This window comes from Levyella massiliensis (genome assembly GCF_000308275.2).
Lineage (GTDB): Bacteria > Bacillota > Clostridia > Tissierellales > Peptoniphilaceae > Murdochiella > Murdochiella massiliensis_A.
The window spans coordinates 179148-236818 of the sequence record NZ_HG529491.1 but is presented as its reverse complement, the minus strand read 5'-3'; the positions used below and the strand labels follow the sequence as shown (position 1 = coordinate 236818).

At 50.0% G+C, this 57671-nt stretch carries 40 protein-coding genes (2 of these 40 cut by a window edge); 29 read left to right on the top strand and 11 right to left on the bottom strand.

The features are described from left to right. The 4 genes from BN98_RS05980 to BN98_RS05965 all read left to right on the top strand — a co-directional run. A protein-coding gene (locus tag BN98_RS05980) for an ATP-binding protein (RefSeq protein ID WP_019190557.1) crosses the window boundary here: on the top strand, positions 1–940 show its 3' portion. Its footprint begins 653 nt before the window's first position; the window shows 940 of its 1593 coding nt (coding positions 654–1593); its start codon lies off the left edge, out of view; its stop codon occupies positions 938–940. Continuing rightward, positions 937–1650 carry a response regulator gene (locus BN98_RS05975; protein WP_019190556.1) on the top strand — a complete coding sequence of 238 codons (714 nt, stop codon included), beginning with the start codon at positions 937–939 and terminating at the stop codon, positions 1648–1650. Before BN98_RS05980 ends, BN98_RS05975 begins: the two co-directional genes overlap by 4 nt. A 122-nt stretch (positions 1651–1772) precedes the next feature. Beyond that, positions 1773–3080: an NCS2 family permease gene (locus tag BN98_RS05970; RefSeq protein WP_019190555.1), complete on the top strand. Its 1308-nt coding sequence runs from the start codon at positions 1773–1775 to the stop codon at positions 3078–3080. 88 nt (positions 3081–3168) lie between these two features. Beyond that, the gene (locus BN98_RS05965; protein ID WP_019190554.1) at positions 3169–4476 is read left to right on the top strand and encodes an NCS2 family permease; all 1308 of its coding nucleotides are present in this window, start codon (positions 3169–3171) and stop codon (positions 4474–4476) included. Positions 4477–4608: 132 nt separating this feature from the next. Here BN98_RS05965 and sdaAA read toward each other — a convergent pair whose 3' ends face one another. The 6 genes from sdaAA to BN98_RS05935 all read right to left on the bottom strand — a co-directional run bounded on the left by sdaAA (position 4609) and on the right by BN98_RS05935 (position 13175). Continuing rightward, positions 4609–5505, bottom strand: a complete 897-nt coding sequence (gene sdaAA, locus BN98_RS05960; RefSeq protein WP_019190553.1) for an L-serine ammonia-lyase, iron-sulfur-dependent, subunit alpha — start codon at positions 5503–5505, stop codon at positions 4609–4611. A 15-nt stretch (positions 5506–5520) separates the two neighbouring features. Further along, entirely contained in the window at positions 5521–6189 is a 669-nt protein-coding gene (gene sdaAB, locus BN98_RS05955) for an L-serine ammonia-lyase, iron-sulfur-dependent subunit beta (protein ID WP_019190552.1), read from the bottom strand. 101 nt (positions 6190–6290) lie between these two features. Next, positions 6291–7538, bottom strand: coding sequence for a dicarboxylate/amino acid:cation symporter (locus BN98_RS05950; RefSeq protein WP_019190551.1), 1248 nt, complete (start codon positions 7536–7538; stop codon positions 6291–6293). A gap of 283 nt (positions 7539–7821) precedes the next feature. Next, on the bottom strand, positions 7822–8388 hold the full coding sequence (locus tag BN98_RS05945; RefSeq protein ID WP_019190550.1) for a peroxiredoxin: 567 nt from the start codon (positions 8386–8388) through the stop codon (positions 7822–7824). 1158 nt (positions 8389–9546) lie between these two features. After that, complete coding sequence (locus BN98_RS05940; RefSeq protein ID WP_019190549.1) at positions 9547–10590, bottom strand: ribonucleotide-diphosphate reductase subunit beta; 1044 nt, start codon at positions 10588–10590, stop codon at positions 9547–9549. Positions 10591–10610: 20 nt separating this feature from the next. Then, positions 10611–13175, bottom strand: coding sequence for a ribonucleoside-diphosphate reductase subunit alpha (locus BN98_RS05935; protein ID WP_040942822.1), 2565 nt, complete (start codon positions 13173–13175; stop codon positions 10611–10613). A gap of 403 nt (positions 13176–13578) precedes the next feature. Here BN98_RS05935 and BN98_RS05930 point away from each other — a divergent pair, with 403 nt between their 5' ends. From BN98_RS05930 to BN98_RS05880, 11 genes are all read left to right on the top strand, one after another. After that, positions 13579–14109 (top strand): GNAT family N-acetyltransferase, encoded by a 531-nt coding sequence (locus tag BN98_RS05930; RefSeq protein ID WP_019190547.1) that lies wholly within the window; start codon positions 13579–13581, stop codon positions 14107–14109. Positions 14110–14115: 6 nt separating this feature from the next. Continuing rightward, positions 14116–15489 (top strand): MATE family efflux transporter, encoded by a 1374-nt coding sequence (locus BN98_RS05925; protein WP_019190546.1) that lies wholly within the window; start codon positions 14116–14118, stop codon positions 15487–15489. Between the two features lie 69 nt (positions 15490–15558). Beyond that, positions 15559–17931, top strand: a complete 2373-nt coding sequence (locus BN98_RS05920; protein WP_019190545.1) for an ATP-binding protein — start codon at positions 15559–15561, stop codon at positions 17929–17931. A gap of 82 nt (positions 17932–18013) precedes the next feature. Then, positions 18014–19225: a pyridoxal phosphate-dependent aminotransferase gene (locus tag BN98_RS05915; RefSeq protein WP_019190544.1), complete on the top strand. Its 1212-nt coding sequence runs from the start codon at positions 18014–18016 to the stop codon at positions 19223–19225. Between the two features lie 170 nt (positions 19226–19395). Further along, positions 19396–20172: a response regulator transcription factor gene (locus BN98_RS05910; RefSeq protein WP_019190543.1), complete on the top strand. Its 777-nt coding sequence runs from the start codon at positions 19396–19398 to the stop codon at positions 20170–20172. Further along, positions 20169–22703, top strand: coding sequence for a sensor histidine kinase (locus tag BN98_RS08000; protein ID WP_019190542.1), 2535 nt, complete (start codon positions 20169–20171; stop codon positions 22701–22703). The genes BN98_RS05910 and BN98_RS08000 overlap by 4 nt, the downstream gene beginning before the upstream one ends. Positions 22704–22818: 115 nt before the next feature. Beyond that, positions 22819–23733, top strand: coding sequence for a ribonuclease Z (locus tag BN98_RS05900; RefSeq protein ID WP_019190541.1), 915 nt, complete (start codon positions 22819–22821; stop codon positions 23731–23733). 100 nt (positions 23734–23833) lie between these two features. Continuing rightward, positions 23834–24322, top strand: coding sequence for a prepilin peptidase (locus tag BN98_RS05895; protein WP_019190540.1), 489 nt, complete (start codon positions 23834–23836; stop codon positions 24320–24322). A 70-nt stretch (positions 24323–24392) separates the two neighbouring features. Further along, a complete protein-coding gene (locus BN98_RS05890; protein ID WP_019190539.1) occupies positions 24393–25136 on the top strand; it encodes an ABC transporter ATP-binding protein in 744 nt (247 codons plus the stop codon). Next, positions 25133–26803 carry an ABC transporter permease gene (locus BN98_RS05885; protein ID WP_019190538.1) on the top strand — a complete coding sequence of 557 codons (1671 nt, stop codon included), beginning with the start codon at positions 25133–25135 and terminating at the stop codon, positions 26801–26803. Before BN98_RS05890 ends, BN98_RS05885 begins: the two co-directional genes overlap by 4 nt. A 10-nt stretch (positions 26804–26813) precedes the next feature. Beyond that, entirely contained in the window at positions 26814–27758 is a 945-nt protein-coding gene (locus BN98_RS05880) for a glycosyltransferase family 2 protein (RefSeq protein WP_019190537.1), read from the top strand. A gap of 1717 nt (positions 27759–29475) precedes the next feature. Here the strand turns inward: BN98_RS05880 and BN98_RS05875 are convergent. The 5 genes from BN98_RS05875 to BN98_RS05855 form a co-directional block, all read right to left on the bottom strand. Then, positions 29476–31059, bottom strand: a complete 1584-nt coding sequence (locus tag BN98_RS05875; RefSeq protein WP_019190535.1) for a hypothetical protein — start codon at positions 31057–31059, stop codon at positions 29476–29478. After that, complete coding sequence (locus BN98_RS05870) at positions 31056–33656, bottom strand: AAA family ATPase (protein ID WP_019190534.1); 2601 nt, start codon at positions 33654–33656, stop codon at positions 31056–31058. The genes BN98_RS05875 and BN98_RS05870 overlap by 4 nt, the downstream gene beginning before the upstream one ends. Positions 33657–33725: 69 nt before the next feature. Continuing rightward, positions 33726–34766 carry a WYL domain-containing protein gene (locus BN98_RS05865; RefSeq protein WP_019190533.1) on the bottom strand — a complete coding sequence of 347 codons (1041 nt, stop codon included), beginning with the start codon at positions 34764–34766 and terminating at the stop codon, positions 33726–33728. Between the two features lie 113 nt (positions 34767–34879). Further along, positions 34880–36487 carry a 2,3-bisphosphoglycerate-independent phosphoglycerate mutase gene (gene gpmI, locus BN98_RS05860; RefSeq protein WP_019190532.1) on the bottom strand — a complete coding sequence of 536 codons (1608 nt, stop codon included), beginning with the start codon at positions 36485–36487 and terminating at the stop codon, positions 34880–34882. A gap of 128 nt (positions 36488–36615) precedes the next feature. Further along, on the bottom strand, positions 36616–37860 hold the full coding sequence (locus tag BN98_RS05855; RefSeq protein WP_019190531.1) for an FprA family A-type flavoprotein: 1245 nt from the start codon (positions 37858–37860) through the stop codon (positions 36616–36618). A gap of 304 nt (positions 37861–38164) precedes the next feature. Here BN98_RS05855 and BN98_RS05850 point away from each other — a divergent pair, with 304 nt between their 5' ends. The 14 genes from BN98_RS05850 to BN98_RS05785 form a co-directional block, all read left to right on the top strand. Beyond that, positions 38165–42526 (top strand): 2-hydroxyacyl-CoA dehydratase, encoded by a 4362-nt coding sequence (locus tag BN98_RS05850; protein WP_019190530.1) that lies wholly within the window; start codon positions 38165–38167, stop codon positions 42524–42526. Then, on the top strand, positions 42504–43553 hold the full coding sequence (gene fni, locus BN98_RS05845) for a type 2 isopentenyl-diphosphate Delta-isomerase (protein WP_019190529.1): 1050 nt from the start codon (positions 42504–42506) through the stop codon (positions 43551–43553). Before BN98_RS05850 ends, fni begins: the two co-directional genes overlap by 23 nt. Next, complete coding sequence (locus tag BN98_RS05840; protein WP_019190528.1) at positions 43550–44380, top strand: Mrp/NBP35 family ATP-binding protein; 831 nt, start codon at positions 43550–43552, stop codon at positions 44378–44380. The genes fni and BN98_RS05840 overlap by 4 nt, the downstream gene beginning before the upstream one ends. Before the next feature lie 79 nt (positions 44381–44459). Continuing rightward, positions 44460–46460 carry a transketolase gene (gene tkt, locus BN98_RS05835; protein WP_019190527.1) on the top strand — a complete coding sequence of 667 codons (2001 nt, stop codon included), beginning with the start codon at positions 44460–44462 and terminating at the stop codon, positions 46458–46460. Positions 46461–46511: 51 nt separating this feature from the next. Then, on the top strand, positions 46512–47282 hold the full coding sequence (gene sufC, locus BN98_RS05830; protein ID WP_019190526.1) for a Fe-S cluster assembly ATPase SufC: 771 nt from the start codon (positions 46512–46514) through the stop codon (positions 47280–47282). A gap of 193 nt (positions 47283–47475) precedes the next feature. Beyond that, entirely contained in the window at positions 47476–48831 is a 1356-nt protein-coding gene (gene sufB, locus BN98_RS05825; RefSeq protein ID WP_052332332.1) for a Fe-S cluster assembly protein SufB, read from the top strand. Beyond that, on the top strand, positions 48828–49931 hold the full coding sequence (locus tag BN98_RS05820) for a SufD family Fe-S cluster assembly protein (protein WP_019190524.1): 1104 nt from the start codon (positions 48828–48830) through the stop codon (positions 49929–49931). Before sufB ends, BN98_RS05820 begins: the two co-directional genes overlap by 4 nt. 18 nt (positions 49932–49949) lie before the next feature. Next, positions 49950–51239, top strand: a complete 1290-nt coding sequence (locus tag BN98_RS05815) for an aminotransferase class V-fold PLP-dependent enzyme (protein WP_019190523.1) — start codon at positions 49950–49952, stop codon at positions 51237–51239. After that, the gene (gene sufU, locus BN98_RS05810) at positions 51230–51664 is read left to right on the top strand and encodes a Fe-S cluster assembly sulfur transfer protein SufU (RefSeq protein WP_019190522.1); all 435 of its coding nucleotides are present in this window, start codon (positions 51230–51232) and stop codon (positions 51662–51664) included. The genes BN98_RS05815 and sufU overlap by 10 nt, the downstream gene beginning before the upstream one ends. Then, positions 51661–52251 carry a thioredoxin family protein gene (locus tag BN98_RS05805; protein ID WP_019190521.1) on the top strand — a complete coding sequence of 197 codons (591 nt, stop codon included), beginning with the start codon at positions 51661–51663 and terminating at the stop codon, positions 52249–52251. Before sufU ends, BN98_RS05805 begins: the two co-directional genes overlap by 4 nt. Before the next feature lie 240 nt (positions 52252–52491). After that, entirely contained in the window at positions 52492–54531 is a 2040-nt protein-coding gene (locus BN98_RS05800) for an ABC transporter substrate-binding protein (RefSeq protein ID WP_019190520.1), read from the top strand. Positions 54532–54599: 68 nt separating this feature from the next. After that, positions 54600–56090 carry an ABC transporter permease gene (locus BN98_RS05795; protein ID WP_019190519.1) on the top strand — a complete coding sequence of 497 codons (1491 nt, stop codon included), beginning with the start codon at positions 54600–54602 and terminating at the stop codon, positions 56088–56090. Further along, positions 56090–57058: an oligopeptide ABC transporter permease OppC gene (gene oppC, locus BN98_RS05790; RefSeq protein WP_019190518.1), complete on the top strand. Its 969-nt coding sequence runs from the start codon at positions 56090–56092 to the stop codon at positions 57056–57058. Before BN98_RS05795 ends, oppC begins: the two co-directional genes overlap by 1 nt. 12 nt (positions 57059–57070) lie before the next feature. Further along, on the top strand, positions 57071–57671 hold the 5' portion of the coding sequence (locus BN98_RS05785; protein WP_019190517.1) for an ABC transporter ATP-binding protein. Its footprint extends 473 nt past the window's final position; the window shows 601 of its 1074 coding nt (coding positions 1–601); it begins with the start codon at positions 57071–57073; the stop codon falls past the right edge of the window.

Below are 57671 nucleotides of genomic sequence, written 5' to 3'. Positions count from 1 at the left end.
TGAGATGATTGATGCCGTGCGTGATGGGATTATCACGGTGGATGAAGACGGTAAGGTTTTGCATTGCAATCGAACGGCAGAGAGGCTTTTTGTACAACAATTGGGAAGAAAAGCACAAAATTTTTCGGAAGTAATCAAAGATTTTAGCCTGGAAGAAATTTTTATGAGGGAAAAGCCGTTGTTTGATTATGAGTGTCGCATGGGAAACGATAGCTTTTTTGTCAGCTTTATTCCTATCGCTGTTGAAAATTCATCGCGGAAAAGTCTGCTGATGACGTTTCGTCCCAAACAGGAAATCGTGCGTTTTGCCGAAGATATTACGGGAGTACGCAGCTATGTGGAAGCGCTGCGTGCACAGATGCATGAATTTAACAATAAACTGCAAGTGATAGCGGGATTGGTGCATGAACGAAATTATGATGCTCTAGAAAACTACATCAACGACCTGATTCATTTAAATGAGCGAGAGAAAGAAATGATCCATGGCAAAATCCGGGATCCCATTCTTTCGGCATTTTTACTCAGTAAATTTGCACGCGCTGCCGAGCAAAAGGTAGATCTTGTTCTCACCGGAAGCTCCCACTGCGAGGCGTTGGATAATTCTGAATTGGTACAGGACCTTGTAGTGATCAGCGGGAATTTGCTGGAGAATGCCTTTGATGCGACGCAAGGGTGTGCAATGCGCATGGTCACGTTAGAACTGGTACAGCAACATCGTGAAATCATGATTTCTGTATGGAACTCCGGTAAATCGATACCGGAGGAGCGCTTGGAGCATATTTTTGAATATGGCGTCACCTTTAAACCCAATGGTAATGGTATCGGTCTGTATTTGGTACAAAAAGCTTGCAACAGACATCATGGTTATGTTTCGGTTACGAGTGATCCACAGTCCGGAACAGAGTTTGTTGCTCATGTTTCGTGGAAGGAGGAGGTATGAGCACAGCATTAGTCATTGAAGATGACCCGCAGGTAGCAAAGATGACGGCGGATTTCTTGACGCAGTCCGGGATGGAAAGAGTGAAGATTGCAGCCACAGAGCAAGAAGCGTTTTCGATTATCCAAGCGGAACCGGTTGCCTTATTACTACTTGATCTGTATTTGCCCGGCACATCCGGCTTAGATATTCTACGAAAATTACGGCAGGAAAAGAAGCCTGTTGAAGCCATCATTGTTTCGGCGGCAAAAGACAGTATGCAAATTCGTGAAGCATTTCGCTTGGGGTGTGTCGATTATATTATTAAACCCTTTACCTTTGAGCGCTTGGCGGAAGCCTTGGAAAAATTTCGTCTTCGGACCCGTTTATTGCAGAAAGATAATCTGAATCAACAAGAGGTGGACTTTCTGGCGGCAGGGCAGGAGAATACAGCCTCTGCCATGGAAGAGACTATGCCTAAAGGGATTGATCGCACGACATTGCGCGGCATCTGTTGTGCCCTCCTGCAAGAGGAAGGACCTTTTTATGTAAAGGATCTCTCTGACTCCTTGCACCTATCGCGCGTCACGGTTAAAAAATATCTGGACTTTCTTTCGGAGGAGAAAATACTGAGAAAGTCGTATATCTATGGCAATGTCGGACGACCGCTCAATGCGTATCACCTTGAAAAAAATCCGGCATTACGACGCAAATTGGAAGGATTTTGTGCTTAATTTAATTACATAATTCACACGTTACTTTCGTTACATGTACTCTTTTTTCGAGAGCCGTATACTAAAATTGGTGGATCGGAAATCGTTCGTACATAGAAAAAGAGGGTGGAAAGGAGGGAAACTTGGAACGTATCGAAAAACTGTGCGAACGTTTTTTTTCACTCCAAAAAAACGGCACTTCGTTGCATACCGAAATTTTAGCCGGCGCAACGACGTTTGCCACAATGTCCTATGTATTGGCGACGATTCCAAATCTATTGAGCAATGCAGGACTGCCAAAAGGTGCCGTCCTTACCACACTGATCGTGATGATCGCCATATGCAGTATCGCCATGGCGCTTTATACGAATCGACCTATCGCCATGGCACCGGGTATGAGCTCGGTCGCAGTGGTCGCATCGATCACCCATTTAGCGGGGATTCCGATAGAAGTCGCCTTTGGCCTGGTCTTCTTAAGCGGACTGATTTTTTCCATTATTTCCTTTGTAGGATTGCGGGAACTTGTTTTGAATGCCATTCCGGCAAATGTGAAGTTCTCCATCAGTGCCGGTGTGGGTTTGTTCATTGCCCTGATTGGCTTGGAAGCAGGAGACATCATCGTTGCGGGAGGCGGATCGCTACGTTTTGGCGATTTGAATTCTGCGAAATGTCTGCTCTACGTGGTAGGGTTTGTGGTGATGCTCATATTGGAAGCCAGACGATTTCGAGGCAGTATGATTATTTCGGTTTTGATCGTCACGCTATTGGCCATTCCGTTGGGGGAAACCGCTGTACCGGAAACGATGCTTCAATTACCGGAAGGTCCCGGAAAATTATTGTTTCGGATTGACATTTGGGGGGCATTGCGACCGGAATATTTTCCTTATCTGTTTACCTTTTTTGTGCCTGATTTTTTTGGCACCATGGGCATCATATTAGGAATAGCCAATCGGGCCGGATGGCAGGACGAAAAGGGCAATATGCCGGGCATTGATCGATGCTTTAAAGTGGACTCGCTTTCCACGGTGGCCGGAAGCTTCTGCTGCATGCCGGTCATGACGTCGTATCTGGAGTCCGCTAGCGGTGTTGAAGATGGAGGCAGAACCGGTCTTACGACCATCGTTACAAGTATTTTTTTTATACTTATGCTGCTTTTAACGCCGGTCGCCTTAATGATTCCCCCGGTGGCAACAGGCCCTGTTTTGACGTACATCGGTTTACAGATGTTGGCCGCCATGAAGGATATCAACTATGCAGACCGTACAGAGGCCATTCCAGCCTTTATTGCCGTGGCAATGACCGTATTTACCAACAATATTGCAAACGGTCTGAGTTTGTCGGTACTTTCTTATGTGTTGCTGAAGACAGCTGCCGGCAGAGCAAAGGAAATGCATTGGGCCATGTGGGGCTTATCCGCTTTTTTGGTGTACTATCTTTCCACCCTTGTTTGATCCGCGAGGCTTTTAGCACGCAAAGCATGCGGATTTAGAAAACGATTTCACCATTGGTTTAGCGCGCAAAATTATAAAAGGAGGAGCTATGAGCAACTTAAGCTCGGCGCTGGAAAAGCGCTTTAAGCTGAAAGAAAACAATACGGATCTTCGCACCGAATTGCTTGCCGGTGTTACGACATTTGCGACGATGTCCTATGTCTTGGCCACCATTCCAAACATGTTGGAAAAAGCGGGATTAGTGCGCGGCTCTATTTTAACGATGCTGATTCTGGCCATCGTCGCCTGCAGTGTCGCGATGGCACTGTATACAAATCGTCCCTTCTGCTTGGCACCGGGAATGAGTTCCGTTGCTATTTTAAGTTCGATTGATTCTATCGGCATGAGTGTGGAAGTGGCATTCGGCCTTATCTTTATCGAAGGCGTTATTTTCGTTATTATCTCCTTCGCAGGGTTACGAAACATTATTGCGACGGCTATTCCGGCCAGTATCAAAATTGCTTTGAGCGGCGGCATCGGCCTTTACATTGCTCTTATCGGTTTAAAATCCGGTGGAATTATTGTAGCCAGCCAGAAAAACACCTTGATCTTCGGCGACTTGAGTACCGCCAAAGCCTTAATGTTCGGCATCGGCTTTTTACTGGTTTTGATCTTTGAAGCACGTAAAATCAAGGGCAGCATGATTCTTTCCGTCATCTTGGTGACCATTATTGGTATTCCTCTTGGCGTGACAAAATTACCGACAACCTTCTTCCATTTGCCGTCCGGTATTGGTAATTTAGCCTTTAAAATGGATATTTTAGGCGCATTGAAACCGGAATATCTCCCGTGGCTGCTAACCTTTTTTGTACCAGACTTTTTTGGAACGATGGGTATTATTTTGGGCGTCGCCAACCAAGCTGGATGGTTGGATGAAAATGGCGATATGCCGGGTATTGAAAAGTGCTTCAAAGTGGACTCTCTCTCCACGGTCGCTGGTAGTTTCTTCTGCATGCCGGTCATGACGACATATCTGGAATCGGCCAGTGGTGTCGAGGATGGCGGACGTACCGGTTTAACCGCGATTATGACTAGCGTATTGTTTGCACTGATGCTCTTCTTTACGCCGTTCGCGCTGATGGTCCCCAGTGTTGCGACAGGTCCGGTGCTCACGATCATCGGTTTCCAGATGCTTAGTTCCATGCGCAGTGTGGACTATAGCGATAAGACCGAATGCCTGCCGGCATTTATCGCTGTGGCCATGACCATCTTGACCTACAATATTGCAAACGGTATGGCACTTTCGATTGTTTCTTACCTGATTCTGAAAATTGCGGCTGGCCGCATCAAAGAGATTCCGAAGCCCATGTTTGTGGTCGGAATCTGCATGTTGTTCTATCTGTACACGCTGATCTAAGGGAAAGCGGCTATTTCAGACAGACGAATAAATACAAAAAACGCCTCGTCAAGAGTTACTCTTGACGAGGCGTTTTTAATGCTTAAATTGCTATTGAAGTGAAGTTTCAAATTCTATGTCAGCTTATTAATTCTACACATTCGGCGTTTCTTCCCCATAGACTTGCTTGCGTAAGGCTTTGCCCGTCGGCGTCGCGGCCAGGCCGCCCAAGGCGGTTTCCTTTAGCGTGGAGCTCATAGAATCGCCGACGACTTTCATGGCCTGTAGGCATTCATCCGCCGGAATATAAAGCGGGATGCCGGCTAACGCCATGGAGGCGGAAGTGAGCGCAATAGCAGCGCCGGAGGCGTTGCGTTTGATGCAGGGGATTTCCACCAACCCGGCAACGGGATCGCAAACGAGCCCCAATTGATTGACAAGACTCATGCCCAGAGCATCAGCACATTGCTGCGGAGTGCCGCCTTGAAGTTCTACCAATGCGGCTGCTGCCATGCCGGAGGCACTGCCGCATTCGGCTTGACAGCCACCCTCTGCGCCGGCGATGGAGGCATTTTTGGCAATGACAATGCCGAAGCCTGCGGCGGTAAAGATGGACATCACGATATCGTGTTTGGGAATATGACGATCTTCGTACAGAGTGACGAGGATGCCCGGTAAGATACCGCAACTGCCTGCCGTCGGCGTAGCAACGATTTTGCCCATTGCTGCATTACAGTTGGACGTGCACATTGCGCGACCGATGATTTTCGTGAAGAATTCGCCGCCTAAGCCGCCATTGTGCTCTTCTGCGTAGCGAAGCAGGCGCGCGCCATCGCCGCCGGTGAGGGAAGAGGCGGAACGCAAGTCGGCATTTGAGCCGATGTGCGTCGATTCGATCATGACATCAAAGGACGCTTCCATCTGCTTGTAAATGACTTCTTCGGGACGATTCAGCTGCAAGGCCTGGTCATGCAAAATGACTTCACTGATTTTCTTGCCTTGCTTTGTGGCCTCATCGACAATTTCCTGAAAGGAAAAATAGCTTAACATGTTGTCTCCTTTCGGTTAAAACGCATGAAAAACGGAAACGCTGCGCACATGCGGGAGCGTGGAGACATCCGTTTTTAGCGTTTCGGGCGGATCCTGGTCAAATTCCAGCGTCATCAGGGCCGTACCGCCGCGCTCCGAGCGGGTGAGACTGAAATTACAAATATTCATCTCGGCATAGCGGCTGCTGAGCAGATTTGTGACCGCAGCGATCACGCCCGGCACGTCGTCATGAACGACCAGCATGGCGGTGTTATCGCCGGTAAAGTTTACATGCAACCCGTCAATTTCATCAATGCGAATATTGCCGCCGCCGACGGATGCCCCCATGACAACACCTTCCCGGCCGTCCTTCAAGCGAAAATGAATGCGTGCCGTGTTGGGATGGGCTCCCGGAATATCACAGGGCACAAACGTATAGTGTAATCCGCGCTCCTTGGCGATTTCCAGGGCGTCGCGCACTTCCTTATCGTCGCTGTGATAGCCCATGATGCCGGCAAGAAGCGCCCGGTCGGTGCCGTGTCCGCGATAGGTGCGGGCAAACGAGCCCGAAAGCTCAATGGTCACTTCTTCCGGCTGTTCTTCGTTCATGATCTTGTGAGCGACACGTCCCAGCCGGCAGGCACCGGCCGTGTGGGAACTCGATGGGCCGATCATCACCGGTCCGATAATATTAAAGACGTTCATCGTGCCTCCTTTCTCAAGCTGTTCGCATTGCCGGCAAAATTGCCGACAAAAAACCCGGGCAAAGCGCCACGGCAAGGCGGCACTTTGCTCGGGTACAAGACTTATTTCGCGGCGACTTTATGGAGAATGGCCTCGTCGTTATATTTATCAACGATAGCGGCAATCGCGTTATCACCAGAAACGTTGCAGGCGGTTCCGAAGGAATCCTGCGTGATATACAGGGCTACCATTAACGCACAGATGGGACCTTGCGGATCGCCAGCTTGCGTACCAAAGATCAAATATAGGAAGGGTAGTGCCGTCATGATCGATCCGCCCGGGGCACCCGGTGAAGCCACCATCGCTACGCCCAAGGTCAGAATGAAGGGCACGACGGTACCGATGGAAATCGGCAGACTGTGCATTAAGCATACGGCGGTGGCACACGAAACAATCGTGATCATCGATCCACACATATGAATGTTTGCGCACAGTGGCACGACAAAGTTACGAATTTCGCGGCTGACGCCGTTGCTTTCGGCGCATTGTAGATTGACAGGAATGGTGGCCGCAGAGGACTGTGTACCAACGGCAGTTAAGTAACCCGGGATCTGGTTTTTGATCATCATTAAAGGATTGCGCTTCGTGAGGCTGCCTGCCAGACTGAACTGCAGAAACAGGTAAATCCAATGCATCAGGATGACGACCAAGAAGACTTTCCACAGGATTCCCAGAATCGTGAAGGTTTGACCGGAATAAGTCATGTTCACGAAGGTTCCGCAGATATAAAGTGGCAGCAGCGGAATGATGACTTTATTCAGCACTTTTTCAATAATCTTGGAGAATTCACTCATACCGCTGTAAAGGGCATTGCCAATTTCCTTGCCGCGCATCGTTGAGATGCTCAAGCCGAGGATGAAGGCCATGACCACAGCGGAGATCGTATCCAGCAGCGGTGGCAAATTCAGCGTAAAGAATGGGTCTAAATTGTGTTCAGCGGTTTCCGCAATGGTTTTCACATCCTCTGAGGAAATGAAGGACGGGAACAATGAAGCGGACACCAGATAGGAAGCGGTTCCGGCAATCAGTGTGGACCCATAGGCCAAAATAACCGTAAACAGCAATAATTTACCGGCGCCTTGTGAAATGTCAGCAATACCCATGGTTACGAAGGCCAAAATCATCAGCGGAATAACAAATTTAATGAATAAGCTGACAAAGTTGGAAACGGTAACGACGGTTTGCGAGAGGAACTGTGGCGCGTATTGGCCGATCAAGATACCAAGTATGATACCGATGATCAGACGAGGGACGAGACCGAGATGCTTTTTATCGGTCTTTTGCGGTGCATCCGATTTTGTACTTTCCATGATAAACTCCTTATATAATAAATGCCCGTTGTCTCGCATTTCAGGTGAACCACACCTCATAGCAGAGAAAACGTTACGACATTTATAATTTATCCGATTTCAACGCATTTGTAAATGGAAAACCTTATCTTTGATGTAACGTGAAAAATGGCCTTTACCTATGCTGTGTAAGCTTTCATTTTTGAGTACAAAATTTTTGGACATACGGTATAAAAAGACGGAAGCCGCGTAATGGCAGTTTCCGTCTTTGTTGCAATGAATTATCGGCTTTTGCCGAAAGCTCTTACAGTTTTCCGACCAGATCCATGGACGGCGTTAGTACATCATCGCCAATATCCCAATTTGCCGGGCAAACATTGTCGCCATGCTCATGGACGAATTGGAAGGCGTGCACCTTGCGCAACAGTTCTTTCGCGTTACGTCCGACATTGCCAGCGTTAACCTCATAACCGACAATGCGTCCCTCCGGATTGATCACGAAGGTACCGCGTTCGGCCTGACCGGCATCCTCGATATAGACCTCAAAATCCTTGGCTATTTCACCGGTAGGATCGGCCAACATGGTATATTCCAAACTGCCGATGTTTTCCGATGCATCCGCCCACGCTTTGTGTACGAAATGACTGTCGCAGGAAACGCTGTAAATCTCGCAGTTAGCCTCCTGAAACGCCTTATAATTTTTTTGCAGATCCTCCAGTTCCGTGGGACAGATAAATGTGAAGTCAGCGGGATAGAAGAAGAAAACAGCCCATTTTCCCTTAATATCCTGTAGCGATACTTGCTTTTCACCGACGCCTTTTTGATAGGCCATCGTGCTAAAATCCGAAACTGGTTTATTAATTAAAGACATTACTCCTCCTTCTACAACATATCGCCGCACAGGCGATGCCTACGGACAAGCGACGCTTATGGACAGGTGGAACGCAGAGAAAAAGTTGTCCTGCATGCCCGAGCCTTTGTGTTAGTGTACGCTTACAATTATAGCATATAAAGGGACATGGAGTGCTCGGCATGCGTACCGTTGGTAATGGCGAAAAAGGCATTACCCCCGGTAAAAAAAGGTGTAATGGGCAGTTACAGCTACCGTTGGTAATGGGGAAAAAGCCATTACCCCCGGTAGAAAAAGGCATGATGGTCGGTTTCGGCTACCGTTGGTAATGGCGAAAAAGCCATTACCCCCGGTAGAAAAAATCGTGATGGGCGGTTACAGCTACCGTTGGTAATGGGGAAAAAGCCATTACCCCCGGTAGAAAAAGGCATGATGGTCGGTTTCGGCTACCGTTGGTAATGGCGAAAAAGCGATTACCGACGGTAGAAAATGGGAGGCATTTTGGCTTTGCGTACCGTTGGTAATGCCAAAAAAGCGATTACCAACGGTAGAGAAAGGGGGAATGAGCGGCTACAACTACCGTTGGTAAAGGCGAAAAAGCGATTACCAACGGTAGGAAAAGGGGTAATGGGCCGTTGCAGCTACCGTTGGTAATGGGGAAAAAGGCATTACCCCCGGTAGGAAAAGGCGTAATGGGCGGTTGCGGCTACCGTTGGTAATGGGGAAAAAGGCATTACCCCCGGTAGAAAAAGGCGTGATAGGCCGTCGCAGCTACCGTTGGTAAAGGCCAAAAAGGCATTACCGACGGTAGGAAAAGTCGTGATTGGTAGTTTCGGCTACCGTTGGTAAAGCCGAAAAAGCCATTACCAACGGTAGAAAAAGGCGTGATAGGCCGTCGCAGCTACCGTTGGTAATGGGGAAAAAGCCATTACCCCCGGTAGAAAAAGGGGTAATGGGCCGTTGCAGCTACCGTTGGTAAAGCCGAAAAAGCCATTACCCCCGGTAGAAAAAGGCGTGATGGTCGGTTTCGGCTACCGTTGGTAAAGTTAAAAATGGCATTACCCCCGGTAGAGAATCGGCGGTGTACCGTGGGCGATGCTGAATTTTCGATTACCGACGGAAGAATAGAAAAAAGGCGGCCCCGTCGGGTCGCCTTTTTTCTATCTACATTATTTCTCTTTACAGGTCATCTACCAACGCACCGCTCTTAGCATAGGCAGTGGAGCGGGCTTCGAAGAAGTCGGTGCGAATCATGTTGGCGTTGGAGTAGTTGGAGACCCATTTCATGCTGCTGGGTTCTTCGTTGTAGCCGGAATAGATGGGATCCAGACCGAGGCCGGTGGCGCGGAGGTTGCCGAGGTAGCGAATGTAGTCGACGCACATCTGGCCGTTGAGCCCCTCAAGGCGATCGCCGATGACGTATTCGGACCAAGCGATTTCCTGTTCTGTGCCTTCCTTAATCATGCGCTGGTATTCATCCTGCAGGACGGAGCGGAAGAGATCCGGATTTTCCTTGCGCAGGGTTTGGATGATGTTGCGGAACAGCCACAGATGCGTATTTTCATCGCGATTGATGTAGCGAATCTGCTGGGCGGAACCGGTCATGCGGCCGTTACGCGCGAGATTGTAGAAGAACATGAAGCCACTGTAGAAATAGATGCCTTCCAGGATGTAGTTGCCAATCATGACGCGCATGAAGTTGTGGACATCCGGCTGTTGCTGGAAGTCATTATAAATATCACCGATGAAAGTATTGCGCTTTAAGAGGTGCTCGTCGTCACGCCACTGGAAGAGGACATTGTCGCGTTCATTCGGATCGCAGATGGAGTCAAGCATGTAGCTGTAGCTCTGCGAATGAATGCATTCCTGATAGGTTTGAATGTGCAAACAGAGGTTTGTCTCGTTGGCGGTGATGTATTGGGAGATTGATGGCAAGTTGGCCGACTGGATGCTGTCCAAGAAGATCAGGAAGCTCAGGATCTTGTCGTAGGCGCGGCGTTCGTATTCGACCAGCTGTGGATATTGCTTCTTATCCTGGGCCAGATTGATCTCTTCCGGGATCCAGAAATTGTTCATCGCTTGGCGATACCAGTCCGACACCCACTCATATTTCATGTTGTTGAAATCATTGAGGTTTGTGGTGTTGCCGCCAATCATGCGACGTTTGACGAGTTCAATGTCTCCGTTGGGATTGAATAACGGATTTTTGTGCATCAGTTCCATGGCAATCCTTTCTAGGCCGATCAGACGGCACAGCTTTCGCAATCTTCAACTTGTAAGCTCTTGGAGCGAATGTAGTAAATGGTTTTGAGACCTGCATGATAGGCTTCCAGATACAGCGTTAAGATTTGCCGGAACGTGAAGTCATTGGTGATGTAGAGGTTCATGCTGGTGGCCTGATCAATATGGCGTGTGCGCACACTGGCGGCTTTGATGGACCAGGATTGGTCGGTGGCATGGGCGGCGTTGTAGTACACAAAGTTAGACATATTGAGATCCGGCGCGACGCGCGGAATGAGGCCGTTTTTCTTTTCATCATAATAGAAGCGATTCATGATCGGATCGACGCCCGGCGACGTGCCGGCAATGATGGAGGTGGAAGAGGTGGGCGCAACCGCCAACAGATAGCCGTTGCGTAGACCGTATTGCTTGACCTCCGCCGCCAGTGCCTTCCAGCGCTCCGAGGTATAGTTTCGATCTTTGAAATAGGCGCCGGTTTCCCAATCGGAACCGTGGAAATACGGATAGGCGCCTTTGTCCTTGGCGTTTTCCATCGAGGCCGTGATGGCATAATAGTTCATGTCCTCGAAGACACGATCGGCAAGCGTCAAATGCTCTTCGGACTCCCAGAAGACGCGTTCGTTGGCGAGCATGTGGTGGTAGCCGGAGACGCCGAGCCCGATGGGGCGATAATGGCTGTTGTTGATTTTTGCCGCGGCGACGGGGAAGTAGTTGAGTTCAATGACATTATCCAACGCACGCACAGCGGCAGTGGTAATGCGGCGGAACTCCTCGGCATCGTTCACATTGATTTTACCGAGGTTGAGGCTTGCCAGGTTGCAGACCACATAATCGCCCGGTTTGGTCTTAGTGACAATGATGGGATCGCCATCGGCAGTTTCCGTGGTGGACACTTCTTCACTGATGGATTCCGTGGCGGACATATTTTGTGCGATTTCCGTACAGAGGTTGGAACAATAGATCATGCCCTTATCCTTGTTCGGATTGGCGCGATTGACGACATCGCGATTGAAGGTGAAAGGCGTGCCCGTTTCGACCAGACTCTTAATCATCAGTCGCACCATTTCCTTAATGGGAATCCAACGCTTGGAGATGCGCTCATCGCCTAAGCAGTCCAGATATTTATCCGTCCATTCTTGGCCATAGGAATCTTCAAGGGCGTAGCCTTTGATGGTTAAGATTTCGTGCGGATCAAGGAGTCCCCACTGTCCACCCATATTGGTTTCGACTTGTTCCCAGAAATAATCCGGATAGCAGATAGCCGGGAAGACATCGTGGGCTTTCATACGGTCATCGCCGTTATTGGTGCGTAGCTGCAAAAATTCGGGCACGTCTTTGTGCCAGGCATCCAGATAGACGGCAACCGCCCCCTGGCGCACGCCGAGCTGATCGACGGCAACAGCGGTGTCATTGGCTAAGCGCACCCAACGGATGACGCCCCCGGCTGCGCCCTTAAAGCCGCGAATCGAGGCGCCCGCAGCACGGACTTTGCCGAAATAGAGACCCATGCCACCGCCGAATTTGGAGACGTTGGCAAAGTTCGTAATAGAACGATAGATCCCTTTGAGATCATCGGGAACGGTATCAATGAAGCAGGAACTCAGCTGATGGAAGGGCTTACGCGCATTTGCAAGCGTCGGGGTGGCCATCGTGACCTTCAGGGAGCTTAACATCAGGTAAAACTCATGTGCCCAGTGCATGCGGTCTTTTTTCTCCGGAATGGCTAAAAAGAGAGCAATGCCGAGCATCATTTCCTGAATGGTTTCCAGCGGCTCCAAGTTGTAGTTGCGTACGACATAGCGATTCACCAGCAGGTCATAACCCGAATAATTTAAGAGATGGTCGTTGCTTTCATCGATCCAACCGGCCGCTTCTTCCAGTTCGGCAGAAGAATAGGTGTCGGGCACTTCATCGCCATACAGACCTTCGGCCTGTAGAGAACGCAATTTCTCTTCAAAGCGCAGGGCGCGCGGCTGATCTACGCCGGGAACTTTGCCCTCTTCGATACGCTTCTTCCACGACTTTTTGAGATTTTCATGGTATTGAATGCTGTAAAAACGGCCGGCGATAAACTCCCAACGCGTGGCCTCTTCATCCGTCAGTTCGATGGCGGCATGAATGAGCGCTTCCATACGTTCGGCAACGCTACGGCCTTCTTTATAGAAGCTCTCAAATTTATAGAGCAGGTGGCGCAAATCATAGACTTCTTCATCGTATGCCTCTTCAATGGACAATAAGATGTCGTGCAATTGCGGCAACTCGGGGAAGTAGGCCTCCAGGCGGGAACGAATCGAGCGCTTTTTGCGTCGCTCCTCACGATAAAGAATATAGCTCTTGGCAACTTCGTAGTGATCCGCTTCCATCAATTGCAATTCGACGCGGTCCTGAATGGCTTCAACGGTCAGCTCCTTGGCACCGTCAAAGGTTGCTTCGACATGATCGACCAGCGTGCTCAGATCTTCTTGGGAAATGGCCTTATTTACCTGATGAAAAGCCTTGGCCATGGCTTGCTCAATTTTACGGCGTTCATACGGTACAATGCGACCGTCTCGCTTAATGATTTGCATGCAAATTCCTTCCTCATTTGTTACGATAGCCCGGCTCTTCGCAACGGCCGGAGGATTTGCCTTGCGATGTCGATGATTTTTGTCCGGCATCGCAAAGCAGCTTCTTAATTCTACAATATCTAGTTAATAATTCCAAGGCTGCAATCTAGATGTGGTGTATGGATGCTGTATAATGATTCAGAAAAAGAAGCGGGAAAACGGAGATTCAGGACTTCTACGCTTTGGAGCACACAAATCCACTGTATCCTATGCAAAGAAAATTTTACGCGAGACGTACTTCGAATTGGGCATATAAGAGATGAAAGATGCTTGACATGGCTGTGATACATGGCTAAAAATGCTATAAAAAAGAACAATTTCGTACGAATGACTGTTGATGCAACGAAGACATGGGGAAAATGCTATGATAGACGTTATACGCAAAGCGACGGAAGAGGATCTATCCGCCATTATGGATCTATTGGAAAAGGGGCGCAGACGTATGCGCCAAGAAGGCAATATGGAACAATGGCCCACGGGGAATCCATCGAAGGAGATGGTGCACGAAGATATTGCCAAAGGACGCAGCTATTTGGCCATCGAAGAGGGGCATATCGTTGGCACTTTTTGCCTTCTGGAAACACCGGAACCAAATTATGCGCAGATTCACGGCGCTTGGCGTAATGATGAAGCGTATCTTACGCTGCATCGCGTAGCGGCAGATCCTGCCGTGCACGGCTTGGCGCGAGCAATGTTCGCCTTTGCAGAAAAACGGGCACGAGAACAGGGAATTTACAACTTGCGCATCGATACACATAAAATGAATCAGGGGATGCAAAGAGTCATTCGTAAGGCAGGCTTTGTGCATTGCGGGGTGATTCATTTAGCCGATGGGGCGCCTCGCGAGGCGTTTCAGAAGATAGTCAAGAATGAACCACGGGAAACAGAAAAGTGAGAGAGTATGGAAGTAGAAGAAAGACAAGGATGGAAAAGAATTTTAGATACGGGGCGGATGCGTAAGATTTTCGGATTGGCCTGGCCGTCGATCTTGGAAAACCTGGCTACGACGATTACGAATATCATCGATACCGTGATGGTTTCCCCATTGGGACCCGCGGCGGTGGCAGCCGTTGGTATCACGATTCAGCCCATTTTCTTATTTCTTTCGCCGATAATAGCAATGTATGTTGCCGTGGCAGCCATTGTTGCCCGTCGCAAGGGGGAAGGCAAAAGAGAGGAAGCCAATCGAACCGTGATGAGCGTGTTGGTGTTTTCGCTTATCATTTATCTGCTTATTGCGATTGTTATCAATCTGTATTACGACCCTTTATTGCGCTTTATGGGCTCCAATCCGGAGATACACGATGATGCGGCATTGTATTTGCGCATCTTGTTAACAGGATCTGTTTTTAACATCATGACCATGATCATTAACGCCGGTCATAGCGGTTCGGGCAATACGCGCATTGCCTTTATTTCCAATCTGGTATCGAGCGTGGTGAATATTTGCTGCAATTATCTCTTGATTCAAGGGCATCTGGGCTTTCCGGAGCTGGGCGTGACTGGTGCTGCCATTGCGTCGATCACAGGACAGTTTTTTGGTTTTTTGGTCAGTTTGGGATCGCTCTTTCAACACGACAGCTTCATTCAAATTCGCTATTGCGTACAGAAAAAGATACGCCCTGCCTTTGAGGCTTTGAAAGCCGTAGCATCGCTGGCGGTGAATATTTTCGTGGAAAACATCTTAATGCGCGTGGGCTTTATGGTAACGGCTATGCAGGCGGCCAGCCTCGGTACGGAAGTATTTGCGACGCATAACGTAGGCATGAATCTCTTAAACTTCGGTTTTTCGTTGGCGAGTGGCATGCAGACGGCGGCGGTGGCGTCTACGGGTTCGGCTTTGGGCGCGGGAAAGAAGAGGAGGGCCATGGACTATGGCTATACATGCCTGTTCATTGGCGTGATTCTCTCCGTCTTTTGGTTCATCACCTTGTTCTTCTTTGGCGGAGCGTTTTTCCGCATCACATTCTCCGAAGCCAGTTATATCGTGCGCGGCATCCGCATTTCACGCTATGTCATGTTTATTGTGTTTTTTCAGATCATCTCCATCGTCTGCGCAGGCGCATTACGTGCCGCCGGCGATGTGCGCTATACCTTAGTTGTATCCACCATCACGATTACGGTGATTCGCTCTTTGGTGACGGTGGTTTTGGTACAGTTGTTTCATATGGGCATTGACGGTATCTGGTTGGGCATCCTGGCACATCAATTTTCAAGCGCCGTATTGATGATGCTCCGTTTCCATCAGGGGAAATGGGTGAATTTAAAGATCTGACGCAAAAAGGCCTTGTCGTAAGGAGCGGTGCCTTATGCACAGAACCTGTGAAGGCAGAAAGGAAGCGACATGAAAATCATCGAACAACTCGGGGAATTTTATCTGGGCAATCAGGTAGACGTAAAAACGCTGGAAAAGGCGGAGGCTCCGTTTCTCTATGCCTCGGCGGATTTAACCACCCATGCGATGATTGTGGGCATGACGGGCAGTGGGAAAACCGGTTTGGGCATTGATTTGCTGGAAGAGGCCATTATCGACGGTTTGCCGGCCTTGGTCATTGATCCGAAGGGGGATATGTCGAATCTGTTGTTGCGTTTTCCATCGATTTGCAGGGACGATCTGTTGCCGTGGATTTCGGCTTCGATGGCGGAGCAGGCAGGACAAAGTCGTGAAGACTTTGCGCAGGCGGAAGCAGAGCGATGGGAAAACGGGCGCATGGCGGCAGGCATGGATGCGGCGCGCGTGGAACAACTGGCGCAGGCGGACATAACCGTTTATACGCCGGGATCACACAGCGGAACGCCTCTCTCCATTCTGAACTTGACCACGCCATCGGAAAGCCTGCGTCAGGATACGGAAGCCCTGCAGTCCTACATTTCCTCCACCGTAGCCGGCCTTTTGTCACTGGTCGGTTTGGATGCGGATCCGCTAACCGATCGTGAATTTATTCTGCTGAGCACGCTTTTTACGGCGCGTTGGAGCGTCGGCGAGAGTGTGGATCTGCCATCCCTCATTACGGCCATTCAAAAACCGCAGTTGGACAAGATCGGCGTGATGCCATTGGAATCCTTCTATCCCGAAAAGGATCGTTTTGCCTTAGCCATGCGTTTTAATAATCTGTTGGCATCGCCGCAGTATGCGACTTGGATGGAAGGCGAAGCAATGGACCCGCAGGCGTTGCTTTATACGCCGGAGGGCAAGCCGCGAGTGGCCATTCTTTCCATCGGTCATTTGAGCGACCGTGAACGCATGTTTGTGGTGACGCTCTTACTAAACCAAGTTGTCGCCTGGATGCGTCGCCAACCGGGGCAGTCGGCGCTGCGCGCCTTGCTCTATATGGACGAGGTGCACGGCTATTTCCCACCGGTCTCCAATCCGCCGTCGAAAGAGCCCATGCTCACGCTTTTAAAACAGGCGCGTGCCTTCGGCCTGGGCGTCGTATTGGCGACGCAGAACCCGGCTGACTTGGACTATAAAGGCCTCTCGAATATCGGTACGTGGTTTATCGGTCATTTGCAAACGCAGCAAGACCGTGACCGTCTGTTGGACGGATTGGATACGGGCGCCGAGGGCGGACAGAGTCGCAGTGAGATGAATGAACTGCTCAGTCGTCTGCCAAAGCGCACCTTCTATGTAAACAATGTCCATGAGCGCAGCTTTTCTCTTCTGTCGACGCGTTGGACGATGTCGTATTTGGCAGGACCGTTGACCGGGGAGCAACTAAAACAACTGCAGCCGGCGATGGCAAGCCAACCGAAGACGGACGCCACTACGGTGGCACCCGTTACCGACCAAGCTTCGGCAATGCCAACTGTCATGGCGGAAAGCGCACCGCCTGTCGCGCCAAAAGGCGTGGAGGTGTATTATGTGCCGACCCAAGGAGAAGCTATTTATATGCCCTATGTGATGGGCATGGCAAGCATTTTTTATGAAGATGAGAAGGCAGGCGTTCATCTGGAGCGCAAGATCGCCTATTTGGCGGATGTGCCGGAGGCCCCGCAGGCGGCGGATTGGGACGATGCTGAGCGCTTGGATTCGGCGGATCTTTCCCTACATTCCCAGGCACCTGCCGGCGCCACTTTTGCACCGGTCTCTCTGGACGGGGTAAGTGCCGCCAAGATGACTGCGTGGAAGACTGGGTTTAAGAACGCACTTTATGCAAAGGAACGCCTTACGGTTCCATATCATTCCGGCACAAAAACATATGGCAAGCCGGGTGAAGAGGGGCAGTTTGCCATTCGTATGGAAGGCGCTTTGCGGGAACAGCGCGACCAGAAAATGAAAGAAGTGAAGGAAAAATACCAGAAAAAGTTGGATGCCATGCAGGAACGCATTCGTAAAGCGCAATTGGCTGTGCAGCGCGAAGAAACGCAGGCTAATGCTGCGAAACAGAGCACCCTGGTGAGCTTGGGCTCTGCGCTTTTGAGCGGGATTCTAGGCTCGCGAAAGCCAAGCGCGACCATGATCGGTCGCATGAGCAGCTCTGCCCGTTCCTTCAGTCGGCAGCGCGCCCAAGAAGCGGACACCCGTCGCGCAGAGGAGAATGTAGCGGCGTATCAGGAAGAGCTGCAGAAGCTTGAAGATGCGCTGGCTGAAGAGTTGCAACAGATTGGCGATTCGTTCTCCGTGGATAAAGAACAAGTGGAGTCGGTGGAAATTAAGCCGAAAAAGAGTAACATCCAGGTACAGAACCTGTTTCTGGTTTGGAAATCGGAAGCTTAATCGCAGCGTTTCAGTTGTTCTGGTGTGACCGAGGAAAGCAAGCGCTGTGACTACAGAGCATAGAAAATAGAAGGAAGAAAGCATGAAATTTTCCCAACGCAGTGATACGTTACAGGAATCCCCCATTCGCAAGTTTGCGGATGCGATGGCCCGCGTCGAAGCCGAAGGAGTGGAAGTCATCCCTATGAATATCGGCCAGCCGGACATCCCCACACCGCCGGATTTTCTCGAAGCCGTGCGTCACTATGATGTGGATGTGTTGGCCTACCAAAATTCGCGCGGCATGCAGCGCACCTTGGAGACGGTGCAGTTATACCTCCATAACTACGGCTTGGACTTTGCTCTGGATGAAATTTGCATTACGAATGGCGCGAGCGAGGGCTTGAGCTTTGCGATTTCTCTGGTTTGCGATCCCGGCGATACTCTTTTGGCCATGGAACCCTTCTACACCAATTACAATTCCATTGCCGCGGTACAGGCAGTTAATATTTGGCCTATTACCACGCGTGCCGAGGACGGCTTTAGCGTGCCCTCTCTTGCGCAATGGGAAGCGAGTATAGCTGCCTCCGGTAAGCGCGATCGCATGAAGGCCCTCATTCTTTCCTCGCCGGCCAACCCGACCGGGCGTGTCTATACGGAAGAGGAGATGCACATTCTGATCGAACTCGCCAAAAAATACAATCTTTGGATTATTGCCGATGAAGTGTATCGCGAATTTAACTACACCTCGCGTCCCTTCCACTCCTTTGCAGAATACGAAGACATTCGCGATCGCGTGATTTTGGTGGACAGCATTTCCAAGAAGTATTCCGCTTGCGGTGCTCGTATCGGTTCTCTGGCCTCAAAAAACAAAGAATTTAACGCGAAAGCGCTCAAGATGTGTCAAGTCCGCCTTTGCGTTTCCACGCTGGACCAGATCGGCGCCGGAGCAATGGATATCGTTGATGATGCCTATGTTGAGCGCAATCGACGCACCTATCGTCGTCGCCGCGATGCGCTTCGTGAGCGATTGGAACACATGGAGGGCATTGTAGCACCGGAGCCCGAGGGCGCCTTTTATGTCATTGCTAAATTGCCGGTGGAAGACGCTGAGGATTTTGTGCGCTGGACCCTTGAAAATGTTCGCGTCAACGGCAAAACTCTGCTCATGACTCCGGCCGCATCCTTCTATGCGACGCCCGGCCTCGGCCGTGACGAGGTGCGCCTTTCCTACTGCGTACGCACAGAGCTTTTGCTCGAAGCGATGGATATTTTGGAAGTTGCCCTTAAGCGCTATCCGGGCAGGAGAAAATAAGTAAGAACTCGGTTGTGCCGAGCAATAGGAATTGTGGAAGGCGGCCTTAGGGCCGCCTTCCTTGCGCCTTACCGGGAAGATATTTTCTTAAAGAATCCTTAATACTTTCATGCCCTACGTGCAAAAACTCACGATAGAATAGAATTAACCAATAGGACAAAGGAGGAGGCATGAACGAGCAGGCAATTCATATTTTGGTTTGTGATGACGATTTTGAAATCGTGCAGGCCATTCAAATCTATTTAGAACGTGCAGGCTATAGCGTGCATCATGCCTATAACGGGCAACAGGCGCTGGAGGTGCTCGAGAAGCAGCCGATTCACCTGGTGCTTTTAGATATCATGATGCCTTTGATGGATGGGATGGAGGCATTGACACGGATTCGCGAAACTCGATCCATGCCGGTAATTTTGGTCTCTGCCAAAGGGGAGAGCAATGATAAGATCGACGGGCTTCTGGGCGGAGCGGACGATTATATCACCAAGCCATTTCATGCGAAAGAACTGGTGGCTCGCGTCAAGAGTCAGCTGCGTCGCTATATGCAATTTCAGCAGTATGATCCGTTGCAGGAGGAGAAGGGCGTTCTCCTGCGTCAAGGGACGTTAGTGATGAATTGCCGAGAAAAAACCGTGGAGGTGGACGGCGCACCGAAGGCGCTGACGCCTTTGGAATTTTCCATTTTGCAGTTATTGATGAAGCGACCCGGGCACGTATTTTCCAGTGAAAAAATCTATCAAGCGGTATGGCAGGAGGATTCCTTGGGTGCCGTGGCAACGGTGGCGGTGCACATTCGCCACATTCGCGAAAAGATCGAAATTAATCCGCGGGAGCCGCGCTATTTGAAAGTGATTTGGGGACGGGGCTACAAGATCGAACCGCAACAAGATCCGCAGGCAGCCCCAACGTCAGGTGCGGAAAAGCAGAGCGAGAAAGGAGGAAACCGATGAAAACAAAATTTACGACGTGGTGGAATACATTGAAAAAACACTCATCCATCGATGAAGAGCCGGAGTATCACAAACGGCGTGTCTGGCCATTTGTTGTCGTGAACGTGCTTTGCGCCGTTGTAGTCGGCACATCGCTATTTGTGCTGGCAAGCCTTGCGTCGCAGGGACGTTCGCCCTGGAATACGAGTCCGGAATACGGCAATGCAGCGGATCGCCAACTGGTGGGCGAGGCAGAAAAGCACGTACGCTATATGCTGGCGTCGCAAAGACAAAGCGAATGGAAAGAGCTGCCGGCGGATGCGCCGGTACCTTTGGCGTTCGGAAGCTGGAGCGATATGGATCGCTTGCGCTATATGACGTTATTGCAGGAAAAAACCACCGCCGAAGAGAAATTGACATTTGCCAAAACCTATGTGAAAGAACGCACGCATGGCAATGGCAATGCAACGTTACAGGGTGAAGGTATGGGAGAGGCGGTGCCTTTGCTGTATAAAAAGGCCGATATTCTGGACTGGGCGCAGAAGGGACTCAAAACGGTAAATACGTCTGTGCGGCTACGCAGGGGTGATCATACGGATTTTGTCAAAGAGTCGGACGCCCAAGGTCAGAAATTGGAAGAAGACGGTGGCGAATGGCATCAATCGGAGATTGAAACCGTGGTGGAAGTCAAACAGCCGCTCGGCGCTACATCGCTGGAAAAGGCGGCCAACGGCAATTTGGAGCTCTATCGTGGCTATATGGAGCAATTACAGATCACGTTTGATTCTTTTAGCGGTATGGCATTGCCTTTGGAAAATCCCTCCCAGCAGGCAACGAACTTGCAAGTCACGCTGTCATTATTTAACGGGGCGAAGACCTTTACCAATGCAAAACGGGTGAAGGATAAGACGCCGGTGTGGTCGGCCCCGATAGTGCTGAAAGAAAAGCAATGCCGCGTGGGAGAGGGGCTGTGGAAGGATAAGCTTTCCCATGCGCGTGTTCCGTTTTTGACCATGCTGGAAAATCAGGATCTTCGTTGGAGTAACGATGTGGAACTTACCGTGCGGGTGGATACGACCTTGCAGGAAGAAGATGCGCTGCAAATTTTCGCACAGACCCAACCGAAAGTAGAAAAATTATGGTCGACGTTGCTGATAGCGGGGGGCATTGCGCTTCTGCTGTGGCTGGTGACGCTTGGTCTTTCGCTGGCGCGCACCACGAATGCGGATATGCCGCTTGTTCGTAAAGTGGAAGGGTTTATTCCCCTTGAACTTGTCCTGCTGGCAGGAGGTATCTTTGCCGTTCTGGTCGGCAGCATGTGTCTGGAAACGCTCAAAGGCGCGCAACACCATGTGGAGCAAATTTTAACCAATCCGTGGGGCGATCCGCTGTGGCTTTTGCTCATTCCGGCGCTGGCCATTGTCGATATAACAGGCTGGTATCTGCTTTCCCTACTGTTCCGTAAAGCGCGCCAGGGACGCTTCTTCCGCGGCAGCATACTCGGCGGACTTCTCCATTTTGTACGGGAGCGGTATCGTGACTATCGCGACGGCAAGGACGCCGATCATCGTTTCCTGCTGCGCCTTGTCGTGTTCTATGCCATTGCCGGCGGTCTGCTTTTCCTGGTGGTCTTAAGCCACTCTTCGATCTTTTGGGTGGCGTTTTTGCTCTTCGTGATTGGGGCGCCCATCATGTTTGCCCTGGAACAGGATCGTAGCGATGCGCGGATTCTGCGCACAATGCAAAATATTGTGCAAGGCGATCCGCACGGAAAATTGGAGGAAGAAGAGTTTCGCGGGGCACACAAGGTGATGGCCGAGCAGATCAATCATTTTGATGAAAGTTTGCAAAATGCGGTGCAGAAGAGCCTGAAAAACGAACGTATGCAAACGGAACTGATCACCAATGTATCTCACGATCTGCGTACGCCGCTCACATCGATCATCAATTACGTCGATTTGTTGCGCAATCCGGATATCACGGAAAAAGAGCAAAAGGAATACTTGGACGTATTGGCCAAGAAGTCGGCACGTCTGAAGACCCTGATGAACGATCTGATTGATGTGTCCAAAGCAACGAGTGGTGCGATGAAGCTGCACATGGAAGCGATTAATTATTCCGAGGTGATTCGCCAAAGCTTGGCGGAAATGGAGACGGGCTGGGAGAAAAATGGCTTGCAGCCGGTTGTCACATTGCCGGAGGAGGAGCTGTCCGTGTATGCAGATGGTCAAAAACTGTCGCGCGTGTTGGAGAATCTGTTCAGCAATGCGCAAAAATACGGGCAGAGCGGGACACGTGTGTATATTGAAGCCGAAAAGGACGGCCAAGAGGCGGTCTTCACGATTAAAAACACGTCACGTTATCCTTTAAATATGACGGCAGAAGAACTCTTGGAACGGTTTAATCGCTCGGATAAATCGCGTACGACCGAAGGCAGCGGCCTTGGTCTCTCCATTGCAGATCAGTTGACTCGCCGCATGGGCGGCCGCTTAAGACTCACAATCGACGGCGACCTCTTTACCGCTAAGGTGTGTTTTCCGTTGCAACATTGATCCGTCCCCGAAGCGTCTTCGAAATGGCGGGAAACATGGTATGATAAGAAAAAATGGTTCAGACCATGGATGATCGAAGACGCCGACATGGTCGGCGTACGCTGAGGGGATAACAATGATTGATGTTTGTCTATTGGGCACGGGCGGTATGATGCCGCTGCCCGGTCGCCATTTAACGGCGCTTTTAGTGCGCCATCAGGGGCATTCCATTTTGATTGATTGTGGCGAGGGAACGCAGGTGGCCATTCGCAAATACGGTTGGTCGATGCATTCCATTGATGCCATTCTGTTTACGCATGTGCATGGAGATCACATTGCCGGCATCAGCGGCTTGCTTTCCTCCATGAACACAGAGGGGCGTACCGAGGCGGTGCATATCTACGGCCCGGACGCTGTGGAAGAAGTAGTGGCCAATCTTTGCGTGGTCGTGGGCGTGAACTTCAACGTGTATTTTCATTCGTTGCGGGAAAATCCATTTCAGGTGGGTCAGCTCAAAGTGACCGCTTTTCCGGTGAAGCATAATATCACCTGCTACGGCTATCGCTTAGATCTGTCCCGTCGTCCCAAATTTTTACCGGAAAATGCCAAGGCATTGGGCGTACCAGTGCAGGACTGGAAGAGATTGCAGGCCGGCCAAACGGTACGTGTCGGTCTGCGCACGGTTACGCCGGAAGAGGTGAGCGGACCCGAGCGATCGGGTCTTTCCTTAGTTTATTCAACGGACACTCGCCCCTGTGCTACGCTGGAAAAAGCCGCCAAAAATTGCGACTTGTTGATTACGGAGGGCATTTACGGCGATCGCGCTAAGACCAAGGGGGCGGAAGAAAAGTGCCATATGACCGCTTGGGAAGCCGGAGAGCTGGCAGATCGTGCGGGAGCCAAGGAAACTTGGCTTACGCATTACAGCCCGTCGTTCCGCAATCAGGCTCAGTATTACGAGGAAATGGCCTCAAAACACCCGAGTGTGCGCTTTGCCTCGGACGGCTGGCACCGCACCCTAGATTTTCGTCCTAAGGGTGAGAGCTGTTGACACAGATTAAGACATTGTGAAACAACGTGAACCACGCGATGAAAAAATAGGAATTCGCTGAAAAAACGTCCATGCTATCCTACTCTTCGGAGGGGAAAGTATGACGTTTTTTTTCATTTCAAGGGCTTGGTTATTGCTGGCATTGATCGGATTGGCCATCTTTGACGAACGACAACGGCGGATTCCAAATCGGGTCCTTTTTGTCACTACGATGCTGTTTCTTTTTGCGCATCCGGCGTTTGTGCTGGGCGTGGAGGGAGCCAACCCAGGTGTTTGGTGGGGTGATTTTTTTACGCGCCTTCTGGCGGCGGTCTTGGTTTTACTTTTTACCGGTCTCATTTCCTTTTTTCGTCCGCAGAGCTTGGGTATGGGAGACTGTAAGCTGATGGCGGTAATTATGCTCTATGGCGGTTGGCCGGAAGCAGCCGTCATTCTTTGGCTGGCGTTTTTCTTCACCGCCGTGCGGGGCATTTTTGTGCGCGTGATGACGCGAAGTCGGGAGCATATGACCTTGGCTTTTGCCCCGCAAGTGGCGATAGCAGCGGCTTTAGAGCTGATGTTGCACCTTTGGATCGTATTGCAGGGGTAGAAAAATTATGTCACAATGAGAAAGCGATCGATATTCGCAATTTATTTTTATGACACAGCAGGAGGAACCAATGATCGAACTCAAGGGGATTACAAAAAATTTCGGCACAAAAACGGCCGTGGATCATCTGAATTTGACCTTAGAACCGGGAACCATCACGGGCTTTATCGGCCCGAACGGCGCCGGCAAAACAACCACCATCCGTATGCTGTGCGGCATTACGCGCCCGGATGAGGGAGAAGTGATCATCAACGGTTACGATATGCATAAGGATCCCATCCGAGCAAAAGAGGAATTCGGCTATATTTCCGACAACCCTGACCTTTTTACGGCGCTGAAGGGCATCGAATACATCAATTTTATTTGTGACATCTATCGCGTTCCGCAGGAAGAACGAACCAAGCGACTGGAAGAACTCTTGGACACCTTTGAAATGCGCGAAGCCGTCGGCGATCGCATTTCTTCGTATTCCCATGGTATGCAGCAGAAGATTCACATCATTGCTACGCTGATGCATGATCCGAATGTTTGGATTATGGATGAACCCATGACGGGCCTGGATCCGCAATCGTCCTTCTTACTGAAGAAGCGCATGAAGGAACATGCCGCAAAGGGAAATATCGTGCTGTTTTCCACGCACGTGTTGGAGGTGGCGGAAAAGCTGTGCGACCGTATTGCCATTATTAACAAGGGACAGCTGAAATACACGGGTACGCTCGAGGATTTGCAGGCATCCTATCCGAACCTTTCGTTGGAAGAGATTTTCCTGCGCGTCACCGAATCTCGTGTTTTAGACGAAGGAGAGGACGCATGAACCGTTTTCTGAGTTTAGTCAAAGTGAATATGATCATGTCGCTGCATCGCAGCGGGACGTCCATGATGAACGGGAGAAAAAAGAAAAGCGGCATCGGCGGGAAAATTGCGATGGGCTTCGTATTCTTGTTTGCGGGGCTAAGTTTCTTCGGGTCCGGCTATAACATGGCCAAACTGTACGCCGGCCTGGGCTTGCAAGGGCAATACTTCAGCTATGTGAGTTCCATGGCTCTTTTCATGAGCTTTATCACCGTATTTTCCTTTACGGCAGCCACGCTTTTCTATTCGTCCGATGCGCAGATTTACCTGGCTATGCCGCTTTCACCGAGCGAAATTCTCGGTTCAAAGCTGCTGAGTATCGTGGTGCAAACCTATCTGATGCAGCTTTTGGTCTATGTGCCCATGGCTCTTGCCGGTGTGGTTGTGAGCTTTTCTTTGCAAAGCTTATTGGTGTGGCTGTTACTCTTTTTCTTAATCCCGCTTGTGCCGACGTGCCTGGTGACGATTCTGATGCTCTTATTGCTGCAGATTGCACCGTTTTTACGCAATGAAAAGCGATTGATGCTTTTTACAGGTATGATCACCATGGTGGGCGCCATCTCTGTTTCGATTATCATGCAAATTGGTATGCGTCAAAGTTTAGATGGGGCCTTACCGCAACAGGTGATACCCGGCTGGTTCGGGTATCTCTTTCCGGTGTTAAAATTGGCCCCGCAGATGGCATACGGTGAAACCGCCAAGGCTCTCATTGCGCTCGGGATCTTTTTACTCACCAATGTCGTCTGGGCAGGTCTTACGTTCCTGCTTGCGTCAAAGCTGTATTTCCCGATTCTGCTTTCCATGCGCAGCGATGCCAAGGGCAAAACTATGTCGAAAGAAGCGTTGCGCTCTTCTTCCAAGAAGCAGAGCAGTGCTATGAAATCCATCGCCATTCGTGAGATCAAGAGCGTTTTGCGTGTGCCGGCGTATGTTCTCAATTCGGTGATTAGTCCCTACATCCTGCTGATTGTGATGTTTGGCGGCGGCATTTTTGGCGCCGTTCGCGCCGGAGCGAATGCCGACTTTTTGGGCATGCTTCAGGAGTTTTTCCTGGCTATGACGGAGAAACCGTCGGACGCGTTGGCATTTGGCCTCATCAGCGGACTGGTGATTGCTCTTTTCGTATCGGTCGGTTCGCTTTCGTCCACGACCATTTCGCGAGACGCCTATCATTGGGATTTCTTCAAATCCATTCCGATACCCGCCAAAACGATTTTCATGGGGAAATTGCTGGGTAGCGCGGCATTCGTTCTACCGCTGCTTCTGATCCTCTGGATTGTCTATTTCGTGCTATTGCCCTTTACACCGCTTGTGCATCTTTCCATGCTGCTCAGCACGTTGCTGTGCATGTATGGTATGGTCATCTTGGATATGCGCATCGACCTGTTGAGCCCGAAATTGGACTGGGTGGATGAGTTATCGGTGGTAAAACAGAATAAGACCGTCGTCTTTTCCCAGATGAAGACTTTTATTCTGATCATGGCGGCAGTACCGCTGGCAATGTCGGGCAACGTTAAATTGGCGGGCTTTCTTGTGACGGCCGTCTTTGCACTTACCGGCATCGTTTTGACGGTAAGCATGAACAAAAATGCCGAGAAATGGCTCTCCGGTATCGGAGAGTCGAAGTAAGAAAGGTTGAATGGCTATGCTTTCGGTGATTGTACCCGCTTTCAATGAACAGGCGGGCTTAGCGGTGACATTTAAGACCTTGGAACAGGCGCTTGCCCCCATTGCTATGCCTTTTGAGATTCTTTTTGTGGACGACGGTTCACGAGATGAAACCTGGGACATCATTCGAAGCCTTGTGCCCGTGGATCCGCAAAATCGTGTCCGCGGTGTTCATTTCAGTCGCAACTTCGGCAAAGAAGCAGCCATCTTTGCAGGCTTGGAGGCGGCAGATGGCGACTGCGTAGTTGTCATGGATGCCGACTTGCAGCATCCCCCTGAGAAGATCGTGGAGATGGTCGAACTTTGGCGACAGGGCAATGAAGTCATCGAAGGCAAAAAAGAGGATCGTGGCGAAGAGACAGGCCTTCATCGCGGCTTTTCGCATCTCTTCTATAAGCTCATCAGCCGCTTCTCCGGCATGAATATGGCCGACTCGTCCGACTTCAAATTGCTGGACCGCAAAGTGGTCGATGCCCTCAATCGCATGCCCGAACGCAACACCTTTTTCCGCGCACTTTCCTTCTGGGCCGGCTATCGACGTGCTACGGTCACCTATCGTGTGCAGGAGCGCCAATATGGCGAATCCAAGTGGTCCACGTTTTCTCTGATACGCTACGCAGTGCGGAACATCGCGTCCTTCTCCGTGCTACCGATGCAGCTCGTTACCTTTATGGGCGGCATTCTGTTCGTCGTCGCCAGCCTCATGTCCATCATCGCTCTAGTGCAGAAGTTCTGCGGAAAAGCCCTCGGGGGCTTCACCACCGTAATAATCCTCGTCATGTTTTCCTCGAGTATCATTATGTTCAGCCTGGGCATCATCGGCTTCTATATCGCCCAAATCTACGAAGAAGTCAAAAATCGCCCCCGCTATCTGATTGCGGAGCGATACAATTCGGCAAACCCGGAGGATAAATAGGATAAAAGGAGCCGGTCCGGTAGGACCGGCTTTCCTTATGATTCATGATTCGAAATAATTCGAAAGAAGAGGGCGGCCTTGTAGGGGCGCTTTTTTTGCGTTTATATGCGCTAACATGTTCCTATATGTGACAATATACGCCTATATGCGCCGCCCTGGGGGTGGCTTTTTTATACCGTGGGTAATGGCGAAAATGCGAGTACCGACGGTAGGGGCGAATGGCGGCATACCGTGGGTAATGGTGAAAAGGCGAAAACCCACGGTAGGAATCGGCGGGGACAGCTCAATTTCATACCGTGGGTAACGGCAAAAACGCGAAAACCCACGGTACGCGCGACCGGCGGCATACCGTGGGTAAAGGCGAAAATGCGAAAACCCACGGTAGGAATCGGCGGGGACAGCCCAATTTCATACCGTGGGTAATGGCAAAAACACGAAAACCCACGGTACGTGCGACCGGCTGCATACCGTTGGTAATGGCGAAAAGGCCAAAACCCACGGTACGGTCGGCGTGCCTGACAGCGTTTTTGTACCGTGGGTAACGGCAAAAACGCAAAAACCCACGGTAGGAATCGGCGGGGACAGCCCAATTTCATACCGTGGGTAATGGCAAAAACACGAAAACCCACGGTACGCGCGACCGGCGGCATACCGTGGGTAACAGTCAAAACGCAAAAACCAACGGTATGGTCGACGTGCCTGACAGCGATTTTCTACCGTGGGTAACGGCAAAAATGCGAAAACCCACGGTAGGAATCGGCATGGACAGCTCAATTTCATACCGTGGGTAATGGCGAAAACGTGAAAACCTACGGTACGCACGACCGGCGGCGTACCGTTGGTAATAGCAAAAATGCAAAAACCCACGGTACGGTCGGCGTGCCTGACAGCGATTTTGTACCGTGGGTAATGGCAAAAACGCAAAAACCCACGGTAGGAATCGGCGGGGACAGCTCAATTTCATACCGTGGGTAACGGCAAAAACGCGAAAACCCACGGTATGGCCGAGGGACCTGACAGCGATTTTGTACCGTGGGTAACGGCAAAAATGCAAAAACCCACGGTAGGGGCGGCGTGCCTGACAGCGATTTTCTACCGTGGGTAATGGCAAAAACGCAAAGACCAACGGTACGCGCGACTGGCGGTGTACCGTTGGTAATAGCAAAAAGGCCAAAACCCACGGTACGGTCGGCGTGCCTGACAGCGATTTTGTACCGTAGGTAATGGCGAAAACGCAAAAACCCACGGTAGGAATCGGCATGGACAGCCCAATTTCGTACCGTTGGTAACAGCGAAAACGCCATTACCAACGGTACGAGTGGCCGGCGGTATACCGTTGGTAATGGCGAAAAGGCGAGGACCGACGGTAGGGGCGAATGGCGGCGTACCGTGGGTAATGACGAAAACGCGAGGACCGACGGTAGATGCGGCCATTTGCACATGGATTCCAGCGTCTACCCGCGTATCTCAGATAAAAAAGACGGCCCATCGGCCGCCTTCTGCGTTTACATCGCCCAGATTGCAACAGAGGTCAAACGTCCTCCACACAATTTGGTGACGGAAGAATATACGTCGGAAACAAAAAAGCGGGAGAAGGCTGGAGGATAAAACGTTCGTGGACTAACGGACAGTCAATTTCTTCCCCTTTGTCACCGATTTGAAAAAGGAACGCCCTCGCCGGGGCGGTAGCATTTCCGGCGAGGGACCTTTCTTTTTTTCATTTGTCTTTTACTTTCTTCTTAATTCCCCAAAGATGTCGGAAAGCTTGATTGTTCAAGGTTTCATTCTTTTGACCTTTAGTAGAACCTGTTGCATTTTGACTTGCAGAATTATCTGATGTGTTCCAGAAACGCTCCGCGTTAGGATTGTTTATTTTTATGCTTTTCACTCCGTTTTTAACCACATAAAGGCTATTTGGAGTGAGATACCTTTTCCGAGTTTTGCATGCTAAAAAGCAGAAATTTGGATTTTTCTTGATATTTAAAGCAGTGTTGAAAAACGCTTCAAGTCTTTTAAGGTGATCTTCTTTATTTTTGGTCGAAATGACGAACCAGTTATCATGTTCTTGGGATTTTCTGTTTTTTATCAAAATGCAGTAGAGCAAACAGAAGATCCACTGTTGGCTGTAGAGAAGTTCATCACTCTCTAAATTGATCTTATCTCTTATTGGTTTAGAAATTTGGGAAATTCTATTCATGTTGCTTGTCGCCCATACTTTTAGGTCTTTGTAAACAGCTTCATCCCATTTTAACAATCTGAAAGCGTGATTAAGATCCTCTTGATCCCACCACGTACCTATACCATTTGATGCGTACGGAAAAAGTTCTAAAAAAGCGATGGGGTTTCTATCCTCATTTTCTGCTTTCTCTTTTTTTAGACAGAGATGACGATGCTTCTCTACAAATTTTTTATCGATATATTCGGCATAAAATTTTCCGGGTTTACCATAGTAATAGTCATCCTCAGCTATGTGGAGATCGGTAGGCTCGATTTTTTCACCATTTTCATCCATTTTATACAGCATGGGACGGTTTCCATCACGAATCGGAGTATTATATACTTCCTTCATGTGATCAACCATAAAGTTTTTTTCTTCTTTTTGCTCATAGTCATAAAATGTATCCGCCTTGAATCGCGGATTAATTCCTAGAATGATCACGCGAGGATCGTAGAGATTCCCATCAAACGCTTGTTGGTAATCCATGAAGGGAAGACAAATCATCAGGGCAACAAGAATCGCTAAGGTATCGCTTGGGAATTTTTCTTTGCAGCAGGGATCCTTTTTTTCTTCTTTTTTTCTGATGGATATCGCCTCACCGATATTATTAATGATATTGAGTGCCAATAGAGGAATAAATACCTCCCTGTCTTCTTTGGCGATGCCGGGCAACTTTTTTAGAAGGTCTCGCAGTGATTCTTCCCCTTCAGAAAAAAATTTTCCTAATTCCCGTACAAATTCCTCTCTGTCAAATCGATCGATGTTATTTTCTTTCCAAGGATTTGATTCGTTAAAATCCAATAATTCCTTTTCAATATTAGACTTAAGCTTCGAATCTTCAATGAAATCCTCTAATTTCTTTTCAAGGTTATTCTTACACTTCGAATCTCTCTTCTTCTCCAATTCCTTTTCAAGGACAACCTTAAGCTTTGGATCTTCAATGAAATTCCGCAATTCCTTTTCAATAGGCTTCTTAAGCTTCGGATCTTTAATCAAATTCCCGAATTTCTTTTTAATTTGATCTTTAATGTCCGGGTCTTTAATCAAATCCAACAATTCTTTTGTCTTATTTTTGTCCGTCATTTTTCCCCTCCTACGTTTACTTGTAATGTTCCGGCATGTACCTTTACATAAATATCAGCTTTTTCTTCTTTCCACGTGATCAGCTGATTCGCTATGGGGGTTCGGATCCATTTTTTTATCGCGCGTTTTATGGCTCGCGCGCCGGATTCCGGCTGTAATCCCTTTTGCGCTAAGAGATGAATAGCGCCTCCGGTTACATGGAGAGAATACCCATTCTTTTCCAGCATTTGCTTCTCTTCTTTCAATAACAAACGGGTGATCGCTTCTACTTCCGCAGAACCGAAGGGCTTGAAGGTGATGATTTCATCGAGCCGATTGATGAACTCCGGGCGGAAAAATTGTTCAATTGCCGAAAATGTGATGGCGCGAACATCTTCTTCATTGAGCAGCGAGGTTGTGTTGGCAAAGCCAATTTTTTTTGAATGAACCATCTGCGCCGTGCCCAAATTAGAGGTCATCACAATTAGGCTTTGTGAAAAATCCACCACTTTGCCCGAGCCGTCTGTCAATCGTCCTTCATCCAGAAGTTGGAGAAACAGGTCATAAATTTTAGGATGCGCTTTCTCTATTTCATCAAACAGAAGCACGCATCGTGGATTATTGCGTATGGCATTGGTCAATTGTCCGCCTTTGCCGTAGCCCGCATAGCCGGGAGGCGCACCGATGAGCTTGGAAACTTCGTGTGGCTGTTGATATTCAGACATGTCAAAACGAACGAGCGCCGTCGGATCGCCTAAATATTCTTCCGCCACGACCTTGGTCAATTCCGTTTTTCCTACGCCGGTGGGACCGACAAAGAGGAAGGAAGCTATCGGCTGATACGGATAGCGAAGCCCTTTTTCCGACCGAATAATGGCGTCGACCAATGAATCCACCGCTTGATCTTGACCGATAATTCGCGCCTTAATACGTTCTCGCAAATGGTTGAGTCCATGAGAGGAAAGAAGCGTTTTTTGCAGATGCTCGGGGTCCAGTGTTCGACCGATTCGTTGTTCGATTTCTTGTCGGATCTCCTCCGCACCGAGGGAGAAAGCATAGGCCTTTCGTTTCGCGTTGCTTCGGATTTTGCTGCTTTTTTCTTGCAATGCATCAATTTTTCTTCGTATCGTCTCCACAGCGTCTTCATTGTAGAGCTGCGATTTTGCTTTTTCTAATTGCTTTTTTAGCGCAGTGAGCTGTTTTTCATAAGTTTTCTGAAGTGGCTGTTCCATGTTGTGCTTTAGGGCGAATCGCGATCCTGCATTATCCAGCAAGGTAAGGGCGACATCGGGCAACATTTCTTTGGGCAAGTATCGTTTGGCCAAAACGACGGAGGCAAAGATCGCATCATCGTTGTAGTTCAGGCGGTGATAGTTTTCATAGGCGATGGAAGCGTTGCGAACGATGGCAATGGCCTCTTCCTGACTCGGCTCATTGACGATGATGCGTTCAAATCGCCTTGCCAATGCCTGATCATGGGATAAATACGCATTCCACTCCCCCGCCGTTGTCGCACCGATAAGACGAAAATCGCTGCGCGCCAGAAGTGGTTTCAAGATATCGGTGAACCATCGCATCCTGCTCAACAGGTGGATCTCATCTAAAAACAAAACCACATTTTTTTCTTGTCGCATTTCCGCCATGAGCTTTTCCATGGCTAACGAGTCGGCGAAAAGAGAGCTTTCCCAAAATCGGGATAAATGAAATTGTCGAATTCTTTTGTTTGCTAATGCCGGATAATCTCCCTTCACAATGCGCTGAGCCAATCCTTCAATGAGTGCAGATTTTCCCACACCGGCGGAGCCGAGAAGAACAAAATTGTTTTTATCTCGGCGACATAGACATATCGCCATTTGTTCCATTTCTTTTTCGCGGCCGATTAAGGGGGAGAGAAGACCCTTTTCCGCTTTTTCGGTTAGGTCGGTACTGATTTCCTGCAAAATGGAATAGTCCGGGTTGCGGTATTTCACTCTTGTCAAAGAAGCGAATTTTTCTTCATTACGCTTTTCTTCTTCTCTTAGACCGTCACGAAACCGGAAATAGCGATTTGTAAAGAAATCAAGCCCATTAAGCGCTTCATCATCCTTGATTACGCCTTTCTGATAGAAAAGTTTGCGTAACAGATGATAGGCGTTGGATGTCGGGTCATTAAGAAACGCCGAAAGAAAAAAGGAAGTATCCAATGCTTGACAGTCTTTGGTCTGCATGGCTTGCTCCTGTGCTCTCTCATAGGCATCCGCTACTTGGCGAGACAGTGGAAGAGAAGAAAAAGTTTCCGCGACAGAAGAAGAGACGGGTTCCTTTACAAGTTCAACCGGGCCAGCCAAAATTTGTTTTACGCGGGCTCGTCTTTCTGCAAAGGAAAGCGGCTCATCCGCAGTGGATATTGCTCGGCATTCCACGCGCTTAGCGCATTCTTCTTCTTCCAAAAATTCGCTGCGCAGGATTCCATAATTTCCAAGCAGGTAGGATAATCCTGTATCTGCCGTGTCCAACGCGGCGAAAACAACATCCTGACTTTCGATCACCGCATAGTTTTTTTGCTGCAATCGATCTGACAATGCTTCGATCATTTCATAACATTGGCGCGAAAGGGGTATTTCCATTGTTTCCTTCATTTTCATCCTCCTTCTTTTTGTCGTTCAATTGGATCATACAACAAGGTAGAGGACAAAAATGTCCGCTTTTTAATGAGATTGGTATTTTTTTAGCGACATTTCCAAATTTCTTTTTATTCTCTCCCGAAGTTCTTCCGGTTGGATAATTTCGACTAGCTCACTATACTGCTTAGCCCATTTCTCCATCGTGGTCTCATTGATCTTAAAATCCAGCGTTAAAATTCCGTTCTCGTTTTCCTTTATTTCATAGTGATCACCATAGAACTCTTGGAAATAGAATAAATCATAAGCGGCAATCTTCATGTTCACGGAAATAGTACGATCGTTGATCGCGTAGAGATTCTGTTTATACTGATCAAAATAGCTGTCTTTTTTGCTTTTATATTGACGTTCTATTTTTTCGTATTCTTTTTCGCTATGGGGAATCAACGACACGTCAAAAATACGCATCAGTTTACGATATCTCGGAAAAAAATCTTTTGAAGCCATCATCACATAGAAATTACCATCCATCATGATGATGCGTAACGGCGCCTCTCTTCTCGGCGTGGCATACTTTGGTACTTTTTTCTTCTCAGTATTAATCAAAGAACTTCGAACCTGTACCATGAGATGTTTTTCGATTGCGCTACTCAGCGTCTTAAAAATTTTGGTGAAATCATCTTCCTCTTTTCGTTTTAGACAGCGAAGATAATCGTCGTCATAAAAGAGTTTGCGCAGGGACGGCTCCGAGGTTCCTGCTGTAGCGTTTTTCAGTTTTCGGATCAACTCCTTGGTCTTTTCAAAGGAAATATTGGGATCATATAGGATATGATAGACGATATACTGCTTTTCCTCCTGTGTGAAACCGAGGAAGTCGTTGCGATAAAAAGACTGAATCCGACCGTCATTACTACGATTTATGCAGATTTTATCTGCTTGATCAAGCGCTTCCAAATGCCGCTTTATCGTTCTCTGCGAGGGTACGGGCGGATGATCATCGGTTAACCGTTTTATCCACTTCTCCTTCAATGTTTTATAGGTGAGCGGATTGTTTTTGCTTGAATATTGCTCAAGGATATCCAACAGTTCATAGGCAAAGAATCGCGTTTTCAGATGTTGATCAGCCATGATAAACTCCATTCCTTTTTATGTTTATGATACAAGCGGCAGTGTACAAAAAAGGAAGCAACGAATGCCCGTTACTTCCTTCCGCCTTATGCGCAAAGCGCTTTGTGCATCCGTTATTTCAGCACCGACTTTTCCCAGCAATCCGGCTTTTCAAAGCCCATGAGCTCCACGACGGTGGCGGCGATGTTGGCTAGCCCGGCGCGGTTGGAAACTGTCTCATCTAGGGTGACGTCCTTATTGGGACTGGCCACGATGAAGGGGACGGGGTTAAGGGAATGCGAAGTTTTTGGTTCGACGACGCCTGCTTTGTTCTTTTGCAGCATGTCGTCGGAGTTGCCGTGGTCGGCGGTGATAAGAACGGTGTAGCCGTTTTCGAGAGCGACGGGCAGGATGCGTGAGAGACCGAGATCAACAGCTTCCATGGCTATTTCGGCGGCACGGAAATTACCGGTGTGGCCGACCATGTCGCCGTTCGCGTAGTTGATGCGCAGGAAACCGTAGCGATCGCTGCGAATGGCAGCAAGGAGGGCATCGGTCACTTCCGCGGATTTCATCCACGGGCGCTGGTCGAAGGGGACGTTGTCGGAGGGCACTTCTTGCCACGTTTCCAATGCTTCGGATACTTTTTCCGAATTATTGCCGTTCCAGAAATAGGTGACATGGCCGAATTTCTGGGTTTCTGCGCAGGCGAACTCGTTGACGCCCTTGGAGACGAGAAATTCCGTCAAGGTGTTTGTGATTTTCGGCGGATTGACGAGGTAATGCTTGGGAATGTGGAGATCGCCGTCATATTCAAGAATGCCGGCGTAGTAGACGTTCGGGCGACGGCCGCGATCAAAATAGGGGAAGTCCTCATCATCAAAGGCCATGGACACCTCGATGGCACGGTCGCCTCGGAAATTGTAGAGAATGAAAGTGTCGCCGTCTTGGACAGGGCCGATGGGGGCGCCGTCTTTGCCGATGACAAAGGCAGGGAGGTTTTGGTCGATCTCGCCGGTTTCTTCGCGCAGGGTGCGGTAAGCTTCCGTTGCCGAAGGAAACAGGCGGCCGTCTTCGACGTGTCCGTGCACTTGGGCATCCCAACCGCGCTTGACCATGTCCCAGTCGGCCTTATAGCGATCCATGGTGATGATCATGCGTCCGCCGCCGCTGGCGATGGCAGCGTGGAAGGTGTCATCGTTTAAGGTGTCAAGATAGGCTTCCATAGAAGTGATGTATTCGCCACCGGAGGTGGGGGGCACATCGCGGCCATCCAGGAGGGCATGAAGGAAGACGCGGGAAATGCCTTCTTTTTTGGCCTCTTTGAGGAGTGCTTTTAAGTGTTCGATGTTCGCATGGACATTGCCGTCGGAAAGAAGCCCTAGGAAATGCAGAGCTCCGTTGTGTTCCTTTGCAAATGCCATGGCCTCTTGCCATGTTTTCGAGGTATAGAGTGAGCCATCTGCAATGGATTGGTTCACGAGTTTGGCGCCTTGCGCATAAATTTGTCCGCAGCCCAGCGCATTGTGGCCGACCTCGGAATTGCCCATGTCATTATCGCTCGGCAGACCGACGGCTTCGCCGTGGGCACGCAACATGATCCACGGATAGTCGGCACGCAGGCGATCCAGCGTGGGCGTATTGGCGGCTTTAAAAGCATCGCCGGCTTCCTTATCAATGGGGCTGATGCCAACCCCGTCCATTACAATGAGTACGACTTTCTTTTTGAGTTCCGGCGTCATTCCAGATCCTTTCTGTTTCATAACGGCCAGTTAGGGATATCTTTTCAGAGAATGATCGAGCCCCGGGGTTTTTCGAGGGCTCCCTCAAGAGGATACCCCGTTGTGGAAAAGACGGAGGGGCTTTGGCCTTATTCGCCGATGTGGGAATAGTAGTGGAAATCATCCGTATCCGCATGGGAGGCCAAATTGTCGGCCATGGCCTTTGCCAGGGCGCGCAGCTGTTCTAAATCTTCCGGCTTGGCGGCGCTGCGCACTTCGATAACGGGATCCACCGCCTCAAAAGGCTGCGATTCGCGCCAGGCAAGCATTTCCTTGACGGCACCGCCGCTCCAGGAATAGTTGCCAACGATACCCATGGATTTATTTTGCATCTTATTCTCGGAAAGAATGGCCAGCAAATTGCGCATAGGCAGGAACAGCGCATTGTTGTAGGTTGGTGCACAGGCGATGAAGCCGCGGTACTTCCAGATTTCCGTTGAGATCAGCGAGGGGTGCGTTTTCGTGACGTCATAAAGGCGAATATTTCTTACGCCGGCTTCCGAAAGGAAACGCGCCAAAAGGTCGGCCATTTTTTCGGTATTGCCGTACATGGAACCGAAGGCAATCACGACACCGTTTTGCGCTTTGTGACTGGCTAAGTTATTGTACAGCGTCAAAATATTCTCCGGGTGGCTGCGCCACACGGGGCCGTGTACCGGGCAAATCATTTTGATATCCAAATCTTCCAGCTTTTTCAGGGACTTGGCGGCCATACGGGAATACTTCCCAACAATATTGGTATAGTAGCGGCAAGCTTCGGCATACACTTTTTCGATATCGCCGATTTCATCGTCGAAAATATTGCCGTCGAGTGCCCCAAAGCCGCCGAAAATATCCTGGGAGAAGAGGATGCCGTCCTTGTTCTCGTAGCTGACCATGGATTCCGGCCAGTGCGTCATGGGCGTCATGCGGAACGTAAGCGTGTGTTCTCCCAAGGAGAGAGTATCGCCTTCGGCGACGATGATTTTATTTTCCGTATCCACGCCATAGAAATTGCCCAAAAACTCAAAAGTTTTTTTGTTGCCGACGAGCGTGACATCAGGATAGATACGACGGATGAAAGGAATGGTGGATGAATGATCCGGTTCCACGTGATGAATGACGAAGTAATCCAGTTTGCGATCCCCTAAGGCCGTTTGCAGCTTGGAAAGGAAGTCTTCCACTTCATGGACATCTACAGAATCCAGCAGAGCGGTTTTTTCATCGCGGGCAAGATACGCATTGTAGCAAACGCCTTGCGGCAGGGGCCATTGGTTTTCGAACAACGGTTTCAAACGATCGTTCACGCCGACATACGTGAGCCAGTCATTGATGGGGGTGCAGTAAGTAATCATGAGTTCCTCCGTTTTAAGGGTTTCAGTGGGTTAGTATTTATTTATATAGCAAGAATGACTATATAGAAAGTATTGCATGAATCGCTATCATTGTAGTGCATTCGTGGCGGGAGGAAAAGACCGCGGCAATGGGGTATATGGAAATACCTAGTAAAAAAGGAAGGAATAGCACAGAAAAACACCAATTTCTTGACAAGACTGTTATATTATGAAAGTGAAGTAGAATAAATAATAGAAAAGTGGGGGAGTATCGCCATGAACGGAGGCGATAAGGAAGCCCCTATGGAGTTAGAGAAGAGGGATTATGCTTCTACATGCAGGTTTGGATGTGGGCTCCACGACGGTTAAAGTGGTTTGCTTAGATGAAAAAAATCACGTGTTATATTCGGTATACCGCCGTCATAAAAGCGATGTCAAACTGGCGGTACAAAAGGTCGTGGAGGAGCTGCTGGAGACCGTGAAGGACCAGCCGATTCAAATGGCAGTAACCGGGTCTGGCGGTATGTTTTTGGAAGACTATTTGGGCATTCCGTTTGTGCAGGAAGTCATTGCCGAAACGAAAGCCATTCGAAGCCTGCTGCCGCATACTGAAGTGATCATTGAGTTAGGCGGCGAAGATTCGAAAATCACGTACCTGTCCGGAAATGTCGAACAGCGCATGAATTCCATTTGCGCCGGAGGCACGGGAGCGTTTATCGATCAGATGGCAACGCTGTTGGATACGGATGCTTCGGGACTGAATGCCCTTGCCTCGGAATATGAAAAAATTTATCCCATTGCTTCACGATGTGGCGTATTTGCTAAAACGGATGTACAGGCCTTGCTCAACCAGGGCGCCTCGCATGCAGATATTGCTATGAGTGTGTTCCAATCCGTGGTAAACCAGACCATTTCCAACTTGGCTTGCGGACGTCCGATTCGCGGGAACATCACGTTTTTGGGCGGCCCTTTGCACTTCTTGGATCAGCTGCGCAATCGCTTTGTAGAAACGCTGGGCAGCGCAAACAACACCTTTACAACGCCGGAAGACGGACAACTTTTTGTCGCGCGTGGCGCTTCCCTTTTGGCGGCGGAAGAAGCCCCTGTGCAGTCCTTGCAACAGATTGTGGACCGCTTCCAGTCCGATCGTCCGTATGTGACGGAAGAGCGAAAGCTGATGGAACCGCTCTTTGCTTCAGAAGAGGAATATGAGGCATTTCGAAAGGCCCATGAAACCTCCAAAGAGGTTTATGGAAAACTGGAAGATTACCATGGCCCTTGCTATCTGGGCATTGATTCCGGTTCAACCACAGCAAAAATGGTGCTGATTGGCGAAGACAATCAGATTTTATATACGCATTATTCGAATAACCGCGGCAAGCCGCTGGAACACATCATGGAGCATCTGCAGGAAATCTATGCGGGGCTTAATGACGATGCCTATATCGCCTCTTCCGGCATTACCGGCTATGGCGAAGATTTTATTCGTGCTGCGCTGCATGTAGATACCGGCGAGGTCGAAACCATCGCCCATTACACGGCGGCAAAGTATTATGATCCCGAGGTAGACTTCATCTTGGATATTGGCGGCCAAGATATGAAGGCCATGCATATTTCGGAGGGCGTCATTGATTCTATTCAATTAAACGAAGCCTGCTCCTCGGGATGCGGCTCGTTCCTGTCGACATTTTCGGCATCGGTCGGCATGACCGTGCAGGAATTCCAACGGTCCGCTTTACTGGCTAAAAACCCGGTAGACTTGGGCAGCCGTTGTACGGTCTTCATGAATTCCAAGGTGAAGCAGGCGCAAAAAGAGGGCTCGCACGTTGGCGATATTGCGGCCGGCCTTTGCTATTCCGTAATCAAGAACGCCATTCAAAAAGTCATTAAAGTGCGTGACCCGAGAAGCCTCGGAAAGAATCTTGTGGTGCAAGGCGGCACATTCTATGGCGATGCGATTTTGCGCGCTTTTGAAAAAATTACGGGGCGCACGGCCATTCGTCCGGCCATCGCCGGCTTGATGGGTGCCATGGGCATGGCCCTCATTGCGAAACAGCGTTCCACTGGTGTGAGCACGCTAAAAACGCAGGAAGAACTCAGCAATTTCACGTATACGCAGCGCATGGCGCGTTGCGGACGCTGTACGAACAACTGCGCATTGACCATCAATATCTTTTCCGACGGCACCCGCTACATTTCCGGGAATCGCTGTGAACGTGGCGCCGGCGTTGTACGCAAAGAGAGGGGATTGCCCAACCTCTATCAGTATAAATACGATCGCCTGTTCAACTACTACAGCAGCATTGGCCCGGAACAAGCCAAGTTTCCGACGGTGGGCTTGCCGCGCGTCTTAAACATGTACGAGGATTTACCGTTTTGGCACACCTTCTTCAGCCGTTTGGGCTTCCCCGTACAGCTCTCCGGGCGCAGTTCACGCACCATGTACGATAAAGGCTTAGCATCCATTTCTTCCGAAACGGTGTGTTATCCCGGTAAGTTGGTCCACGGCCATATCGAAGATTTGGTCGAGAAGGGCTTACGCTTTATCTTCTATCCGAGCGTTTTTTACGAAACAAAACAGTTTGAGAAGGCGGAGAATCAGATCAACTGCCCGGTTGTTATCGGCTTCCCGGAGGTCATTCATAATAATGTGTCCTCTTTGGGGGAGAACGGGATCACCTATATGCATCCCTTCCTGTCCTTTGCGGATGAAAAGACGCTGACCAGCCGCTTATCGGAAATCTTCCGCTCCTTTACGATCGACGGAAAGACCTATGAAATTCCGAAGCGACTCATTCAAAATGCCGTTACGGCCGCTTGGGAAGAACAGAAAAATTACCATAACGATGTGCGCAAGGAAGGACAGGCGGCACTGGAATGGATGAAGGCTCATAATGCGAAGGGCATTGTTCTAGCGGGACGTCCCTATCATGTGGATCAGGAAGTGAACCACGGTATTCCGGAACTGATTAACGGCATGGGGCTGGCTGTTTTAAGTGAAGACAGTGTGGCCATGAACATGGATGACGTTTCCGAGGAGCTGCGTGTCTTGGACCAGTGGGTCTATCACAGCCGTCTCTATCGGGCAGCCGAATTTGTGACGCAGCATCCGAGCCTGGAAATGATTCAACTTAACTCGTTCGGTTGCGGCCTCGACGCGGTGACGTCCGATCAGGTGCAAGAGATTTTGGAAGCGGGCGGAAAAATCTATACGCTTTTAAAAATTGACGAAGTGTCCAATCTGGGCGCGGTGAAGATTCGTATTCGTTCGCTCATGCAGGCGTTATCCAACGGCAATGGCAAACGCACGCCGAAGAGAACGACGTATGCCCCGCAGAAGACGTCGTTTACGAAGCAGATGAAAAAAGACAACTACACGATTTTGGTGCCTAATATGGCACCGGATCATTTTGCGATTTTGTCCAAGGCGTTGGAAGGAGCGGGCTATCACTTTGATTTTCTGACGCGTGTTGACCAGTCGGTCATCAATGCAGGACTGAAATATGTCAATAACGACTCCTGCTATCCGTCCATCACAGCGCTCGGACAGATGTTTGAAGCGCTGGAGAGTGGTAAATACGATCCCGATCGTACGGCGCTATTGATGACACAGACAGGCGGCGCTTGCCGCGCTTCAAATTATGTCGGCTACATCCGTAAAGGGCTTGCCGATATGGGCTATCCGCAGGTGCCGGTCATTGCACTGTCGGCGCAGGGCATTGAGGTGTCGGAAGGCTTTACCGTAGGGCCGAGCCTGCTGCATAAAGCGGCGTATGCCATTGTTGCCGGCGATCTTTTGAATCGATGCGCCAACGCAACGCGCGCATACGAGAAGAACCCGGGACAAACCAATCGTCTCAAGGAAAAATGGAAGAAACGCTTTGCGGAATTTGTCGTACGGCCGCATCGCTCGGTGTTTAAGCGCCTGTGCGCGGAATGTGTTAAAGATTTTGATACGGTACCGCGTTTGGCCATAAAACGTCCGCGTGCCGGCATCGTCGGTGAAATTCTTGTAAAATACTTACCGGAAGCGAATAACCACCTGCAAGATTTATTGGAAGCGGAAGGCGCCGAGGTGATTGTGCCCGATTTGATGGACTTTTTGGTCTATTGTTTCCGCAACACGAAGCATAAGGGGGAATTGCTGGGCAAGAGCAAATTCTTGGGCAACTTAAGTGGCAACTTGGGCATTTGGGCTATCGAATACTATCGCAAACCTGCGCGTGAAGCGCTTCGCACCTCGAAACATTTTACGGAGCCGCCTTATGCGGAAGAGATTGAAGCCTATGCACAGCAAGTGGTTTCTTTGGGCAACCAATACGGAGAAGGCTGGCTGCTCGCGGGCGAAATGATCGAATTGATCGAACAAGGTGCGCCCAATGTCGTTTGTATTCAGCCCTTCGGGTGTCTGCCGAACCATATTACGGGCAAGGGCGTGATGAAGGCGGTGCGTGAAAAATACGAAGAAGCCAACCTCATTGCCATTGACTATGATCCGGGCGCTTCGGAAGTGAATCAGATTAACCGTGTGAAATTGATGATGAGTTCGGCATGGGAGGCCATCGGCGGTAAACCGCAAGAGGCTGCGGAAAAGAAAGCACCCGCGACAAGCCTGGATCCGCCGGTCGTCCTGCGTCGACATGAAGAAAGCGGGGAGGAGCAACATGCGCAAAGAACGCAAAGATGAGCATATCGAGCAAGTGCTGCGCACAGAGCCGTATGGAGGATCGCTTCTGGATCAAGTGGTACTCGAGCCGATTTCGTTCCCGGAGCTGGCGCTTTCCGACATCGATACGTCGGTAGAATTTTTCGGGCGCCGTGTGCCCGTGCCCATTATGATTAACGCCATGACAGGCGGCACGGACATGACCAAGGGCATTAACCGAGATTTGGCGCAGATTGCCAAAGATTTTGGCCTGCCCATGCAGGTCGGATCGCAGATTATTGCGCTGGAGGATCCCGACGTGGTGGACTCATTTCGGGTGGTGCGCGATACGCTGGGTGAAGATGGCTTCATTATCGGCAATGTGTCTGCCGGCGTGACGGTGGAGCAGGTGACGCATGCCATGGAGATGATCGGAGCGCAGGCGATCGGCGTGCACCTGAATCCTTCACAGGAGTTGGCACAGGAAGAGGGCGACCGTGATTTTCGCGGTCTCTACGACAATCTGTGCACGATCGCAGAAGCCTTTCCGGGCAAAGTGATTGTGAAGGAAGTGGGCTTCGGTATGAGCCGCCGAGACGGGCGACTGTTACGCCATGTCCCGGTGGAATACATTGATGTCTCCGGCTCTGGTGGTACAAATTTTATGGAAGTGGAAGACCAACGTTCCATGCGCCGGGATCTGACGGAATTTTATTCATGGGGGATTCCGACCGCCAAGGCAATTTGGAATGTGAAGCGTGAGTGCCCGGATACGAAAATGATTGCTTCCGGCGGTATTATGACGGCGACGGATATTTTGCATGCCCATGTACTGGGTGCTCATATGAGCGCCATCTCCGGAGAATTGCTGCGCTATCTGATGCACGGATCCTTGGAATACGCCGAGGAATATTTGCAGGGCGTCATTGATAACATCACGATGGGCCTGCTCTTAATGGGCTGTCGCACGATGGCGGATTTGCATAAAGTGCCGTACCTTATGGTGGGACGGTTGAAGGAATTAGTGGATGCGGAACAGCGCACCGAAGGACGGAAGGATCAGGAATGAGAAACGAGGAAGAAACGACGCAACAGACGGGCGATGGCGATAAGGCACGTAAAAAGCCCGTGTTTTATCAACCGCCGCATGAAAAAAGCCGCATTCGTCACATCATCGCTGTGATGTCGGGCAAAGGCGGTGTGGGAAAATCCATGGTGACGTCGCTCACGGCTTTGGCCATGCAACGCACGGGACGTGATACTGCGATTTTGGACGCGGACATTACCGGTCCTTCCATTCCGCATGCCTTTGGCTTGCAGGGCGGCTTGACCCGTCGTGGCGATACACCTTATGCGCGGCGCACCGAAAGTGGGATTCAGATCGTTTCTACGAATCTGATTCTGCCGCATGACACGGATCCGGTGTTGTGGAAGGGCGCCCTTATCGGCAGCGCCATTCAGCAATTCTGGACGGATGTGGTTTATGAGGATGTGGAATATCTTTTCGTGGATATGCCGCCGGGAACGGGCGATGTGCCGCTGACGGTATTTCAGACGTTGCCGGTGGACGGCGTTCTGATTATAACGAGCCCGCAGGAATTGGTCAGCATGGTGGTCGAAAAGGCCATCAATATGACAAAAATGATGCAGATTCCTGTTTTTGGTATCATTGAAAATATGAGTTATTTTGAAGCCCCGGATACGGGGAAACAGTATGCCGTCTTCGGTGAGAGTTCGATTGCAACGGTGGCCGCTCAAAACGGCTTGCCGCTTTTGGCACGCTTGCCCATTGATCCGCAATTGACGCATCTTATTGATGCGGGAAGAGTGGAAGAAGCCGATACGGAGGCGTTTCGTCCGATTCTTTCCGCCATTTTGGAAAGAACGGAAGCGTAAGAAACGAAGTTCGTTCGAAGAAAAGGTTCAAGACTTGTGCCTCGGCGAGAAGCGCCGAAAGTAGTATTAAGGAGGAAGCATGAAATCCATTGAACAGCTTGCCATCAATACGCTGCGCATGTTAAGCGTTGACCAAATCAACAAAGCCAACTCGGGTCACCCGGGTCTGCCGCTCGGCGCGGCACCTATGGCGTATACGCTGTGGACGCGCTTTTTGCGCCAAGATCCGTCAGACCCGACTTGGGCTGACCGCGATCGCTTCGTTCTGTCGGCAGGACATGGTTCAGCTCTTTTATATAGTCTTCTGCACGTGGCCGGCTACGATGTCAGCCTGGAGGATCTGAAGAATTTCCGCCAGCTGTATTCGAAAACGCCCGGCCATCCTGAAGTGCATCATACCGAAGGCGTAGAAGCCACCACCGGTCCGTTGGGACAGGGCTTTGCCAATGCTGTCGGTATGGCCATGGCTGAAGCACACTTAGCCGGCATTTTCAATAAAGATGGTAAAACAATCGTAGATCATGATACCTACGTCCTTTGTGGCGACGGTGACCTGATGGAAGGGGTGAGCGCGGAAGCGGCATCGCTTGCGGGCACCTTAAAGCTGGGTAAGCTCATCGCCCTCTATGATTCCAATGCCATCTGTCTGGACGGCGAAACAAATCGGGTCTTTGCCGAGAACGTCGGAGATCGCTTCCGTGCATACGGCTGGCAGGTACTGGAAGTGGCGGATGGTAACGATACGGAGGCCATTGCTAAGGCTATCGAAGCCGCACGTGCCGAGAAAGAGAAACCGACTTTCATTGAAGTGCATACCGTGATCGGGTACGGTTCGCCAAAAGCGGGTACTAATAGTGTGCACGGCGCTCCGCTTGGTGCGGAAGCGACGGAAACATTAAAACAAAATATCGGTTGGACGTACGAACCCTTCACGGTACCGCAAGAAGTGCAAGAGCATTTTACGGAGACTATTGCCAAACGTGGAGCAGAAGCGCATAAGGATTGGGAAAGTGACTTTGCTGCTTATCAAAAGGCCTATCCGGCGCTAGCTGAGATGTATCGGGATGCCTTTGACGGCAAGCTGCCGCAGGGTTGGCAGGAAGCACTCCCCTCTTGGAAAGAAGGGGATAAGGCGGAAGCAAGTCGCGCCACCTCACATGCGGTGATTCAGGCGTTGGCTGAAAAATTGCCCCTGTTCTGGGGCGGCTCGGCAGACCTTTCCAGCTCCAACAAAACACAGATTGCTACGGATGGTGCCTTCCGCGCTGAGGGCGACTCTAATCGCAATATTTGGTATGGCGTGCGCGAGTTCGCAATGGCTGCCATTAATAATGGCATTGCCTTACATGGCGGCACCAAAGTATTCGGCGCAACCTTCTTCGTTTTCTCCGATTATCTGCGAGGAGCAGCACGCCTGTCGGCATTGGAAAAATTGCCGGTCATCTATGTCTTTACACACGACAGTGTTGCCGTCGGGGAAGATGGCCCGACGCATGAGCCGATCGAGCAGCTGGCCAGCTGGCGCGCAATGCCCAATATGGACGTGATTCGCCCGGCAGATGCCAACGAAACGGCACAGGCATGGTGCTTGGCGGTGGAAAGCACGGATCATCCGACCATGCTGGTATTGACCCGTCAGGGCATCCCGGTACTACCGCAGTCGGATACGCTGGCGCAAGAAGGTGTGGAGCGTGGCGGTTATGTGATTTCACCTTCTAAGAAAGAAACACCGGACGGCATTCTCATCGGCACAGGCTCGGAAGTGCACTTGTTGCTGGAAGCGCAAAAAGTACTGGCGGAAGAGGGAACGGACGTTTCCGTGGTATCCCTGCCGAGTTTTGCTCGTTTTGAACAGCAAGATGCAGCATATCGCGAAAGCGTATTGCCAAAAGCGGTTCATCATCGCTTGAGCTTGGAAGCCGGAACGACTTTCGGCTGGGATCGTTACGTCGGCGATGAAGGCGTTGCACTGGGCATTGACCGTTTTGGTCTCTCAGCACCGGCAGCACAGGCACTGGAAGAACTGGGCATCACGGCAGAAGCCGTCGTCAAGGCCTATCACGAAGCATTCGAAGGGTAAGTTGCCAAGCCTCACCATGCGGTGAGGCTTTTAAGTAGGAAAGAGGTAGACATGTCCGCATTATTGGAAATTAAGAATTTGCATGTCGGCGTGGACAAAAACGACATCTTAAAGGGCGTGAATCTGACGATTCAGCCGGGTGAAATTCATGTGGTGATGGGACCGAATGGCGCAGGAAAATCGACCTTGGCCAACGCCATCATGGCGCATCCGCATTATCACGTACATGAAGGCGATATTCTTTTTGAGGGCGAAAGCATTCTGGAAGATACCGCGGACGTTCGTGCTCGCAAGGGGATTTTTCTGAGCTTTCAGGCACCGCAAGAAGTGCCGGGTGTGAGCGTGGAAGATTTTCTGCGCACAGCAAAGGCACAAAAAGAGGGCAAAACGCCATCGATCTTAAAGTTCAAAAAAGAGCTTGCTAAGAAAATGGAGAAGTTATCCATGGCACCGGAATATGCCGAGCGTTATTTGAACGTGGGATTTTCCGGCGGTGAAAAGAAGAAGAGTGAAATCCTGCAGATGCAGGTGTTGGATCCGAAGTTAATTTTATTGGATGAGACAGATTCCGGTTTGGACGTGGATGCCGTTCGCATTGTCAGTCGCGGCGTCGCAGATTTCTTGGATGAAACGAAATCCTGCCTCATCATCACCCATATCAGCGGTATTTTGGAGTATCTGCATCCTGATTTTGTGCATGTGGTGATTGACGGAAAAATTGTGAAAAACGGCGGACCGGAATTGGCCGATCGCATCAATCAGGAAGGCTATGAGTGGATCCGTCAGGAGATCGCGGAGGAGGGTTCGCATGAAGAAGCCTGAAACGACGCCAAGAGAAGAACTCTCCGCCGTTCCCGGCATCGCCTTGCAAAATCCTCTGACGGCGGCGCAAAACGAAGCAGCGCAAAAACGTCATGCTAAAAGAAAAGAGGAGCGTAAAGCACGCTTAGCTGCCGGTGAATTTGAGGCACCGGAAAAAGCCCAGGTCAAAGATTTACCGCGCGGCGTTTATGACATGAAAAACGCCTTCGATTACGATGTCAAAGTAGAGAACGGACTCACGGAAGAGATTATTCGTGAGATTTCCGCCAATAAAGACGAGCCGGCATGGATGCTGGAAAAGCGTCTGGAGGCGCTCGAAATTTTCAATCAGACTGCAAATCCCAATTGGGGACCGGATCTCAGCGCTGTGGATATGAATCAGATTTCCACCTATATTCGTCCGAAGGCGCAAATGGCACGCGACTGGGAAAATGTGCCGGATGAAATTCGTGATACGTTTACAAAGCTTGGCATCCCGGAGGCGGAGTTGGAATCCCTAGCGGGCGTGGGTGCGCAGTACGATTCGGAAGTCGTGTATCACAATATGCGCAGCTATCTGTCGGATCAGGGCGTGGTGTACACGGACTTTGAGTCCGCTGTGCGTGAGTACCCGGACATCATCAAACAGTATTTCGGAAAGCTCATTACGCCGCGACTGCATCGCTATGCGGCGTTGCATTACGCTGTGTGGTCGGGCGGCTCCTTCGTGTACGTGCCGAAGGGTGTCAATGTAGATATTCCGTTGCAGAGCTATTTCCGTTTGAATGCACCGGGCGCCGGCCAGTTTGAGCACACCTTGATATTGGTGGAAGAAGGCGGTTCGGTACATTTTATCGAAGGCTGCTCTGCCCCGAAGTACAATACGCTGAATTTGCACGCCGGTGCGGTGGAGCTTTACGTGAAGGAAAATGCCCATCTGCGCTACTCGACGATAGAGAACTGGTCACGCAACATGTATAACTTGAACACGAAACGTGCCCGCGTCGAAAAGGACGGTGCGATCGAATGGGTTTCGGGCTCCTTCGGCTCAGCCTGCTCCATGCTGTATCCTTCGAGCTTACTCGTTGGCGAAGGCGCTCGTAGCGAATTTACGGGCATTACCTTTGCCGGAAAGGGGCAGTATTTGGACACGGGTGCGCAGGTCATGCACTATGCGCCAAACACTTATTCAACCATCAATTCCAAATCCATTTCGAAATCCGGTGGCGTCGCCATTTATCGCGGCACAGTGGACATCGGGGAACAGGCAAAGGGGTCGAAATGCTCGGTATCCTGTGAGTCTCTGATGCTGGATTCGGAGAGCCGTTCGGATACGATTCCGGCCATCCGCATTGCAACCGAAGATGTGGATCTCGGGCATGAAGCCAAAATCGGCCGTATTGATGAAACGGCGATTTTCTATCTGATGAGCCGCGGCATTCCGGAAGAAGAAGCCAAGGCGATGATTGTCCGCGGTTTCGCGGAACCGATCGCAAAAGAACTGCCGATGGAATATGCGGTGGAGATGAACAATCTGATCACCTTGGAATTGAAAGGAGCGATCGGATGAAAAGCGTAAAAGAAAGAAAAATAATAGCGGATCGCGGGAGCGTATTGCCGTTTTTGACCTGCCGTTGGTTAAAAGTGAATGATGTCGCGACGGACATTGAAACCTTTGAAAAGACGCTTCCGGCAACGGAAAAACCTTTTGAAGGCTTGCAATTGGAAGGCGTGAGTACCGATGCGACGAAATCAGAAGCCTTGATGCCGAAGGTTGGCACCTATGGTATTTCCGCCGCCGTGGACCAGAAAAACCGCACGGAAGCCAATGTGGCCTACGATTTGGAACCGCATGACGGCGAGGTGCAGAGCCTGCATTTTGTATTGGATGCGAAGCATCCGCATTTGACGGATCGCTTGAATCTGCGCATCCCGGTGGGGCATTGCGCCACTTTGGTATTGGATGTTACGGCGGAAGAGGGCGTTCCCACACAGCGTAACGGCGTTTTGCGCATTGAAGTGGAAGAGGATGCCGATTTACAGGTGGTATTACTCAATCGCTTAAGCCGCGAAACGAAAAGCAACCAAAGCATTGCTTTTTCCATTGCCGATGGCGGAAAACTCCGCGTCGCGCATGTGGAAATGGGCGGTGCGCGCACTAACTACAATTTGAGCGGCGATCTCTATGGCGTGGATTCGTATTTTGAAGAATATGTGGCCTATCTCACACAATATGAGGAAGCACTGGATTTGTTCTACAATGTGCGTTTTCACGGCTTGTATTCCAAAGGGCTCATTCGCGCCGATGGCGCTCTGTTTGATCAGTCGCACAAGTCGTTCCGTGGTACGCTCGATTTCTTAAAGGGCGCACGCGGTGCCGTGGGCGATGAAGAAGAAGTAGCCATCCTCATGAATGACGAAGCGCATTCGGTGGCAGTGCCCGTTTTGCTCTGCCATGAAGATGCCGTGCAAGGCGACCACGCTACTTCGGCAGGACGTGTGGATGAGGAGCTGCTCTTTTATCTCATGAGTCGCGGCCTTTCCCGCAAGGAAGCGGAAGGCATGGTTGTGGAATCGCGTATGGCGGAAGCGCTGGATCGCATTCCGGACCTGGCATTACGCAACAAGGTGCGCAATGCTGTGCATGACCGCCTGATGCGCCGAGGCTGAGAGGGAAGGAAAGTACGTATGAACGAACAGGAAAAAGAAATTTTACGGCATCCGGGATTTGACGTGGAAGCGATTCGCCGGGATTTCCCGTATCTTGAAGATACAAATCCGGTGATTTATCTGGATAACGCCGCTACAACACAGCGGCCGCGCCAGGTACTGGAACGTATGGACGCTTTTTATCGCCATGAAAATGCGAACCCGCTGCGTGGCAATCATCGCCTTTCTCTCTATGCGACGGAGGCCTATGAAAAAGCACGTGAGCATGTGGCTACGTTTATCCATGCAGAAAGCCCGGAGCAGATTATTTTTACGCGCAATGCGACGGAATCGCTCAATCTGGTGGCGTATTATTTCGGGCTCAATGTGTTAAAACCCGGCGATGAAGTGCTCATAACGCGTTTGGAGCATCACTCCAACTGTGTGAACTGGCAGTTTGCCTGCCAACGTTCCGGCGCTACCCTGCGCTATATCGAATTGGATGAGGATTATCAGCTGGATCCGGAAGATTTTGCCGCCAAGCTGTCGGAAAAGACGAAAGTGCTGGCCATCAGTGCGGCCTCGAACGTGATTGCGACATTGCCGCCGGTGAAAGCGATGATTGAAAAAGCACATGCACTCGGCGTGGTGACCGTGCTGGACGGTGCGCAATATGCGCCACATACGGCTACTGATGTGCAGGATCTCGGTTGCGACTTCTTTGCATTCTCGGGGCATAAGATGGGCGCACCGTTTGGGATCGGCGTCCTCTATGGCAAACGCGCGTTATTGGAAGCCATGCCGCCTTTCCTCTATGGCGGGGAAATGATCGAATACGTCGAAGATGCAAGCTCGACTTTTGCCGAATTGCCCTATAAGTTTGAAGCGGGGACGATGAACGTCGGCGGAGCGATCGGCTTGGATGCCGCTATCACGTACCTCGAAGGGATCGGCTTGGATAAGATCGAAGCCTATGAAAAAGCGTTGGCTTCGTATTTAGCCGAAAAATTGGAAGCCTTGGGCGGCGTGACGATTTATCGCCCGCGGCAGCATGAAACGGGGACCATGGTCGCCTTCAATCTGGCGGGAGCGCATCCGCATGACGTTTCGACCATCATGGACGCTTCGGACGTAGCCATTCGTTCCGGCCATCACTGCACGCAGCCGCTGCATCGCGGTTTGCACATCTCTTCGAGCTGCCGCGCCAGCGTGGCATTCTACAATACGGTGGAGGAAGTGGATGCCTTTTTGAAATCGGTGGAAAATGTGCGTAGCGTCTTGGGATTGACGGCAGATGCCGCCTCGAAGGAGGATGCCCCATGGATATGAAACAAGTTTATACGCAAATTGTGATGGAACATGCGCGCCATTCCGACCATCGCCATGAGATGGATGATGCGACTGCGAGCGAACGCGGACATAATCCGAGCTGTGGCGATGATATTACGCTCCATGTGAAACGGGAGGGAGACCGCATTGAGGCCATTTCCTTCACGGGACACGGCTGCGCCATCAGCCAGGCATCCACGTCACTGATGTGCGAGCTGATGGAAGGGAAACGTGTTGAGGAAGCGGAGGAAGCCATTTCCGCCTTTCTTGGCATGATTAAAGGCGAAAAGACGGATGAGGAAACCTTGGAAGAAAGTTTAGGCGATGCGGTAGCTTTAAAAGACATTTCGCATATGCCGCAACGCGTTAAATGTGCGGTGCTTGCATGGCGCACCTTAAAAGATATGCTGGAGGAAGAAAAATGAGAGCATTAGGAAATGCAAAAAAAATCGGCACGATTGCTTTAGCAATGGCATTGCTATGCGGATTATCGGCTTGTGGCAAGACAGGCCCCGTTGCAAGCGAAACGCCGGCTTCGTCGGAAACCTCTATTTCCTCTGTGGCATCCGTCGCTACGTCAGAAAATACGGAAAGCCAGTCATCTGAAGCGTTTTCTTCCGAGGCGTCGTCCGAAAAGGAACCGCTTACGAAAGAGCAGGAACAATATCTGTCCATCGTGGAAGGTTATCCGTCGATCACCATGTCAGAATTGAAGACAGCGTTGGCACAGAAAAAAGAGCTACTCGTCTATGCCGGGCGCGTGACATGTCCGTATTGCGTGAAGTTAACACCGATCCTTGAAAAAATCGTGAAAGAAAACAACCTCCCGTTGGTTGCGTTGGACACGGAAAAAGAAACCGGCTTTGCGGACTTTGCCAAAGAGCACGACATTGAAACCATTCCCGCCGTCATGCAGATTCGCAACGGAAAGTTGACCCATGCCGACCTGCAATCGCCCTATCGACAGTCGGAAGTGGAAGGGGCGTTGAAGCAAGCAGGCGTCTCATTTTAGTGAATTTTATACCAAAGGTTTGATGGATATGCACTTGTTAAGTGGAGTGTTTTACGGTATAATTACGTAAATTGCGGAACGGTTCCCGATATGAAAACCTTTCGTCTGATGGGAACGAGGAGGCGGCGAACGTCGCGCGTTTTCTCATAAAGCGTTTGTAGAAGACGGTAATAAGCCGCAGTTGAAGAAACACTGTTGTAGGAAGGGAACACCGGTAACCAAGGAGAGTAGGAGGAGAATATGAACAGCAAGAAATTTGCTGCCCTGGGTCTGGCCTTATTATTAACATTAGGCATGACTTCATGCGGAGCTCCGGCCAATAAGGGGGGAGACACGTCAGCTACCGAATCCGGAGCGGACAAAGGCACAAGCAGTGAGAAATTGGAATCTGCCGATAAAGAAATTTCGTTACCTACCGCTCGTGAAGTCAAGAACATGGACTATGTCGCTACAGCGTTGCAGACAGACCATGAGGTCAATGCAAACTTGGTCGACGGTCTGGTAGAGACTGACGGCTACGGCAAGTTACAACCGGCTATTGCAGAATCCTGGAAACCGAATGACGACGCTTCTGTATGGACCTTTAAGATTCGTCCGGGTGTCAAGTGGGTGACCAACCAGGGTGAAGAATATGGCGAAGTAACAGCAGAAGACTTTGTTACAGGCCTACGTCACGGTGCAGAATTTGACTCCGGTGCAAAAGAATTGCTCATGGATGTTATCGATGGCTATTCCGACTATCTCCACAGTGACTTCAGTGATGCTGCGTGGGAAAAGGTTGGGGTTAAAGCCGTAGATAAGAATACCTTGGAGTTTACGATGCAAAAGGGTGAAGATGGCAAGCCCATCTCCGTACCGTATTTTGATTCGATGACGAACTACACGGTGCTGTATCCGATTAACAAAGAGTTCCTCGAAAGTAAGGGCAACGGCTGCAAACTGGGCGCTCCGAACAAGAAAGACTGCAAATTCGGTTCGAAACAGCTCGACTCCATTCTTTACAATGGTCCGTATATCCTGACGGAGAACACAGAAAAATCCAAAGCGGTTCTGACCAAAAACGACAGCTACTGGGATAAAGATCATGTCTATCTTGACAAGATCACCCGTGTTTTCGATGCAGGACAGGATACCTATTCTGCCATTAAGGGCTTCGAGAGTGGCGTGTACTATGCTGCTACCCTGAACCCGGTATGGAAAGACTACGATAATTATGCGAAGAAGTACGAAGGCAAAACTTCTTACACTCTGCCGAACGCAACCGTATTTGGTATTGTGTTTAACTACAATCGTCGTTCCTTCGAACATACGAACTATGCGAAGGACAAAACCTTGGCAAACAATACGCGTAAAGCAGTCCTGAACGAAAACTTCCGTAAAGCATTGCGTGCTGCCTTTGACGTAAAGTCCTACTTGGGCGTACGTATGCCGGAAGATTTGGCTGTCGCATCTATGCGTAACATTGATAACTTCTCTGCCGCCGGTTCGACGAAAGACGGCAAGAACTACTTTGACTTGGTAACGGAAACGTATAACGCCAATACGGGCGAGAAGCGCGACCTGCATGATGGACAAGCTCCTTTCTATAGTAAAGAAGAAGCTATGAAGTACATCGAAGCAGCCAAAAAAGAAGGCGTGCAGTTCCCGATTCATCTGGACGTCATGGTTAACAGCACAGGCGACACCCTGGTAAAACAGGCGCAGTCCTTTAAGAAGTCCGTTGCCGATAATACGGAGAACAACATCGTCATCGAATTGGTGTTGCGAGATGAAGATACGATTAACGCCGTTGTATATCAAAACACCGATCCGGCAAAAATGGACTATGATATCTCCACCTACACCGGATGGAGCCCGGACTTCAAAGATCCGAAGAGTTTTGTGGACATCTATTCCCCGGTCACAGGTTTCTACATGGCTTCTTGCGGCTTAGGCAAAGTCGATAAAGACGGTAAAGTGGTCGATGAACAAATCAAAAAAGACCTTGGCTTCATGGATTATGAGAAGTTCTATAAGGAAGCGGATAAGATTACGACGGACTTGGATGCACGTTACAAAGCTTACGCAAAAGCAGATTCTCTGCTGATCGAACGCTGCCTGTACATTCCGACCAGTATGCAATCTCGTGGAAACCGTGTCACGAAAGCGGTTCCGTTCAGTCAGATGTGGGGCACCTTCGGCGTCAGCGAGTACAAATATAAAGGCTTGCGCACGCAGAAAGACCTTGTAACGACAGAGCAGTACGAAAAAGCGTACAAAGAATTCGAATCTAAGCAGTAAGCAAAGCAGCAGGAGATGAAAGGGGATGAGAATTCTCATCCCCTTTTTTCAATAGGTAAGGAGTACTCATGGCTAAATACATCATCAAACGCCTGATCAAGTCCGTCATCTCCGTTCTTGTTGTTGTCAGCATTGTCGTATTGATCGTCTATCAGCTGGTGCCGAAAACGCGTTCCTTCCTTCAGGACACGGGCTATCAGAAAATGCAAGGCAATCCGAAGACGGTCTACTATTACGGGCAGCTGGAATCCTTGGGATATTTACAATTTGTTCCCAACAACAAGATTTTCAATGGACTGACGAAGGAAGAAGCAACCAAGGACATAGCAGAAAGTCCGGCGAAACAGAAGATTATCGAAGGCTGGAAGAGCAAGGGCTATACCGTCGAAGAATTGAAGGCGCACGATGCTCTGCAAGGAGAAATGATTGCCTATCGTTATTACAATTCTTTTGAATTGATCGGCAATTTCTTCCGTCGCCTTTTTGTGTTGGATCACAAGAACTATATCCAAGATCCCAACAATCCGAATCTGGAACGTGGGTATCGTATCGAACGCGATCCGTTTGGCGTTCCGGCGCTTGTCGGCTCCGGTACATTGCATAAATATATGATCTATTTTGATGGCAACTTCCCGTTCATTCATCAGAACTTCCTGACGTTGAACTTTGGAGAGTCTTTCCCGACGCACAAGGGCGTTATGACACTTGATGTGATTACGAAGGGACAGGGCGATCAGAAGAAAATTAAACAGACCTTCCCGACAGGGGTTACGCTTAAGTCGCCTATCGACCAGCACTCTTTGAAGTATAAATACAATTTGGATGTGATGGATCAGAAACGCTTCAACGATCATTATGCGGATGGTACGCTGATGTACACCTCCATGTCCATGGTTGGAATGTCGTATTTCTTCGGCATCTTCGCACTCCTTATTACGTATGCTGTCTCTCTGCCGATTGCAGTAGCCATGGCACGTAAACCGGGCGGTATTGTTGATAAAGTCGGTATCGGTTATATCAACTTATTGATTTCGTTACCTTCTTTGGCGTTCATCTTCTTCCTAAAATACATTGGCGTTGCTTTAGGCCTTCCGGATCTGTTCCCGCATTTGGGCTTCAACGATCCGCGCTCCTATATCTTGCCCATGGTGATTTTGGGACTCTTGAGTACGCCTTCACTGATGATGTGGGTACGCCGTTATATGGTGGACCAATCTACAGCGGACTATGTTAAGTTCGCTAAGGCAAAAGGCCTTTCGGGTTCGGAAATTTCTCGCCGTCATATTTTGAAGAATGCGATCATTCCTGTGGTCAACGGTATTCCTTCTTCCGTTATTCTGGCAATTTCCGGCGCGGTCTTAACCGAATCTGTCTTCTCCATCCCCGGCATGGGCAAAATGCTGCCGGATGCCATTAAGGCAGGGAATAACAATATGGTCATTACACTGACGTTCATCTTCACCGCTTTGTCCATTGCGGCGGTCTTTATCGGTGACTTGTTGATGACTGTGGTCGACCCGCGCATCTCCCTTCAGGAAAAGAAGGAAGGAGGCCGCTAATGGAAGAACAAAAGAAAGTAGCCATGACCAACGAAACCATCCCGGAGTTACCGGCAGATGCGTTCGAGCCGCATGCTGTTAGCGAAACAGCTTCTGAGCACATTGTGGCGCCGGAATACTCCTACTGGAAGAGTGTGTTTCGTAAGTTCTTTTCCTCGAAAGTCGCAGTTGCCATGATGATAGTCATGATAACGGTGTTCCTGTTCTCTATCATTCATCCGATGATTTCCGGCTTCGACAGTATGGATACACAAAATATCAATAACCGTGAGGCATGGTTCCAACCGCCGTCGCTGCAGTACCCATTCGGCACGGACGACGTCGGCCGTAACCTGTTTGACGAAGTTTGGGCCGGTGCTCGTACGAGCTTGTTCATTGCGTTCGTATCGACGGCCATTGTCATGTCCATCGGTGTTGTGGTCGGTATGTTCTGGGGCTTCTCCAAGAAGCTCGACGTGATCATGATTGAGGTCTACAACGTGATTGCCAACATTCCGTTCACCCTCGTGGTCATGGTGTTGGCGTTTGCGTTCGGCTCCGGTATTTGGCAACTAATCTTTGCGATGAGTTGTACCGAATGGATTGCGGTAGCCTATTTTATTCGCGTTCAGGTTATGATTATTCGTGACCGCGAATACAACTTGGCTTCGCAGACCTTGGGCACGAGCACGCCAAAGATTATCAAAAACAATATTTTGCCGTACTTGGTCTCTGTTTTGATGACGATGCTCTCCCGATACGTGCCGATGTTTATTTCAACGGAAGTGTTCCTGAGCTTCTTACAAGTTGGTTTGTCGGAAGCCATTCCGTCCTTGGGCCGTATCGTGCAGAAAAATGCGATGTTCATGACGTCAGCGCCGTATCTGTTCATCATTCCGCTGGCGATCACAGCGTTGATCTCCATCTCACTCTACATCGTCGGGCAGACGCTGGCAGATGCCAGTGACCCGCGGAACCACATGCTTTAGGAGGGATGAAAAATGGATAAAAATATCATCCTGTCCATTAAGGACCTGCAGGTTAAATTTAAGGTTCGCGACCGAGAGCTGACAGCCATTCGCGATATCTCGTTGGATATTGAAGAGGGCAAGGTGCTGGCCATCGTCGGCGAGTCCGGTTCGGGCAAATCCGTCTTCACCAAAACCTTCACGGGCATGTTGGAATCCAACGGACGTGTGTCCAATGGTGAGATTTGGTTCGAAGGCAAGAATTTGATGGAATTAAAGTCGGATAAGGAATGGGAAAAGATTCGCGGGAAAAAGATAGCGACGATTTTCCAGGATCCGATGACGTCTTTGGACCCGGTGCGTACCATCGGCTATCAGATTTCTGAGGTCATTGTGAAACACCAGGGAAAGACCAAAAAAGAAGCCAAGGAATTGGCCATTGATTTGATGGGTCGTGTCGGTATTCGTAATCCGGAGCAACGTTACAATGAATATCCGTTCATGTATTCCGGTGGTATGCGGCAGCGTATTGTTATTGCGATTGCGTTGGCCTGCCGTCCGAAGATTCTGATTTGCGATGAGCCGACCACGGCTTTGGACGTGACGATTCAAGCACAGATCATTGAATTGATCA

Coding starts and splice junctions, on each gene's coding strand:
- BN98_RS05975 (WP_019190556.1), top strand. CDS start 937: ATGAGCACAGCATTAGTCATTGAAGATGACCCGCAGGTAGCAAAGATG.
- BN98_RS05965 (WP_019190554.1), top strand. CDS start 3,169: ATGAGCAACTTAAGCTCGGCGCTGGAAAAGCGCTTTAAGCTGAAAGAA.
- sdaAA (WP_019190553.1), bottom strand. CDS start 5,505: ATGTTAAGCTATTTTTCCTTTCAGGAAATTGTCGATGAGGCCACAAAG.
- sdaAB (WP_019190552.1), bottom strand. CDS start 6,189: ATGAACGTCTTTAATATTATCGGACCGGTGATGATCGGCCCATCGAGT.
- BN98_RS05950 (WP_019190551.1), bottom strand. CDS start 7,538: ATGGAAAGTACAAAATCGGATGCACCGCAAAAGACCGATAAAAAGCAT.
- BN98_RS05945 (WP_019190550.1), bottom strand. CDS start 8,388: ATGTCTTTAATTAATAAACCAGTTTCGGATTTTAGCACGATGGCCTAT.
- BN98_RS05940 (WP_019190549.1), bottom strand. CDS start 10,590: ATGGAACTGATGCACAAAAATCCGTTATTCAATCCCAACGGAGACATT.
- BN98_RS05935 (WP_040942822.1), bottom strand. CDS start 13,175: ATGCAAATCATTAAGCGAGACGGTCGCATTGTACCGTATGAACGCCGT.
- BN98_RS05930 (WP_019190547.1), top strand. CDS start 13,579: ATGATAGACGTTATACGCAAAGCGACGGAAGAGGATCTATCCGCCATT.
- BN98_RS05925 (WP_019190546.1), top strand. CDS start 14,116: ATGGAAGTAGAAGAAAGACAAGGATGGAAAAGAATTTTAGATACGGGG.
- BN98_RS05920 (WP_019190545.1), top strand. CDS start 15,559: ATGAAAATCATCGAACAACTCGGGGAATTTTATCTGGGCAATCAGGTA.
- BN98_RS05915 (WP_019190544.1), top strand. CDS start 18,014: ATGAAATTTTCCCAACGCAGTGATACGTTACAGGAATCCCCCATTCGC.
- BN98_RS05910 (WP_019190543.1), top strand. CDS start 19,396: ATGAACGAGCAGGCAATTCATATTTTGGTTTGTGATGACGATTTTGAA.
- BN98_RS08000 (WP_019190542.1), top strand. CDS start 20,169: ATGAAAACAAAATTTACGACGTGGTGGAATACATTGAAAAAACACTCA.
- BN98_RS05900 (WP_019190541.1), top strand. CDS start 22,819: ATGATTGATGTTTGTCTATTGGGCACGGGCGGTATGATGCCGCTGCCC.
- BN98_RS05895 (WP_019190540.1), top strand. CDS start 23,834: ATGACGTTTTTTTTCATTTCAAGGGCTTGGTTATTGCTGGCATTGATC.
- BN98_RS05890 (WP_019190539.1), top strand. CDS start 24,393: ATGATCGAACTCAAGGGGATTACAAAAAATTTCGGCACAAAAACGGCC.
- BN98_RS05885 (WP_019190538.1), top strand. CDS start 25,133: ATGAACCGTTTTCTGAGTTTAGTCAAAGTGAATATGATCATGTCGCTG.
- BN98_RS05880 (WP_019190537.1), top strand. CDS start 26,814: ATGGCTATGCTTTCGGTGATTGTACCCGCTTTCAATGAACAGGCGGGC.
- BN98_RS05875 (WP_019190535.1), bottom strand. CDS start 31,059: ATGACGGACAAAAATAAGACAAAAGAATTGTTGGATTTGATTAAAGAC.
- BN98_RS05870 (WP_019190534.1), bottom strand. CDS start 33,656: ATGAAGGAAACAATGGAAATACCCCTTTCGCGCCAATGTTATGAAATG.
- BN98_RS05865 (WP_019190533.1), bottom strand. CDS start 34,766: ATGGCTGATCAACATCTGAAAACGCGATTCTTTGCCTATGAACTGTTG.
- gpmI (WP_019190532.1), bottom strand. CDS start 36,487: ATGACGCCGGAACTCAAAAAGAAAGTCGTACTCATTGTAATGGACGGG.
- BN98_RS05855 (WP_019190531.1), bottom strand. CDS start 37,860: ATGATTACTTACTGCACCCCCATCAATGACTGGCTCACGTATGTCGGC.
- BN98_RS05850 (WP_019190530.1), top strand. CDS start 38,165: ATGCTTCTACATGCAGGTTTGGATGTGGGCTCCACGACGGTTAAAGTG.
- fni (WP_019190529.1), top strand. CDS start 42,504: ATGCGCAAAGAACGCAAAGATGAGCATATCGAGCAAGTGCTGCGCACA.
- BN98_RS05840 (WP_019190528.1), top strand. CDS start 43,550: ATGAGAAACGAGGAAGAAACGACGCAACAGACGGGCGATGGCGATAAG.
- tkt (WP_019190527.1), top strand. CDS start 44,460: ATGAAATCCATTGAACAGCTTGCCATCAATACGCTGCGCATGTTAAGC.
- sufC (WP_019190526.1), top strand. CDS start 46,512: ATGTCCGCATTATTGGAAATTAAGAATTTGCATGTCGGCGTGGACAAA.
- sufB (WP_052332332.1), top strand. CDS start 47,476: ATGAAAAACGCCTTCGATTACGATGTCAAAGTAGAGAACGGACTCACG.
- BN98_RS05820 (WP_019190524.1), top strand. CDS start 48,828: ATGAAAAGCGTAAAAGAAAGAAAAATAATAGCGGATCGCGGGAGCGTA.
- BN98_RS05815 (WP_019190523.1), top strand. CDS start 49,950: ATGAACGAACAGGAAAAAGAAATTTTACGGCATCCGGGATTTGACGTG.
- sufU (WP_019190522.1), top strand. CDS start 51,230: ATGGATATGAAACAAGTTTATACGCAAATTGTGATGGAACATGCGCGC.
- BN98_RS05805 (WP_019190521.1), top strand. CDS start 51,661: ATGAGAGCATTAGGAAATGCAAAAAAAATCGGCACGATTGCTTTAGCA.
- BN98_RS05800 (WP_019190520.1), top strand. CDS start 52,492: ATGAACAGCAAGAAATTTGCTGCCCTGGGTCTGGCCTTATTATTAACA.
- BN98_RS05795 (WP_019190519.1), top strand. CDS start 54,600: ATGGCTAAATACATCATCAAACGCCTGATCAAGTCCGTCATCTCCGTT.
- oppC (WP_019190518.1), top strand. CDS start 56,090: ATGGAAGAACAAAAGAAAGTAGCCATGACCAACGAAACCATCCCGGAG.